Raw genomic sequence first — 57,671 nt, forward strand, 5'->3', positions numbered from 1 at the left:
GGATATTGAAAGATTTGTGTATTTCAGTTCAGCTGCTACCTACGGAAACCCTGTTGAGTTGCCAATACCTGAAACACATACGCAAGAGCCATTATCACCATATGGTGCCAGTAAGCTTGCAGGAGAAAAATATTGCCTTATGTATAACAAGGCATACGGACTACCAACGACCTGTATAAGGCCTTTCAACATATACAGCCCCAGACAGGACCCCTCGAATCCGTATTCAGGAGTTATCTCAAAGTTCATGGATAAAGTTTCAGGAGGGACTGTCCCGATTATCTTCGGTGACGGAGAGCAGACCAGGGATTTCATCCATGTCCAGGATGTTGTGGATCTGGTGGATCTTATGATCTCGAAGAAAGCGGCCATTGGAAATGTTTTCAATGCAGCTACAGGCAAAGCCACAACTATCAATGAGCTTGCAGAGATCATAATAGAACTATTCGAAAAGGATGTCAAGCCAGACCATAAAGAACCAATTGCAGGAGATATAAAACATAGTGTGGCCGATATTTCAAAGGCTGAGAAACTGGGATTCGCCCCGAAAGAGAGTTTGAGAAAAGGACTTGAACAATTCTTGGAAAAATGAAATATGATGAGGCTAAGAATGGTCAAATTTTAAATTAAATTCCCATGGGAGATACGATCTACACAGGTATGCAAATTCTTCACCGTTTAGCTCTGTAAATTCAAATTTGCAGAGTTATTTGCAATACCATCTTCTTCTTCTTCTTCAGGAATATCTTTGATAGTTACAGCACATATCCCCGGCACCTACAGGAACTGATATTTCTGAATTATAAAAGGATACACACATCCTTTATATCTGCATATCAGCAACTGCCGATGGTGACAAAAATACAGATAGATATCAAAAGATATCCATTATGAAGAGGCAAAAACAAATTCGATATAAACTGCATATCTAAATATGCGATCATAAGTATATTAACTTCATCAAAATTAGAAAAGCATGACATAGAACCACATATTATTTATGTCTTGGAACAGATAAAATAGTAAAACAATTAAGGATGAGACCAATGGAAGAACTACAGATCAAAGTAGAGAAAGCACATCCAATCGATTTTGGACGGGGTATCATACGTCTTGATCCGAGCACCTTGCTCAGCTTACAGCTATCTCCAGGAGATATTGTGGAGATCGTTGGGAAAAAGAGGACCGCAGCTAAGGTCTGGCGTGCAGACCGTCAGGACTGGGGGCAGGGGATAGGTCGTATCGATGGGTTCACCCGTCAAAATGCAGGAGTAGGCATTGGGGAAAGGGTCCACATCCAAAGGACCGAGGTACTTGTGGCGGAGAAGGTCATACTGGCACCTCCTGAAGGTGTGATGATGGAATTCGGATCCAACATAACCGCCATCATCAAGCATAATATACTGAAACGGCCGTTCGTTGTGGGGGATGTCATCCCAATAACAAGTTCGATGACCCAATCAGCACCTGGAAATCAGGCGATACCTCTTGTTGCTATTAAGAGCGAGCCTGAAGAAGGCATTTTGATGGTCAATGAGAGTACAGAGATAGAACTGCGCCAGAAACCTGTGGAAGGTTATGAGGACACTGCCAGCGGCATCACTTATGAGGATATTGGCGGTCTTGGGGACGAGATCCAGAGGGTCCGCGAAATGATAGAGCTGCCTCTGAAACATCATGAGATATTCCAGAGACTCAATGTCGAACCTCCCAAAGGGATCATCCTTCATGGCCCACCAGGCACGGGAAAGACACTTATTGCAAAGGCAGTTGCCAATGAATCAAGGGCGAATTTCCTTTATGTTGCAGGTCCTGAGATAATGGGACGGTTCTATGGAGAGAGCGAAGAACGCCTGAGAAAAATATTCGAGGAAGCGGCAGAGAATGCACCTTCCATCATATTCATAGATGAGATAGATTCCATTGCACCAAAACGTGAGAACGTGACAGGCGAGGTCGAACGCAGAGTGGTGGCCCAGCTTTTGACACTTATGGATGGCATGGAGGAGAGAGGACAGATAGTCGTTATCGGAGCTACCAACCGCGTGGACTCCATCGACCCGGCCCTTCGCAGACCGGGAAGATTCGACCGTGAGATAGAGATAGGGGTGCCAGATAGCGATGACAGGCTGGAAGTGCTCCAGATACATACTCGCGGAATGCCACTTGCAGAAGATGTTGATCTTGAACATCTCTCCACCTATACCCAGGGTTTTGTGGGTGCGGACCTGCTTTCACTTGTCCAGGAAGCTTCAATGCGGTCCCTGCGCAGGATCATCCCAGAGATAAATCTTGATGAGGATGAGATCCCACAGGAAGTACTGGAAAAGCTCATTGTCCAGGCGGATGATTTTGAGGAAGCACTTAAGGAAGTGGAACCTTCCGCCATGAGAGAGGTGTTTGTGGAAGTGCCTTCCATTACATGGGAGGATGTGGGTGGCCTTGATGATGCGAAGCAGGAGATCGTCGAAGCTGTTGAGTGGCCACTGAAACATCCGAACAGGATCATTGAGATGGGGATCAAGGCACCCAAGGGTATCTTACTATATGGCCCTCCCGGCACCGGAAAAACCCTTATTGCACAGGCCGTAGCAAATGAGGCAAATGCTAATTTCATTAGTATAAAGGGACCTCAGATGCTGTCAAAGTTCGTGGGAGAGTCCGAGAAGGCTGTGCGTGATACTTTCAAGAAAGCAAGACAGGTATCCCCTTGCATAATCTTCTTCGATGAGATAGATTCCATTGCTACAACGAGGATGGCAGATAGTGAGACCGGAAGAAGCTCACAACAGGTCGTCAATCAATTGCTGACCGAGCTTGACGGACTGGAGCCTCTAAAGGAAGTAGTAGTTATTGCCGCCACCAACAGACCGGATATGCTCGATCCAGCCCTGATGCGTTCAGGAAGGTTTGACAGACTTGTGCTTGTAGGCAACTCCACGATCCAGGGAAGGGAAAGTATATTTAATATCCATACCCGCAACGTACCTTTGGATAGCGATGTCAGTATCCAGGAGCTTGCCGCCATGACCGAAGGGTATGTGGGGGCTGACATAGAATCCGTATGCAGAGAGGCTGCAATGCTTGCAATGCGCGAGGATTTCGAGGCGAAGAAAGTAAAGGCAAGGCATTTCTTTGCTGCAATTGAGAAGGTCAAGCCTACGATAACAGAGGATATGGCCGAATTCTATAACAAGGTCCAAGACAAACTAAAGGGTGGAACTCATAAGCAAGAAACAAGTTCTTATATGGGTTACATGTAAAGATTCTACTAAATATTCAAAGGGAGACAAAGGATGGCAAAAGTGTTTGCAAAGAACCTGACCAATAAACAGGTAATGGCCACGGATGGAACCGAGCTAGGCGTACTGAACAATATAGTGATGGAAAATAAGACCGGTGAACTGGAGAACCTTATCATTAAGCCGGATATCGGCCTGGATACTTCCAAATATCAAAAGGACGGACAGTACATCGTCGTTTCTTTTGATGCAGTCAGTGCTATCAAGGATTACATAGTTGTTGATAAGCTCATAGCGAAAAGCCTGCCACGCAACAACCTGTAATTCCCTTTTTTATTTAGAGAAGGCCATTGGAGATAGCATATTCAATGGCCTCAAGGGTTCCTTTTCCAAAGGAAGCTTGGGTCATATATTTTGCAGCCTGTTTTGCTTCATCGTCGGCATTGCCGACTGCAATCCCAAACCCTGCGACCTGCATCATTTCAGCATCGTTACATGAGTCACCAATGGCAAGATAATCCGAGGGTTCAAGTCCCATAAGTTCTGCCACTTTCAAGAGCCCTGTACCTTTGTTCATGGCAGTGCTTTTGATGTGTATGGCATAACCGGTGTCGATGATCTCAATATCGATACCGTTTTCAGAGAGAGTACTGCGGAGATCTTCGACTGCGACGTCCCTGTTAAGTACGACCTCTGTCTTGCGATATGCGGCATCGAGCTTTACCAGATCATGATATTGAGAAAGCAGCTCATATGCCTTTTCGCATTCTTCTTTGCCCTCGGCTATGATGGAGGGGCTGTCAAAACCGGTGGAGACCACGCCCCCATTCTCTGCTATTACGATACCACTGATGCCTATTAGCTTTGCAGCAGCGTGAACATAGCACAAAGGATTGCCTGTGGACAGGACCACCGGAACGTTCAATTCGCGAAACCTTTTCGCGACATCGAGGTCCAGTGACCTGTTAGGATTGGTTATAGTTCCGTCAATATCAATGACAATAGCTTTGAGGACCATGCCATCAGATATGACGAAGAACCATATAATTGTTTACTCAGGCATCCCCAATACCATCTGTTGTGACGGAGATGAGTGCTTCGCCATCCGGGAGGTTCGGGGAGTCCACGAGCTTGACTATCCTTTTCTCGCCTTTGGATTTCCTTATGTAGAGCCTGAAGGTAGCAGTGTGGCCGAGAATGTGACCGCCTATTGGTTTTGTGGGGTCGCCGAAGAAAGCGTCAGGTTTTGACATGACCTGATTGGTGACTACCACACATGCATTGGAAAGATCCCCAAAACGCAGGATATCATGAAGATGTTTGTTGAGCTTCTGCTGCCGGTCGGCAAGTGTACCCCTACCGATATACTCAGCCCGGAAATGGGCAGTGAGGGAGTCAACGATAAGAAGTTTGACTGGCATCTCGGTATTTTTGAGCTCGTTGGCAAGCTCATTGGCGGAGTCCACAAGAAGGATCTGATGATTGGAATTGAAGGCACGTGCCACATGGATGTTCTTGAGGAATTCCTCAGGGTCGTACTCGATGCCGTGCTTATCAGAGATACCTTTTACCATCTGTGCGATCCGTTCAGGCCTGAAGGTGTTCTCAGTATCGATCATGATCACAGAGCCACCAAGACCGCCCTGCTCGGGAGGTAATTGTACGTTCACAGCAAGCTGATGGGCGATCTGCGTCTTTCCAGACCCGAACTCCCCATACATTTCCGTGATGGACTGGGTCTCTATCCCGCCACCCATCATCTCATCGAATTCTGTGCACCCGGTGGACAGTTTGCCCACAAGTTTCCGCCTTTCAAGAACAAGGTCACCGGTTTCGAATCCACCGACATCCGCCGACTGCCGGGCGGCGTTGATTATCTTTGCAGCTGTAGATTCCCCGATCTCCGCACTGTTGGCAAGTTCTGCCGGGGAGGCTACAGCAATGGCTTCAATGGTAGTGAATCCAGCATCTTTGAGCTTCTGTGCTGTTGCCGGTCCTACGTGATCAAGATCTTCCAATAATACTTCTGTCATTTTTAATTACTCCTTGAGGTGCACCAGTTTTTTTGGTTCATGTGTGCACATTAGTTCTTCAATTATCTTCAGGACTATATATACGTGAGCTAAGCGGGTTGAAAGTATTCGATTGAAAAATGGTCAAAAATTCAAGATGCTTAGTTAAAATTAAGTTACCCATTGGTAAGGTATTTTGGCCACAAGAAAGAGACATCATTGCCTGATTAGCTGACATCATATGAACCAAATGGAAGGATGCTATTGAACAATTAGTAACTGGGCCATACAGAAATTACCCCGTGCCCATGTTTTTTCAAATATCATGCAATTTCACGCAATTTATGCCCACCAATCCAAAAAACGCAGTCATAACACTTAATATATTTACAGATCCAGTCAAGATCATGTTTATCATTGGGCATTTGGGGCTTACACTGGCGATATTTTTGATCATCTCACTTCTTATTCCGTCCATTAGGAAGAGGATCGATTATCGGTTCGTTGCCATCGGGGCACTTTTACCGGACCTTATCGACAAGCCGATAGGGAGATTGTTCTTTGAAGAAATATTTGCCAATGGAAGGATCTTTGCCCACACATTCTTGTTCGTAGTAGCCCTATTCCTTTTGGGCGTCTTTATTTACAGGCAGCAGAGGGAAAATGGATCAGGAATGATCGTTCTGTCTTTTGCCAGCCTCATGCATATTTTACAGGACCGTATGTGGTTAGTACCACAAACGTTCCTGTGGCCTGTTATGGGATGGGAATTCCCGCAGGGGTCTGTTTATGGAGGATTCTCACATTACATTTCCGTAGTTACCACGAACAGTTTTGCACCGGAGGTCTCGAACACATACATGTTCGAACTTGCAGGACTTGGAGTGTTCATCGTAGTGATATACTGGCAACTCTTCAGGATCATTGTACCACACACAACAGATCAGGATCTATAACATTTATTTAGAGAGTGTTGATCACCGATCTTAAACCACTTACCCATTCCCACACCACCATCCCGACTACCAAGCCCGCCAATCCATCATAACACTTATGACATACGAACCCCTTTTGCAAGCGATGGGAAGAACAGCGGTAGGAGGAACCTTTGAATTCCTTCACGATGGCCACACGGCACTGATCAGAAGGGCGTTCGAGATGGCGGAAGGCGATATTGTGGATATCGGCCTGACATCCGATGAGATGGCAAGACAGAAGAACAGGAACATTCCCGACATCAACACCCGTAAGAAGAATCTGACCACCTTCATCGAGCAACTTGGCATACCCGAAAAAAGGTACAATATACAGACCCTGAAGGATCCTTACGGCTCTACCCTTGAGGAAAATTATGAGTTCATCGTAGTGTCCCCCGAGACACACCCCGTAGCCCTGAAGATCAATGAGATCAGAAAAAGTGCAGGAAGGCCCGAAATAAAGATAGTGAGCATAAACTACGTAATGGCTGATGACGACATGCCCATATCCTCCACCCGTATCGGCCAGGGAGAGATCGATGTGCACGGACATATGAAGCTCAAGTGAGATGGATTTCAGGTGTGAACTACTGGCTTCCAAACACCTGCAAAAGTACTAATTATTATCAATATGTATGTTTCTTTTTTAATATATTTTAAAAGATGCGACCGATTTACTTAAATATTTATAGACTACTTAAAATATTGGGTGTAAAGGTGGTAATCCAAAAATTGGCGCCCGGAATTGGTGGTAAGTATGATCAGTGTAGAGAAGACATGCCCTGTATGTGGCAATAAGTTTGTGGTAGATAAGAGCGTAGCTGAGAGAGACTTGTTTTGTACGCTCGGGTGTTGTTTGAAGAGTACGAGCAATAGCTCGCAGAGTGATTGTGTGCAGGCTTGAGAAGATCAACCAGCATTAAAGACGTGTAGACTTATAAGGATCGTGAACATTAGTCGTACTTGTATTCGATCCATCTATTTTTAAGGAATAATTATCATGTTACGTGTAGGAGTTATCGGAACCGGAGCTATGGGTGTTAACCATATAAGGATATATCATGAGATGGAAGGCGTGGAACTTGTCGGAATCTCAGATATCGATGAGAAAAGGGTGAATGAACTTTCCAGAAAATACGAAACCGAGCCATTTACAGACTACAAGAGGCTGCTTGGGAAAGACCTGGATGCTATTAGCATCGTTGTCCCGACAAAGCTCCATAAACGGGTGTGTCTTGATGCCCTTGAAGCCGGGGCAAATGTGCTTGTGGAAAAGCCCATAGCGGATACGCCGGAAAATGCAAATATAATGATACAGGCTGCAAAGAATGCAGGAAAAGCATTAATGATCGGACACATAGAGAGGTTCAATCCGGCGGTCATCAAGCTTAAGGAGATCATAGATGAGGGGCTGCTTGGAAAGATAGTTTCCATTTCGACCCGAAGGGTCGGCCCATACAATCCAAGAATAAGGGATGTGGGTGTGATCCTGGATATAGGAGTGCACGACATCGATATCATTTCATACCTTTACGGCCTTGAAGTAAACAACGTTCATGCCATTGCAGGTGCAGACATCCATCCGTTCGAGGACCATGCGTCCATCCACCTGAGATTTGACCATGACCTGACAGGACTTGTGGATACCAACTGGCTGACCCCTCACAAGATACGCAACCTTACCGCCGTAGGAATTAAAGGCGTGGCATATCTGGACTACATCAACCAGACATTAGAGCTGCATGATGAGAACTGGATAAGGGAAGCAAAAGTGGACAAGGCTGAGCCTCTCAGGAACGAACTTGAACATTTCATCAAATGTGTGAGCACAGGTGAAAAGATACATCCCAACGGAGAGAACGGAAAGCACGCACTGGAAGTCTGCATGGCTGCCATTGAGTCATACAAACAGGAAAAGACTATCCAATTGTGATCGCTACATATTAAATTTTTACATTTATAAAACGGATAACACAGGTTGATATAATGAGTGACAAGTTACAGAAAATTATGGATGCACGAGGACCAATCAAAAAGATAGGCGTGCTAGGTATGGGATATGTAGGTATTCCTGCTGCTGCTCTGTTTGCAGATGTAGATGATTTTGAAAAGGTGCTGGGTTTCCAGAGGAACTCCGCTTCATCCGGCTACAAGATCGATATGATCAACAACGGCGAAAGCCCGTTGAAAGGTGAAGAACCCGGCCTTGAAGACCTCTTAAGAAAAGTCACCGATGCCAAAAAGTTCGAGTGCACCCCAGATTTCTCAAGAATTGCAGAGATGGACGCAGTGACCCTGGCCATCCAGACCCCATTTGCGAACCCTGCAGACCTCATCCCTGATTTCGGAGCCCTCATCGAAGGCATACGCAATGTGGGTAAATACCTCACCCCCGGCACACTGGTAGTGCTTGAATCCACCGTCACCCCGGGAACCACAAAAGGAATGGCCAAAGACATCCTCGAAGAGGAATCCGGCCTGATAGCAGGAGAGGATTTCGCCCTGGCCCACGCTCCTGAACGCGTGATGGTAGGACGCCTCCTGAAGAACATCCAGGAACACGACAGAATTGTCGGAGGAATAGACGAGACCAGCACAAAGCGAGCCATCGAGCTATACTCCCCGGTCCTCACAAAGGGAAAGATCATCCCAATGTCCGCCACGGCCGCCGAGGTCACCAAAACCGCAGAGAACACCTTCCGTGACCTCCAGATCGCAGCAGCCAACCAGCTCGCCCTCTATTGCGAGTCCATGAGAATCAACTTCTACGATGTCCGTGCCGGAATAGACAGCCTGAAAGGCGAAGGCATCACAAGAGCCATCCTCTGGCCCGGAGCCGGAGTAGGCGGCCACTGCCTGACAAAAGACACCTATCACCTTGAAAGAGGTATAGAGATAGCCGGCGAAACGCCCCTTGACTACCCCGAAAATGCTGACTCCATCTACGTCCTCGCAAGAAAAGTGAACGACTTCATGCCCGCCCACATGTTCAAGCTCACTGAAGATGCCCTTGCAGCCACCGGCAAAAAGATCAAAGGCTCAAAGATCGCCATGCTTGGCTGGGCCTTCATCAATGATTCCGATGATGCGAGGAATCCCCCATCCGAACCATACAGGGATCTACTTATCGAAGCCGGTGCTGAAGTGATGGTACATGATCCGCATGTTTTAAGCTATCCAAATGTTGAGATCGAGAAAGATATGGGATCAGTAGTGAAAGATGCTGATGCGGTCGTGATCCTGACCGGTCACTCCGAATACTTCAAACTGAGCCCTGCGGATGTTAAAGCATTGATGGGTAAAGATCAGCCTGTTATTGTGGATGGCAGGAACGTTATTGATCCTACTGTTTTTGTTGATGGAGGGTTCGTTTATCGAGGGATTGGAAGAGGGGATGTTAACTGAACATATGAGGGAATAAGTTTAGAAGGAGATAATACAGTGATCCAGAGGACATGGAACTGCGGTATTTTGTGTGCATATATATGTGGGGAACTGGTATGGACACTAAAAATTTAAAAATACCATCCACTGTTTCTCTGGAACATATACTCCACTTTTGGGAACAGAATGATATTCTTATCCTCATAGTTGATCTGAATGACTATGATACATTGAATACAGATCACCTGGATGACATTGAAAAAGAACATCTGGAAATATTACAAACCGAATATTTCAAAAAAAGATACATTACATCCAGAATCGTTTTGAAACATATTCTGTGTAGTATCCTCAAAGAACGAACCGTATCCGACATATCCATGTATAAAGACAAATATGGAAAAGTCCATGTACATAATCATAAAGAAGTACATATCTGCATCTCCTATACTGAAAATATTGTCACCCTGGCGATCTCAAAGACCGAGATTGGTGTTGATGTCGAGCTTAGAAAATTACGGTCTCTTACAAATGTTTCAAAATACCTGCACAACCCACTTTTACATGCCGACACATATGCGAATGGTCACGATCATTTAATGATATGGACCCTGAAAGAAGCGTATTGTAAGTTTTTGAATAAGAGCATTTTATCTAATTTGAATAAAGAATTATATCTTGACAATATCTGTCATTTAAATTATATTATAAACAGCAAATACATACTTGCTGTTGTTACTGATTAGAATCAGTATACGATTAATATTTGTCGTCTCCAGGAAATTGCCTTGTTGAAAATATATTAATACCATTAGAAATAACATTATACATGGCAAAAAACTAACGTGTATTGCCAACGATCATCGATTCGCAAAAAAGGAGAGCTTGGGGGCTAGAGAGACATGGAAACGATAAAGAAAGATATACTTAACTACCTGAATAACAAATCTTTTATGGATGGGAACACCCAGTTGAATGATAATGATTCCCTCACCCAGAACGGGATCATGGATTCGATCGGCCTGATCGAATTGATGGATTATATATGTGAAAAATATTCCATAGAAATTCCTGAAGACATGTTGACCCCGGAAAATTTTGACTCTTTACAAGGAATCACTGATCTGATCGTTAAACTGACAGAGTGAGATCATGAGAATTGATACCTATATTACAGAATATGCCAGAAAAAGTCCTCATAACGTTGCCATTGAAGAAGGCAAAAACTCTATTTCCTACAGCTGTCTTGATGAGGATATAAATAGTATTACCTCATCCATGATGGACTTTGGGCATTGCAGGTTTGCAATACTAGCAGAATCCGGCATACAATATATAAAAATGCTTATGGCGGTATACCGGTCAAACAACATCGCAATACCTCTGCCGATCGAATTGCCAATGTTCAGTCTGGAACGGATCCTTGATACTGCCCATATCAATAATATAATTGCAACAGAAACACAGTATTCAAGGCTTGGAGAGGACTTTTTTGAGTGTTTTGAAACCGTGGTCGTTGTTTCAAATGATACTTCCGTAAAGACCCTGCGTAAAAGGATCGTAAGAGAGATCAATAATCCAGACACGAGACTGGTGCTGTACACATCCGGTACAACAGGCACTCCAAAAGGCGTCATGTTAAGTGATAGAAACCTGATAGCAAATGCAGGTTCAATAATAGAGGTACTTGACATAATTCCTGATGATAAGGCAGCAATGGTGATATCCCCACACCATGCTTTTGGAAATTCCATAATCGATTCCCAGCTGATGGCTGGCGGATCCATCGGAGTCGGGAACATGAACTTTATAGAATCGACTTTCAGTCTGATAGAATCAGGAATATCGATATTCTATGGAGTTCCCAGTACATATCGTATGCTCCTTCGACATCCAGAGAGGTTCAAAAAGGCATTTGGAAATGTCAGGATGGCTGCATCTGCAGGCGGTGGCATGGATGGAGTCACAGTGAAAAATATAAAGGAGTCGAATCCGGATATAACGATACTGCCAATGTATGGTCAGACCGAAGCCACGGCAAGACTGGCCTACCTGCCGCCAGAGGATGTGGACAAATTCGGTGATACGATCGGCAAGCCTATACCCGGCGTCATCCTGGATGTATTTGATGCCGACAACAGACCGGTTGGACCAGACATCGCAGGAGAACTGGTTGCTAAGGGCGACAATATACTGATAGGTTACTTGGATGATGAGATGGCCACTGAGAAGAAGATCATTGATGGTTGGATGTACACAGGGGATCTGGCACAGAAATTGCCCAATGGTTATTTTAGACTACTGGGGCGCAAGGACGACCTTATAAAAATAGGTGACCATCGAGTGAATCCAAGAGAAGTTGAAAAATATATAGAGAACAACAATGAGGTCACCAATGTTTTCGTGGTACCGGTGCCACACGAGATTATGGGAAATGCCATTAGCCTCATGGTCATTCCTGGACAAGGGACAGATGTTGAAAACCTGCATGCATTCTGCCGGAAAAACCTACCTGGCTACCTTTGCCCACGGGAAATACTCTTCATCGATAATCCGCCATTGAGCGAGAACGGGAAAATATCTAATAGATCTATAATAGAGGGGTATCAAAATGTCAAAAAAAGTATGTGAAAAATGTGTTCTGGATTCGGAGATCCCGGGCATAACGATTAATGAGGAGAGTGGCCTCTGCCATTTTTGTGAGACATATGCCCCTCTTTCTTCGGAAGAGAAGGATGAATATGTAGCCCGGATGGAAGAACTCTTTGAGGAACACAAGGGCAAGCACAAATATGACATGATCTTTGCACTTTCCGGTGGCAAAGACTCTTCATACACGCTTTACAAACTGAAAAATAAGTATCCCTTCCTGAAAATACTGGCCGTCCAATTTGATAATGGTTTCACATCTGAGAACGCAGTAGCGAATGCAAAAAAAATGTGTGAGATAGCAGGATGTGACTATTTTAAACTGACCATGGAAAAGGATATACTGTACGATACATTCAGAAAGGCTGCTGAATCCCATGATGTATTCCCCAAGGTCGCCAAATACAGAGCCAGTGATATATGCAACACCTGCATCAGTATCATCAAACAGAAGTTGATAGAACAGGCCATCGTTCAGAAAGCACCTTTCGTTGTATTTGCATTCACAGGGGCACAGTCCCCCAATCCCATAATCAACCTGTCAGCTAATTTCATACAGTGGTCGAGGAAGCTTTTTGAGAAACAACTTCAAGAGATGGGGATTGATGACAGGGATGAGTTGTTCCTGATAAAAAAGGATGTTATTGAAAATATAGGAAATGACGCTCCAATCATGCTGCACCCCCTATGTCTGTGGGATTATAATGAAAATACAATAATTAAGAACTTGGTGGAGATAGGATGGCTCCCCCCAGATATCAATGACAGTAATTCGACCAACTGTACATTGAATTCCTTTGCCTGTTACAACCATCTGGATAAATATGATATTCATCCATACGCCTTTGACATAGCAGGAATTGTCAGAAGCGGAGATATGTCCAGAGAGGAAGGTCTGGAAAAACTCCACAAAGAATTATCACAGCCATTGATAGAAGAAGCTGCGAACAAACTTAAGCTAAAGCTAAAATAAGCCACAAAGTTATATAGCAGCTTTTTGCTCCATGGCTAAAGAGAATATCTGGATTGCTGGCAACCATTCCATGCAAATCAACCAATGTAATCCCTTACCTTGTGATATAATGTCAACCATCCAATCATTGTAGGAGAGTGATACCATACGAATAATTGATGAACTGAACGGGGATGCTGAAAAGATCGCCGAAACTATCAGGACTTTTATTAAGGAACAGGTTGTGGGTTTTAAGAAAAAAGGATTGGTCATAGGAGTCTCGGGAGGCATTGATTCAGCTGTGGCCCTTACGCTTGCCGTGCAAGAACTGGGAAAAGATAATGTATATGGCCTGCTCATTCCAGAAAAAGAATCGGCCCCATCCAGCACATCCCTAGGGGCAGAGATTTGCGAAAGCCTGGAAATATCATATGAAGAGGTCTCCATCTCCCCCATACTGGAATCACTTGATATTTATGATAAGAAGGAACAGATCATAAAGAGGACCTGTCCGGAATATGACCCCAGGATACACAAAACATCGCTGGTACTGCCTGATTTTCTGAATCAGGGATTGTTGAACGTTCCATATATACAGCTGATAAAGGATGGCGAAGCGATTGCAAAGTACAGGTTGAAGGCAAACGATTATCTGGAACTGATCGGATTGCAGAACGTCAAGCAAAGGTCCAGGATGCTCGTCCAGTACATGTGTGCTGAGAAGATGAACTATGCAGTTTGCGGTACTACCAACAAGACTGAACTGGCCCTTGGTCAATTCGTAAAATACGGAGACGGGGGCGTGGATATTGAACCATTGGCGGATTGCTATAAGACCCAGATATATGCCCTGGCAAAACTTCTCAATGTCGATGAAGCGATCATACAGCGGCCACCAAGCGCTGACACATGGAGCCATTTCACCTCTGATGAGGATTTCTACTGGCGCATGCCCATCCATGTCATGGATCAACTACTGTATGCTCAGGAACATCGGCTGTCTGTAGAGGTAATTGAAAAGAATACCGAATTGTCCAGAGAGACCATACACAAGGCCCAGAGACACATCGATAGAATGAGAAATACTACCACATATGTGCGAGCAGCTCCACCCATCTGTTACCTGGGCAGATGAGTCACGGAAGAAAAATGCTTACAGACAAAGTGGTACTCGTCACAGGAGCGAGCAGGGGAATTGGAAGAGCTACAGCCTTGATTGCAGCAGAGAACAATGCACACGTGATCATTAACTATAACAAGAGTGAGGAACGGGCAGCTGAACTGATGGACCTGATCCGTCGGAAGGGGCTTAACGCTTCGATGATCAAGGCCGATGTCTCATCAGAAGACGATGTCAAGGCCATGTTCGAATCTATCAAGGAGGAACATTCCAAACTTGATGTGTTGATAAACAACGCAGGGATCATGCGAAACAACCTTCTGATGCTAACTAATATGGAAATGTTCGACCGTACCATCGGGATCAATCTGAAGGGAACGTTCCTGTGTACCAGATATGCATCGAATATAATGAGGAAGCAGGGGTCGGGAAGGATCATCAATTTATCGTCCACCATAGGACTCAAAGGGAATGCCGGGCAGACAGTATATTCAGCAAGCAAGGCGGCAGTGGTCGGATTTACAAGATCCGCAGCGAAGGAACTGGGCAGATATGGGATAACGGTCAATGCTATTGCACCAGGTCTTATTGAGACCAACCTTATAAAAGATATTAAAACTGATATTCGAGAAAAAATGATGTCCAATATTGCCCTTGGACGTATCGGTACGCCGGAAGATGTCGCAAAAGTAATATTGTTTTTGAGTTCGGATCTTGGAAGTTATGTCAGCGGAGAGGTCATTGTGGTGGATGGATGTCAGATGATGTGATCGACCACCAGTGACTTTCTTCACAGATATTAGACGATTGTTTCGGACGCTGATGTTGTGGCTGTCATGACCGGGAATTCAGATTACTTCAAATTTGACCCAGCCCAGTTGAAATCCCCACAGGCAAGGAACATCCGACCATCATTGATGGCAGGAATGTTGTAGACCTGATGAGTATGTCAATAGGGGTTTCGTTTACAAGAAATTGGAAGGGCTTATATGAACAGCCATTTCATATAGTTAAAATATAGAAACAGAGTTATGCAGTATATTTTATACCCCTCGTCATTTTTTTGTTGGATATTTGATCTGGCCTACACCCTTCTTTTTTGATATGACACGACATTTATCAATAAAGTCGCTTATCATTTTGCTTCTTTTCAGGGTCACATAATAATTTCAGATACAGATGAGATCACTTTTCTGACCTGTACCTGACCTCAAAACCAAGATGATTCAATGCAACCAATGCCATCATTATCACAGAGCATATCAAAATAATCGATAGATAGCATGTCAGCAGGTAATGAACGAAGTCAACACTTGCAAATTCCGCATTCACATACGAAAATATGCAGATTGGTTGCTTGTATATCGGATAAAAATAGTCCATTATCTGGCAAGATCATCCAGCAAGAGATGTGCAAGAGACATGGAAACGGCATTAAATCTCATATATACAGCCTCCCAAAATTTCGATATACTACATATCCGACAAATGCTCCAAATATGAATGCAGAAGAGCTGAAGAGTAGTGAATGCTTTGCGATGGGACCGATCCAGCTGTTGCAAAGTACCATTTACAAGGATATTATAAACGACCATGAGGTCCAGAGACAGTGCAAAAAATCCCCCACAAAAAGCAGCAACAGAATTTGCAGACCATTTCGGGATGAAAGTTCTTTACGAAGGAGTGCTGCAAAGTTTGCATTGATCACAATCGCACTGATGCAAAGTACAAAAAAAATAGCATGCTGTTGGATAAACCATGTTAATAGGTAGAACATTTGAAGATAAAAATCGATCAGGGATTGTTTTGATAAGGAAGATTTCAGATTAGCTAATAAATCTCTCCAGTCTAAGCCGACAAGAACATCCCCTCGAGAAAAAAACAATTCAGATTCATTAGGTATAAATAAAAAGGATGGCGCAAGATTTGCGCCTCAATTTACAATATCACCAAAATTCTGTGCAACTGCTGTGAGATCCAGGATGTTAATTAGACCATCCTGGTTAACATCACAGCGTGGGTCACTCTCCGCAGAGCTGCCGATATTCTGGCCAACCAGTGTGATGTCCAGAATATTAACGATTCCATCTTCATTCACATCCGCGCGTGGATAGGCGGCATTTACTTTTATAGTAAAGGATTCTGAGTCAGCAAGATATCCATCTGTTACCTCTGAAGTGACAACATAAGTACCTGCCTGACCCTCTGAAGGCGTCCATATGAATTCACCTGATGCGGAATCAAAGCTTGCACCGACCGGAAGGCCTGCTGCCGAGTATATCAGAATATCGCCATCCGCATCTGTAGCACTGACTGCAAATGTAAGCGTACTTGTTTCATCAACATACTTTGCACCAATTTGATCAATAACTGGTGCTGTATCAACGAGCACGGTTGCTTTTGAAGTTGTGAAAGGCATGAGATTTGAATTGGTATCACTGATAACCACATTGGCCAGATCAATTTCTGCCATGCCTGTAGCACTTCCTGCTGTCATGCTGATCGTAGCCATCACACCCTGGGATGTGACACTTTCCGAGCCGATAATTGAGGAGTAGACTTCTTCGATCTTGCCATCATTGTTTAGCATTATTCCACTGCTGAAAAACGTGGAAGCACCGTTCTGATCGAAAAGGTTACCTTCTGTTACACTTCCTGCTGTCAGCTTTGAACCATCAAAAAGAAGATCTAACTGAGCCCCTGTTATTGGTACTGCAGGATCGATCAAAACATCCACCGTGAAGGTTTCACCAGGAGTTACCTGATCCGATGAAGCTAAAAGGTGGACAGGAGTGATTGATGGATTCGCAGGTCCAATTACAGAATCGCTTTCTGTTGCATGACCGATGGTGAGCTTTGGCCTCTGGTTCTCATTGCTCCAGTCAGAACTGTAGAATGCAATATAGTTGTCATGCTCATTTTGTGCCTTGAGGAAGAAACCGGTGTTGTCGTATTCACCACTGACATAATCCTGCACCAGTTCTGTGATATCGAACTCATAGTACCTGTTATCAGGCAGATCATTTGCATCAAACGTTATTGATGCATAAGGCTCACTGCCCTGGGCTACATTGTTCACATCGAACCAATCCCCACCCGCGTTGTTCCATGGAGTGCCAGCTGCCTTGTTGTTCCAGCTTACATCATCAGAATTCCAGTCAGCTGCTCTGTAGATCTCTACAACAGTGTCCTGGTTACGTGGACTGTTCTCAGGATAGTACCAATATAATGAAAGGGTTGCATCAGAGACTGTGTCAGTGGTGTTATACGTACTTAGGTTAAACCACATGACATCCCTATAACGACCTGTACCATCAAAGTGCCCTATGTCAATATAATTGTCCTCTGCAAGGGTAGTATCAGGAGTTGATTCGCGCAGTCGGTTGTCATAAACCAGACTTGGTGCTGTAGCAGTGTTTCTAATTACAGTTATGGTAACTTCTTCAGAATCAGTGAGCTGACCATCCGTTACTTCAAATGTGACAGAATGGGTACCTTCCTGACCTTCGGATGGTGTCCAGCTGAAAGCACCTGTGGAACTTCCAATGCTTGCACCAGATGGGAGACCAGTGGCTGAGTAAGCAAGACTATCACCGTTAACATCTGTGGCACTGACAGTAGAGATTAAGGTGCTTCCTTCATCCACTGTCCTGTCACCGATCGCGTTCAGGACGGGTGCTGTGTTACTTGGTGCTGGTTTAGAATCATCACTTCCATACACACCTATACCTGCATCAATTATCGGTGAATTCGATCTTAGACGGTAATCATGATTTGCTCGATCAACGAACAATGGATCGACATTGAGATCGGATGCATATGAACCGACATTGCGGTAATTACCTTTTTCGTTGTCCCATACATTGTTGTTCTCCAGGATAAGATCATGCCTTGAGTCAAGATAATTATTGATCCCATACCCACTTGATGAGAAAGCACTGTTATAATTTGAGCCAGTGATGATATTGTTTCTGATATATATCTTGTAGCCGGTTGTGCTACCCATTCCAAATCTGTTACGGGTGATGATCCCATCTCCCTCACTACTATCGATCACATTGTTTTCAATTACTGTGTTGTCCCAACCATTTATCTGGATCCCACCACTGTGTGAGCCATAACCTGTTGAGTCGTAGATCAAATTATGATGAATATACAGATCACTTGCTTTATCAAGTGCGGGGGTTCCTGTCACACGGTTACAAACAACCACACCAAATTCTTGATGGGTTTTTATTTCATTATATGAAATTTCATAATTTTGACATGTGTATGAAGCTCCAGTAAGAGATAGATAGATCGCAGACAATCCATGTAATGCAGATGGATCGGTCTGCATTATATTGTTAGTGATCACAACATTATCTGTGTTCTCTATTCTGAAACCACAATCACCATTTAGAACTGAAACGAGATTATCGTGAATGTAAACACCATCAGATCCATGTATATATATGTCATCATGACCTGTCCAATAAAATTCATTGTCATGGATGTTCATATTAGCGGGTTTTCCGTCGCCGTTGATCTTAATTCCATCATTTGCTATATGATGGATTTCCATGTTATATATCTCGAAATCATACGGGTCACTACGATCGCCATTAGGACCGTTATGCCGAAATCCAAACCCATCCATGAAACTCCGCCCGTGAACAGCAGGCTCACCATACACAGTCCTTACATACTTTTGTGCAAAGTAGTTTCCATCTACTTGAAAATCATGGATCTTAAAATTATGTGCCGCACGTGTAGCAGGTTCAAACAATGATTTGTATTGCGGAAACATACATTCATCTACCAATGTTATGATAGTGTCATCTACACCTGCACCCTGCAAGTTCATATTTGAATAGAATATGACAGTATTTGCTATTTCATAATTGCCAGCTTTGATGTACACAGTATCATATTCAGGATGAGCATTCACAAACGCAGTTGCCTGGTTGATCTGAACTTCGTCTGCTGTCCCATCCGTGTTATAATCACCGCTGCCATCTGTGGCAACATATACGATCGGGGCAGTACTACCCAAAACAGTCGGAATCGTTAGTAACAAAATGAATGATACTATTAACAAGATATTTAGCTTTTTCATGATTACCACATATGTTTATTTAAGACTTTTATATTGGTTTTAGATATATATGATGTGAAGCTCAGGGTTTTTATTCGATATAAGTGTTGTGAATTTCCGTCACCATCATATTTACCGAATAACGTTTTTTATGTACACTGATATGAGTGTTGTGTTCACAATTCTTGTATTTGAGAACACACTGTCCCGGAGTATGCCTATTGTGGTCAAGATATATCCATACGTTAATATTAAGAGAAGAATCGTAATAAATAGAACCTATAAACAGAACTCAATAAAAAATATACCAGTGATAAAACCAGCATTATTAGATTACTTCGTAGTTAAATTCTATAAGTGCAGATAGTTGTCAAAATACATACATATGTCATGGGCTAAGAGAAGAATCGTGATAAATAGCACCCATATACAGAACCCAATGAAAAATATGCAAGTGATAAAACCAGCAAAATGAGACCACTTCGTAGTTAAATCCTACAAGTGCAGTTAGTTGTTAGTGTCCAAAACCATTAGCAATAAGTTAAAAGACTCCTTAACCGAAGACCAATGGATTTCATCGCATAAACCCATACATAATATAACCATTTCTACACAAAGCCGTCTTAGGGGAAATCCTTAAAATGATAGGAAACTAATAAAATATTAATTGTTACTTAATACTATGTACCATAAACCATTATTCATATTTGCCCATCTTTTAGGAGAGGTTAACTTTTATTCCACATACAAACGTGTGGTACACTCACAGTTTAACCCCTACTCTGAGCTAAAAACAGATCAGGAAAAACAACTGAGGCACATGATTAGTTTTGCATACGACAATGTTCCATACTATCACAAACTATTCAATGAGCTGAGACTTACACCATCTGACATTAAGACGATCGAAGACCTTGAAAAAATTCCGACTCTTACCAAAGACACTATCAAAGACAACTGGGAGGATTTCAAGCCAGTCGATCTGGACACAATGAGATACTACACGGATTCAACAGGTGGATCTACGGGGACTCCCTTTCGATACAGGCTGTTGAAATATGATCGTTTTTTATCCGGTGCAATGCTCTATCGTGGATGGGGGTATGCTGATTACGAACTTGGAGATCGGATGGTATTTCTGGCAGGTTCCTCTTTGGATGTCGGAACCAAATCTATTGTGGTCAACAAAGCTCATGAGGTCTCAAGGAATATTCGCAAACTATCTGCGTTTGATATGGGTCCTAAGGATATGCAACAATATGCAAACGTCATCAATTCATTCAAACCTAAATTTATAAGGGGTTATGCTTCATCGGTTAATTTTTTTGCTAATTTCATTAATGAGAACAATGTTGACATCCCCACACCTCAGGCAGTTTTCACTACTGCAGAGAAACTGATGCCCCACATGCGGAAAAACATTGAAGATAGGTTTGGATGTGAGGTCTATGATGCCTATGGTCTGAACGATGGTGGGGTGGGTGCTTACGAATGTGCAGAACACAATGGACTGCATATAGATACCGAACGAAGCATTATGGAAATTGTGGATGATGATGGCAGGCAGCTGGAAGAGGGTATTGGAAGGATCCTGGCAACGAGTCTTCATAATTATGCGATGCCTTTCATCAGGTATGATACGGGAGATATAGGACATCTTCTCAATGACGAATGTGGTTGTGGAAGAAAATCCAAGTTGTTGAAAGAAGTCATGGGGCGGACTGTTGATATTCTGTTAACTCCTGACGGAAGGCATGTTCATGGATATTTTCTGCTATATATTTTCTGGGAATATGGAAAGGGTATAAAAGAATATCAGGTAGTACAGACAAAGGTTGATAAGCTTGTCATCAAGATCGTAACAGACGATAGTTTTGATGAAAAACAACTGGACATGATCAGAGAGATCATTAAAAGTAAGTCCAACGAATGGGACGTTGAATTCAGGTTCGTTGATGAGATAGAAAGGACAAAAGCTGGAAAGTACAAGTTTATCATCTCTGAGCTGGTATGATGTCAGATAATGATGCTGTAACACTTATGGCCGTTGGCGATGTTATGCTGGGAGACCATCCTATCTGCATTGGTCACGGTGTGGGAAGTCTCATCAAAGAAAAAGGATCCGAGTTTATATTTGAGAATGTTTCAGATATATTAAAAAAAGCAGATATTACATTTGGAAATTTAGAATCAGTCCTATCCGATGTTGAAATCGATCTCGCTAACATCAAATCGGTACAATTGCGGGGTTCAGAAAGCTCGGTAGATGGCCTCATTTCTGCAGGCTTTGACGTGATGTCTATAGCGAATAACCACATTTTGGAACATGGCGAGAGATCACTGATAAGAACTCAGGAATTACTATCTAATAGTGACATCAAGACAGTAGGTGTGTCTGAAAATAAAAAGAGATCCAGGGATTTGGTCATTTTAGATCGAAATGGAATTTCTTTTGGTTTCCTAGCTTATTGTCTTGTGCGTGATGAAACCTCTTATTGCTCTGTTGAAGACCCCCAGGATATTGTCAGTGATATCAAAAAAGTCAAAGATGATGTGGACATTTTGATTGTTTCACTTCATTGGGGTAATGAATTTGTTAGAAAACCATCACCAGACGAATTTTCTCTTGCCCATGACATAATTGATGCAGGTACAGATCTTATTCTGGGACATCATCCACATGTGTTACAGGGTGTCGAGAGATACAATAATGGAGTTATAGTATATAGTATGGGTAATTTTGTTTTTGATATGTGGCAAAGGAAAATGAGGGAATCTATGATATTTTCATGTAAATTCTCTAAGAATGGTATTGTAGATTTCGAGATCATTCCTGTATTTATCAATGATCATTACCAACCCTGCCCTCTTTATAGGAAAGATAAAGATACCCTCTTGTCGAAAATTAATAATGAGTTCATAGAATGTGTTAGTAAAGATACGTATCAAGAGGAAGTAAGGAATTGTAGAGGTCAATATCGTTTGGCTCTTGTTAAGCACTTGATTACAAATTTCTATCGATATAAGTTCACATACCTATGCCAGATACTTGAAAACTTTGTCAAAAAATGATGGTGATCTTATGAAATTATTAATTACATTGAAATTGGCCGATAGAAACATGATGCACCATCTTTATCCAATAACATTATTGGATGAAGTAGATAAGTTGATAGTTGTACGAGATACAAAAGGCCCTGATATTAACAAATTTCAGTACCATTGCCCCCCATATTGGACTTTGAAGATCCCCATAATCGCTTTATTGTATAAATTTGTGCTAATGATCATTCTATCCATTCGGGAAAAACCAGAGTTGATCCATGGTTACCTTATGTTCCCACATGGTATTTTAGCATTTGTAGTAGGCAAATTAACAAGGAAGAAAGTGGGAATATCGTTACTTGCAGGACCTGTAGAACTCTATGCCCCAGGAAGGAGTCCAATAGGTAAATACTCATACTGTAGACCACTACCACCTTTGAATTTTTCAGCAAAAATATTTTTACACATACTAGACAAATGTGATATTATAACAGTCACTGGAAGCTATACCAAAAAATATTTGGAAAATAAAGGTGTCAAAAATGATACAATTTCTGTACTTCCCCATGCAGTAGATAATAAATTTAAGCATGTGAATTCTATTAAAGAATATGACATTGTGTTTGTTGGAAGATTGGCTGGCGTAAAACATGTTGAGACACTAATAAAGTCAATTGATATCGTAAGACGTACGTATGAGGAGGTAAGGGTTGCAATAGTAGGGGATGGCGAGTGTAAAACAAAGCTAGAAGAGCTTACTAGAGAACTTGGTCTGATGGAGAACATATTTTTTGCGGGGTATCAATCTAATTCATGGAATTGGTACAACAAAGGAAAAATGTCGATATTAACATCCGAAAGAGAAGGTTTCCCTTATTCAGTTGTCGAAGCTCTTAGCTGTGGCTTACCGGTCATCTCCTCTAATTGTGGAAATGTTTCAGATATCATAAAACATGGATATAACGGATTTATTATTGATGATTACCAAGATCACATTTCATTTGCTGAAGCAATCCTTGAATTTTTGCAAAATCCTGAAACTTTATTGGAATTTTCGAATAATGCAGCAAAAAGTGTTCGCGACCTGAATGAAGAAAGTGTGACAAACGTGTGGAATACTATCATTAATGCGATCTCAAAATAAGCATTTAGAAACTTTGAAATTGGATTAAAATTAGGCATAGTTGTGGATTAATTAGAGTTTAGAGGTACCGATCTACACGATGAGATGGCCATCTTAATGAATGCTTGTACTGTGTTTGTATTGCCGGGTTTGAGGGACTAGGAGGAGGTCTGATCGAAGCAATGGCTTGTGGGAAGCCTGCAGGGTTGCAACTTATAATGGTGGGAGTGAAGAGATTATTATATCAGATGATTGCGGATTGTTGTGTGAATCGACGTAGTCAATAAAGCTATCCGATAATTTTTTGTTAGTATTGCATCAAAAATTGCATGTCAGGAAAATAGAAACTTGTTTTGCTTAATTTACTTTGGATGAAATGCGTAAATAAATCACCTCCACAGATGAAATATAAAATGTTACTCGACTTCAACAAAAAGTAATAAAAAACCATATATGCTGCGGAACTTATCTTTAAATGTGGGGGAAACAGAATGCTTGTAAAAATACCATTCCTTTTGTTGCGGCTAACAGGGATACCATTATTCATCAGAGAAGTCATCCAGAGAAAAAAAGTAACAATCGTGAATTTTCATGATATAAGTCCTGACAAAGCAGACAGGACCCTAAGAATACTAAGCTCCAAGTACAATATAATCCCCCTGCAGGATTATGTCAGAGCAAAAGAAGCAGGAACAGTTGATGAACTGCCACCAAAATCATTGATCATAACAATGGATGATGGACATAAGAGCAACTATGAGCTCAAACCCCTGCTGGAAAGATATGATATACCCGCCACTATATTCCTGTGCAGCGGCATAGTAGACACAAACCGCCATTTTTGGTGGTCCCACAAGACAGGCAATGATTATAGTCTTGAGGATCTGAAAAAGATTCCCAATAAGGAGAGATTGGAGATCTTGAGAGAATTTGGGTTCGAGCAAACAAAAGAGTTCGATGACAGACAGGCATTATCAAAGAATGATATCGAAGATATGAAGGCTATGGTAGACTTCCAATCCCATACTGCATTCCACCCTGTCCTGCCGAACTGTACCACATCTGAAGCATACAAGGAGATCTCACAGTCAAAGAAGGACCTTGAAGAGAAATATGGACTCAAAATATATGCATTGTCCTATCCAAATGGTGATTACTCAGATCGAGAGATCTCAATTGCTAAAAAAGAGGGTTATAAGTGTGGGGTCACCGTTGACGTAGGATTCAATTCCCAGGATACGGATATATTCAAACTGAAACGCTTCAGTATTCGAGATGGTTCAGACAGCAACGAAGTATTGGTCAAAGCAAGTGGATTGTGGTGGTATCTCATAAAATTTGTCACATGATGAAATAACACTGTATCGAGCCGAACTGTCCTGCCGCAAAGAACATTCAAAGCATTTACAAATGGTGTTTATGCACTTGCTAATGTCAATATAAGTGCCAGCAGGAACACCAAAGTTTATGATGATGCCTTAGGAGAGAGTGTCAAATGGGAGCAGAAACCGGACGGTACCATAACATTCAAGGTGGAGAATAAACATCGTTATAAAATAATTACAGATCAATACTGGTATTTTTAAAGTTTGAATAACTTAAAACTTTTACTTTGCAACTAAATCAGACAATAATATAAGTAATCATCACACAAATAATTAATAGGAATACCATGCCATCAACAAAGATACGCACGCTGGAGGAAAAGGACTTTTCAGAACTAGCAGATTTCTTGAGAGAGGGGTTACACTACCCACCTGAGATTTGGCAACGTCGTTTCGATATGTGGTGGAAAAACAATCCCTGGATGGATCCATCCATCCCGTTTGGCTGGGTCATTGAAGACGAGAAATCGGAAATTGTTGGTTTTATGGGGAATATCCCTGTAAAATATCAGATAAAGGGGAGAGATGATATCGCTGCAACCGGTACATCACTATATGTGCGACCTTCGGTACGAGGAGTTATCAGCCTTCAGCTGATACTGGCATTTGCCAGACAGAAAAATATTAAGCTCCTGCTCAACACCACGGCAAATAAGACCGCGACACAAATATTCTCCAAATTGGGTTTTTCTGATATCGATGTCCCGTTTAATAATCTAGAATACTGGTATATTCGAGATTATGGACAAATGTGTGATTTATACATACAAACGAACATTACATCTCACAGCCTGCTACCTTTAAGAAAAGTTTCAGTGGCTCCCATAAAGTTGATCTCACCTTTTGTTCGATGGTTCAAGGATAAAAGAACATTTAAGTTACAACCGAATCATTACAAATGTTCTCTATGCACAGATTGTGATGATTCGTTCACAGAATTGTGGAAAAACAGCAGAACAAAAAATGCAACAACACTGTGCCGGGATGCAGAGACACTTAAATGGATATATTTCTCAAAAGCTGTCGCTGAGAAGCGATATGTGATCAAGTGTATCGATACCCAAAATGATAAGCTAGTTGGATATTTTGTATTTGATATTGCAGGTTCTGAAAAAGATATTAAGACCATGCAACTGAAAGATGCATACATACCACAATTCGAAGAAGAGATAGTTCTATCATTAATTGCGTTCTCAATGGACATGGCAAAAATACATAATGTTGCTGCATCAGTATTCTGGCCTATCGATCAGAAAATGGATGAAATACTGAAAAAACGAATTAAGATAAAAAGAAAGCACAAACTTACATATCTGTACAAATTTCTCAATGAGAATGATGAATTGGATTTGGAGGGGCATGAAGATCACGAATTTATCCCTTCGTACATTGATCCCGATAGAGGAGCACTATAAGAAATTAGCATGGACGTTCAAAATTTAAAGATCAGACACTATTTTTTGTGTACGATCGTTTTACAGCAGAGTCCCATGATATTTTTGCTAAATTTATCATAATAAGCAGAACACCCCGCGTAAGCTAGGGGATGAATGCGTACTGACATGATGATAACTGTTATTTAACTCAAAGCATAAGTACGGTTAAGTCGTATAGGGACAAGTATGTTAAAAGCTTTCAAGTATAGAATGTATCCTACAAAAGAGCAGGAAGAGATGTTTTTTCAACATTTCGGTTCATGCAGGTTCATCTATAATTGGGCTTTGGATAACAAGATTAAATCTTATCAAACGGAGGGCAAGTCAACATCAAGGTTCACGTTGAACAAAATGTTGACCGAGTTAAAGGTAGAACATGAATGGTTGAAGGATGTAAATTCTCAATCGCTACAAGGTGCTACTCTTAATCTTGAAAGCTTATACGAAGTTTTTCAGGGAAAAGACTGGATTTCCTAAATTTAAATCGAAGAAGAAACCTGTACAATCGTTTTCTGTACCACAATTCTATAAGGTGGACTTTGATGATAATAAAGTCTATCTTCCAAAGATAGGGTTTGTCAAGACTATTTTACATCGTAAATTTACAGGTAACGGAAAGACTGCTACGGTTTCCAGAACATCTACTGGAAAATACTATATCAGCATTCTTGTTGATGATGGTAAAGAAGTGCCTGTTAAATCCTCTTTCGATGAAAATTCAACTGTCGGCATTGATGTGGGGATTAAGGATTTCGCTGTTATCTCCAATGGTGAAAAAGTCGAGAATCCTAAGTATCTTAAAAACTCTATGCAACGACTGAATGTGCTACATCGAAGGATGAGCAAGAAACAAAAGGGCTCAAATAATAGGACAAAAGCTAAACTTGCATTATCAAAACTCCATGAGAAAGTCAGAAACCAGAGAAATGATTTCCAACACAAACTCTCTTCTAAACTATTAAGCGAGAACCAAGCTATAGCGTTGGAAACATTGAATGTTGAAGGGATGATAAAAAATCACAACCTTGCTCAACATATTGCAGATGCTTCGTGGAGTTCCTTTGTATCCATGCTCGAATAAAGGCAGAATGGTGTGGAAAGACCGTTCTCCGCATCGGACAATTCGAACCATCAACTAAAATCTGTAACGTGTGCGGTCACTACAAAAATGACATGACACTTGCGGTTAGAGAATGGGAATGTCCCGAATGCAATTCAATTCACGATAGAGATATTAATGCCGCTATCAACATTAAGAAATTTGCACTTAATAAACAGAACTTAATTGGAATTTGAAGCACCTTCGGAACGAGGGGAAGAGCCTGTGAAGTTGCGTTCGATGGAACGAGCTATGAAACAGGAAGTTCCATGCGTAAGCGTGGAGTAGTTCACACCTGTAATGATCGCATCTCCCCAGTATTCAGGTACAGCGTAGGAACCTGTTAGATTGCACCAATTAAAGAAATATAAATCACCTGCATTATCCAAGTCATTTATGGCAAGGAACAAACCAACAATGTCGTTAGAAGGTTGTCCGCCGACGTCACTCCATGGTATTGCAACCTCGATCATGTAGCCCCTATCCTTGTCACTTGCATCATTCTTGCTGCCCTGCAACCTCACGCTTTTGAGAATATTGCTGGTGTAATTGTAATCCTTCCCACTACCAGTACCCACATCATCCACCACTGCACCATTCAGGTTTATGATAAAGTGGTAGTCATCTGTCTGCATTGCGAACCCATTGTTGTGCAAAGTGTCAAGATATATCTCAACGCCATCATCCATATGTAGACTAGTGTCATCACTTACCCCATCTGCCCGGAGGTTGGTGTCTTTCACATCACATCCAAAGTAAAGGTACGTGTCATCATACATTGCCTTTATTGTTGCTATATTGTCTTCTTCTGGATTTCTGTCGGAGACTCCATAAATTGTAATCCCGACTGTGTTTTGCCAATCACTTAGATCACCATCGATTGTAGCTGTACCGCGTACTATGTCTAAATTTCCGCAGTCAGTGTCCGATGGAATTTCCTGTACAGTTAAAAGAACAGTGTCCGAATCGATTTTACCCTCAGCGTCTGTCACCGTCAGTGTTGCTGTATATGTTCCCACTGAACTATAGGAGTGCTGAACAACGATACCAGCGGCATCCTGCTGGAGTCCGTCAGAATCATCGAAGTCCCATGTATAGGATATAATACCAACATCGTCTGTTGATGCAGAGCCGTCCAAGGTCACGATCTCACCAGTAGAAACTGTGCGGTCAAGACCGGCGGAAGCATTACTGTAGTCCGACCCCGAGTATCCCACATCGATGAGCAGACTTGTTATAGAATCGATTATCCATCTACTGACCACAAAGCTTAAGCTCCTTTCTTCATCCACGGTCCTGCTGCCTATCGTGTTCAGAATGGGTGCTGGTGTAGAATCAGCACTTACATACACACCCATACCTGCATCAATGATCGGTGAATTCGGTTTTAGATGGTAATCATGATTCCCTCGATCAACGAACAATGGATCTACATTGAGATCGGATGCATATGAACCTACATTGCGGTAGCTACCTTTTTCGTTGCTCCATAAATTGTTGTTTTCCAGGATAAGATCATGCCTTGAGGCAAGATAATTATTGATCCCATACCCACTTGATGAGAAACCACTATAATAATCTGTGTTACTGATGATATTGTTTCTGATGTATATCTTGTAGCCAGTCGTGTCACCCATTTTAAATCTGTTTCTGGTAACGATCCCATCACCATTACAGCCATCGATCACATTGTTTTCGATCACAGTATTATTCCAGCCATTTATCTGGATTCCACCACCGTATCCATGACTTCCGATTGCATCATAGATCAAATTGTGGTGGATATACAGATCTTTAGCTTTGTCAATATCAGGCGTTCCTGCCACACGATTACAAACTACAATGCCCATTTCCTGAACATCTCTTATTGTATTGTACGCAACGGTATAATTGTTAGATGTGTGTAAACTATTAGTAAGGGATAAATAAATACCAGATAATCCACGAGGATCAGACGTTTTAGTATACAGAGTATTGTTTGTGATGACAACATCGCTTGTGTCTTCAATTCGCACGCCACAATCGCCATAGATCCATGTGAAATCATTGTCATAAATATGTACATTTTTTGTATACATAATGTATATATCATCATGACCTGTCCGATAAAACGTATTATCGTGAATTTTCAGATCAGCATCTGTACCATCCCCTCTGATCCTGATACCATCGTTTGCACCATCATGGAAGTACATATTGTAGATCTCAACATCGTATGGAGCACTGTGATCTCCATTCGCACCACTGGACGCAAAGAAGAGATCAAGGTATCCCCGACCATGTATGCTTGGCTCACCCATCTGGGTTACTACATATGTTTGCTTGTCAAGGTTCCCATCCACTTCAAAATCATGGATTTTAAAACTATGGGCACCCACACTAGATGGTTCGATCAAACCTTTTCGACCAGGCCATCCACATTCATCTTTTAATTTGACCACAGCACCTGGCTCACCTTCAAGTATTGTATTACTATGAATGAAGATCGTATCGCCTATAATGTAAGTACCACTTTTTAGATGAACAGTTGTATATTCAGAATGGCTTACTACGAAGTCCATTGCCCGGTTTATTTGAACCTGGTCATCCGTACCATCACAATTGATGTCACCGCTGCCATCTGTAGCAACATATACTGTTGATGCAGCCGAACTACGTAAAGTGGTTGTGATACCCAGTAACAGAACCAATATTAGTATACACAATATTGCGACAGTTGTTTTTCTCATTACTATCATCTTCTACAATAACATTGAGATATGACTCAAGACTTTGTAGATCCATACCTTACTTCTTTGATCGAACTATTGATTTTATAGCAAATTCATAACTTGTTCTTAATAGTCTTTAATATACCATATAATTGATCCCTCAATGTAATATCCTTATACATAACTACCAGATAATAAGCAAACGTAACTGCGAATGCAACAATGAAGATGACATATACCGATAAAGAGAGGTACTTCACCACAATTAGAGGAAGAGAAATTACAAGTGCTATTATCAGGTATTCCATTACATTTTTAATTTCTTCGATACATTGAACATCAGACATTCTTAATATATAGAGATCAGCAGCTCCCCACAACAGCACCGCAGTAGCCGAAAGTAAAGTAAGTGCTATGATTGGGTCTCCATAGGTACCTCCGATATAGAGCACACCAAAAATCGAAATAACAAAGACAAAATTAAAACCTAATGCTACATTTTGTTTTTCAAGTATATTGAAAGCAGATGATATAGGGGCGTAGATAAATCGCAAAAAGATCCACGGTGCCAATATCTTGGCATAGATCCCGGCAGTATACCAGTTCGATCCCAAGAAAAAGCTGAACAGCTCTTCACCGATGATCATGAATATAATCATCGGAAATATGCCAATCGATATCAATCTTCTATGAACATCAGTTAGTATATTCTTAAAATTGCCGGTAATGTTATTCACTTCACTGGCCTTCTGGAAAAATACCTGACTGGTGGCATCTCCTATCAGTGTCAGAGGTAGAACTAACAATTGATTTGCCATTGAATAGTATCCAACTACGGTAGAACTAAAGAAATATACGAGCATGAACGGCGTTAATTGAAGGGATATCATATTTGCAAGTTGAGACCACATCGAAAATATTGGAAATCGTTTATACCTGACCGCTAAGCCCCACATTTTTTTAAGAGATATGTTATTGAAAAGATGCAGTTCTGATCTTATTTTTATCAAAATAAGGAGATCTGCCAACAAATAGCCGAACATATAACCAGAGATCAATCCGATAGGTGATGTTCTGACTATCCCGATCCCAATTTGCGTAACCTTGGATGATAATGAATTAACGACCCTTGCTGTTGCAACAGTTCCATACATGACCCTCCGGGATGTCCATAAATTTAACACCAAAAAAAGGGCATTTAAAAATACAATAAGAGGAACGAATATGAGGTAATCAGAAAGTTGTGGGGCATTCAGGAAACTGCCTATTTGCTCCGGGAAAAGGACAAATATAAAACCAATAATAATAGATACAAATGTTAGAAGAATTATACAAAGTACAACAATATTAGCAGAATCTTCATCATTTTTTGGGAGCATAATAGAAAGCTGATAAGAAAAACAAGTGAATATAGTAAGAATAGTTGATATCGATAGAAAAAGTTGAAAGACCCCAAAATCAGCCGGAGAGTATATTCTTGCAATGACTGGGTATAGCATGATCCCCAATGACTGCGCCAGCAAACTCCCAAATACCAATTTTGATACGTTGTTAATGAAACTTGACATTATAGTACCTCACTTTTGCGTACCCATAGTTGATAGATGGTCAAAACAATACTCATTTTGTAAGAATATCTCACAGCTTTATGATGGACTGGGGGGTCAGGTGAGATAAAACTCCACTACAGCCATAATTGAATAGATTCGGACTATTTATTCACATACTTAGCGAAATTTAAGGAGTCTGGGATTACAGTTTTTATGATTCATTATCAGATGTCAGCATATATGAAAAAACTTACCAGAATATAATCTTTTTTATAAATATGAGTCTGCAAGGCAAACAACGCTCATTTTAATTATCTCGAAGTCATACATGGGATTTATTTCTACTTGATCGCATCCTTTCACCACCCAGAGGCATCTTGATCACTACTACATGGCTTTCGAGTCCGCAGCCAGATATTTTCGATAAATTTACTGGCCGGAGATCTTTGCCAGATCCATCACAAATAGACGCCTTATTGGCAATGCACTTGTATCCTTCTTTTTATGCTTTGCTGGGTTGCGATCACTATGGAAAGTGTAAAGGAACGCGCATATTTTAGGTATAAGGCACTTGTTTTTTCAGCTGTTTGAAAACAGCGTGTGAATAGCACCATGGAGTTATTCTGCCCTATTTTTGTATGGGAGGCTGGTGGACATCTATTCTGAGAGCGTACTTGATCATTTTCTTAATATGGTAGGAATTGCTGTGTTCCGCCTCTCCATGATTTTACCTCCGAATTTATTGGATTTATCAGAGTTTTTCAATATTATACATATGTAGTCTCAAAATATAAATATGTAAAGTCCAATAGTTAATATAAGAAAGTTGATTCCATGGAACAAAAAAAAGGCATAATTATATTGATGGGTGTGAAATTTTCATTCAGCATCGTTCAATCTTCAAGAGCCCTATACATATTCAAAGAACTGAAAGAGCAGTTTCCAGATACATACATAATTATGCGAAAGAATGAGGAAGAAAAGATCGAATTGGAAAACTTGATCCAAATTAAACCCATAATACCAATCTCAAAAAGATTTCAGCTTTTGAAGGGTATGGTAGTTACACTTCAAATAACTCTTCTTTCACTATGGCACATCGTTTCAAAAAGAGTTGATTATGTAATTGTCAGAGGATATGATACCATCTTGTTGTACCCTTTTCTAAAGATCCTTAACATCAAAATATATACGGATTATCATGGAAAGTATAAAAATGAATTAGATCAGCAAAATCGACATTTAAGAGCTTTATTTGTTGGTCATATTGAAAGATTGTCACTATATTTGGCAGACAGGATCATTGTGGTAAGTGGTGGTGTTATAACCCAGATACAAGAATACGAACATAAATGCATATACTTGCCCAATGGTATTGACATTCATACAATAAATGGCAATGATCAGGCATGTTCAATAAAATTACCCGGCAATAAAAAGATAATTGGATTTATTGGCAACTGGGAACAATTTATGAAAATAGAAGATGTGTGTGAATGTCTGAAATATGCAAATAATTGTATAGGAGTGATTATTGGGATGGGGTATAAAGCCGACCACATCATGAACAAATATAGTGACACTGAAAACATAATTTTCACCGGGAGACTTCAGCGGGAAGATGTTTATGCACTACTGCACAAATTTGATATTTGCATACTACCGTATGATAAAGATGACAAGCATTCCCTTTATCCAGATTATTTCTCTTCAAGAAAAGCAAAAGAATACATTGCAGCCGGGAAACCGATCGTAGTTTCAGACGTAGAGGGACGAGAGTCCTGGTTGATCGAAAATCAAAACTGTCTATTATACGAGTCTGGTAATCCAAAGGACCTGGCTGAAAAGATCGATATACTCCTGAATAATGAAGAACTATATGACAAAATGTGCACAAACAACAGAGACCTCTCCAAAAATTTTATGTGGGATACTATCATTTATCAATCTGGACTAATAGATGATATTCGTGGCAACATATGATCAGTATAGAAGGTACACATGAAATCATATGAATTTAAATTTATAACAAAAGATAATAGATTACACTCTTTTGCGCTTGCATTACCTGTATTGATACTTCTGACGGTAGTAAGTGGATTTTTATTAGCTTTTGCCATAGATCGACCTGATTATGCAATAAGAGGTCTGGCGACAGGGCTCCCAGCCATTTTAGCATCATTCTTTTTAGTAATGATCTATCATAAAAGAGAGATCGAGTTAACTTCTTCGTCAAATACATTAGCTATTAGTCAAAGAACTTTGATGATAATTTTTGGGATATTGTTCAATGTATCTATATTGATATTATTGTTAATTCCATTTAGACCATGGTATTATTTTGTGCTAATTTTGATATTGTATTCCCTAATATTTACGCAGATCTTCTCAAGAAATGCAAATGTATTGATGATATTGTCTGAAATAATACTCCTTATGACCAGTGTAATCTGCGGGATGACACTAAAGTATCCACTATATTTTGGTTGGACTGATATTTTACCGCACTTATTTTTCGCTAAGATAACATATCTATCCGGGCACACACTCCCAATGGATTACTTTTTAGAATATGCGAACTTCCCATTATACCATATACTGATCGCTGAAAGTTCTTATTTATTGGGTTTAGATCTTAAAAACACTCTTTTCTTGATAGCAATTCCTATTTATGTTATCCTAATTATTTTTATTTACAAATTATTTAATTTAACCACACGTAATTCACAAATGTCGCTTCTTACATGTTTAATATACTCAGTAACTTCTGTGGTAATACTCTATGGCGCATATGCGATAACCAGAACTGTAGCCTATGTAGGATTTATCATAATGATATATCTAATTTATAAAGGTCACAGTGAAAAAAATGAAGCTGTTTACAGGTCTCTTGCAATACTTTTATCTATATTCGTCATACTTGCACACCAGGTCTCAATAATTCAAATGGTTATACTGATGCTTTTTCTACTTGTCTGTGAACGAATCGCAGGTAATAAAAAATATTTAAGCACCAATTTTTTTGTATTGGTTAATGTCACGTTTATTGGATACTGGTTCTATGGTGCATATTCATTTACTCGAAGTGTGATAGCATCGCATATCAGGCCAGAGTATTTCGAAACCCCGGTGGTGAAAGCTACTGTTCAATCTGGTAACGAATGGTCATTCTTAGTTAACAACATTGACTCTTCGATTTTTTTATTTTTTGCTTTGATCGGTATCGGATATATACTATGGAAAGAAAATAAGAAATATGCTCGTGTATTTAGTTTATTTGCTTTATCCACACTCGTCCTATACACGCCGAACCCGATTCAATTGTTATGGCAATCTATGATCTTGTTCAGGTTTGATAGATTTATGCTAATGCTTGCTCCCTTTATGTCGTTCGTGATGAGTGCAGGAATTTTTGCTTTTTTATATTATTTAAGGTCTAAAAATGTAAAAATACGTTCTGCTTTTATGATAGTATTGGTTTTATTTAGCATATTTTCATTTTCTTCCATAATATCAAATTCAGAAGATTCTAATTATTTTAAATCGGATACAAACCGCAAGTATTTCATTGAGGAAGAATTGATAGGATATGACCATGTTTCCGGCCATGTTCCATTTGGATCTAGCCTACATTCAGATTATGAGACATCGAGATATTTTACACAACGAGAATTTGATGAATCAGATGCGCTGAAGCTTCCCTATTATAGGAGTTATATGATAAACACCTACGAGGGTATCCCGGATTACGAAGGTTACATACTGATCAGAGAAAAGCAATTTTTAGATACAAAGCTGGCATTTGAAGAAGGGAATTATTTCCCAACATCTGAAAATCAAATTCAACTGTACACTTACCTGCAGGGGAACAACAAAGTCTACTCAAATACTGCTGTGGACCTATACCATAGTTCCTGAACTTGTGCCAACACAATTGGGTTTATGCGCTTAAAGGTTTGGAAGTTAGGTTATTAAAATTCTCTATATACCGGACCATAAATGCAGTTACATCAATTTTGTCGCGCAAGAGTTGTTCACGCCTCTTATTCCATTCCTCTTTGGTGCTTGGATCGTGGATCAGTTCAACTGCTTTATTCAGGGCCTTGTCAGAATCCTTATAATTGAAAAGCAATCCATATTTTTCTTCAAGCTCAGTAAAATTACCCATTGTTCCAACAAGAGATGAAACATAAATAGAAGGGGTCCCCAGTATTGCACTTTCAACAGCAGTGGTTCCTCCTTCTCCCACATACAGACTTGCATAATATAACAGATCATGCAGTTTTTCCGGAGAAACTTTAATACGGTATTTTTTTAGTGAATAGTCCATCTCACCTTCAGATGTGATCAACACACGCCCGTGTTTCTCGAGTTCATTCACGAATTCGATCTTGTTCTGGATACCATACTGTCCAATATCATGATCTGCATCCCACTTAACAAAGCGTAGAATTATAAAAGTGTCATCTTCATTTAACCCGAGTTCAGATAGAACTTCTGGATTGGGAGTGAAATAATCAGGATGAAGATATGCCAGTTCATGATATCCATCGTATCGTATCTGTTTTTTTCCAAGATCGGCCTTATAGCAAGACGGAGTGCAAATAACAGATGCAAAAGGATCAGTTAATATGTGTTCAATTTTTGCATGTTCAGTATCATCAAAAACGATGGAAGGTTTTCGGATGATCTTACCTACATGAGCAACATAGGCATTACCAACACCACCAACCAGAATATCGGGTTTAAATGATCTTGCGATCCTGTACAGATTATATTCTATTTTCAGCAACTCTGTGGCTTTTGAAAATAAGGAAGGCTTTGCACTTCCAACAACATCATATTCAAATCCATATGCTCCAAGCAAATTCAAAGAAACGTCCTTGTCAACCGTGGTGATCTTACAATCGTGCCCTCGTTTTTCCAGAGCCCATATCGCATTTTTGAATAAGTGGATCTGACCGGGATGTGCCATATTGAATAAGATCCTCATGTTCTCACCGCAGCTATAACCTTCTTCCCCACATTGACCGCCATATCCATACCACAATACAACCCCCACTCAACTACATTCAATGACCAGCGTTCCGGATGCGTAAGAATATAGAGATTATCCAGTTCTCCACCCTCGACCAGGTCGATCAGGTCATCCGTTGTGTCGGCGGTGAAACCTTCGGTCTTGTTGGGAATGAAATCTCTCAAACTGTTTTTGGAATTCCAGCTTCGTCCAGTATCTGAAAAATAATTTAATTCATGTCCCACAGAGAGATAGGCTTCACCAACGATATCATAGTCTTTAAAATCGTAAGTCTTCCACAAATCCCTGTTATCGTATTTTGATAGGGGTTTTCCATGCATGCATATTGTTTTCACTTTACAGACATCATTGAAATTCTCGAGATGAGATCGGAATAGTTCAATACCCTTTTCAGGGTCACCATTTGCCTCGCTTAATGTCTCGTAGTGGTAACCGATCTCATGACCCATATCCAGGATCTGCTTCATTATCTCGGGTTTGAACACGCTTTTTATCGATCTGAAATAATATGTTGCCTTGATGCCCAGTTCATGCTCGATCCGCGCGGTTTCCAGTGCATTTCCTGGCATCCTGTCAACATCATGACGCATCAGCACGAACCTGGCAGGATGATCCTTATCCATGTATTCTGCCATTGTGATAGTTGGATACGTTGTGGCTATTGCCTCACAGAGGTGGCGAAACTTATGGATAGTGAAATCATGGTCATCAATACTCAGCATCAGAGATCACCACACTGCGCTTTCATCCAATTGTGAAGTTTTTTAAATGCATACCCCCTGCCAGAGTCACAATGTTCCTCCTCTGGCCGATGCTGGGCTGAGGGTTCCCTAAAGGGAACAATTATGGGAGTTTCCGGGATCATTTGTTGCATATTACCACGCTCTCTTATGTGCCTGATTTTTCGTATGGGTTCTCGTTGCCAAGCTTTTCGGGTGGCTGGTCCTTGGAGTTATGTTCGTGCGCTACTGATGGACCCTGTGGGCCAGATAATCGTTATTCTGTATGTTGGACTGTCTGTGTTTGTGGCCGATCCTGGCCAGTGTGCTCTGTGATCTGTAATATGTGCTTATTTGGATCTGGGTATTGGCAGTATTGTAATATTATCAGTAGTCCAGATATTACTGCTGGGACAGGCGGCTGCCTTGTCGCATATCCTTGTCCGACTCTTGCATATCGAATAACATCGCAAACAGGAGGAATTGCATACCTGAAAGGAATATTAGTGCATCCAGCAGAACATAGTTCATGTGGACTGCGATCCCACTCAGGGTTGCAATGACAATGGAAAAGCTAAAGACCACTCCAAAAGGTATCAGGATCATCGATAGGAGATAGAACAATACCAGAGGATGGAAGCTCATCACTACGTATTTTGTCTTAAGTCTCCAGAGGAAGCTCCTGAACAGCATCGAAGACACCTTCAACATGTACGGACTGTACTTGATAGTGGATTTTTCCTCGCCATATCTGGAAGGCATGGTTATGTCCATGGTCCTGAAACCAAAGGTATTCAGCCTCACAAGCATATGATTGCAATAACCATAATAAGTGTAAACCTCATCAAGTCCAATACCAATAAGGGCTTCTTTTGAGATAGCTGTGTAACCGTTCTGAGGGTCCATTATGCGCCAGTAGCCACTGCCGATCTTAGTCAGAATGGTCAGCACTGCATTACCGACCTTACGCCATCTGCTCATCCCTACGTGGTATTCTATGTCCAGCAGGCGATTGCCTTTCGTATAATCTGCCTTTTTCTCTATGATAGGGATGATCAATTTGTACAACTGATCAGGGTTCATCTGGTTGTCACCAGCCATCACAGCCACAATATCCATATCATCCCTCAATGCTGTCTTGTAGCCATCGATAAGTGCAGCACCCACGCCTTTGTTGGTCTCATGTGTTTTCACGAACACCCTCGGGTCGTTAAGGGTTTCGATGACCTTTGCAGTATCATCAGTGCTCGCATCATTGATCACATAGATACGTTCAACATACTGGGGAATACCCTCAACGGTAGGTTTGATAAGCTTCTCTTCATTGTATGCAGGCACGATCACCCCTATGCGTTTGCTTGCCAACAGGTCTCTCCTGACCGGATCAATTATCTTAACAGGCACTTCAAATACCCTAAAACCGGCAATTATAGCATCATCTATCAACTCACTCTCAATGGCATGATCGCTCTTTATGAACTTTAAAACATCGAACGTCTTTGAAGAATAAGCACGGAAGCCACTGTCCTTGGTTAGATGAGCACCGTTTGTAGCCTCCACGTCCTCGGGAGTACTATTAATGACAATGTCTGGTGAAGTAACATAATCACCATTCACAACATCTGCATATTCTGAAAGTACAGGCTTCAATATTGAGGGGATATCATCAGGATTGTGAAAACCATTCGCATAGATGGTCACAAGCACATCAGAATCTAGTTTCTTCGCTTCTTCAAAAGCCGTTGCCAGTGCAGCAGCCTTGCCCAGATTCTTCCCGTGCCTGATCACCTGTGCACCCATATTAGTAGCAATATAAGCAGTAGCATCGCTACTACCATCATCAACAAGAATTACATGATCAACATAGAGCTTCGTCCTTTTAATGATATTCTTGATATAGACCTCAGCATTATATGCAGGAATGGCTGCCACTACGGTCATTGCCATACCTCAGGCTCTTTTTTTGAATACGTATGAATTATAATTAGATCAGTGAATACAAATAGAGACATCCCCAGATCACCCCGCCACTATAGATATATAAAATTCAATATACATAAACATATCTACCAATTACAAGAACACAGTTATATCATTAAATAAAAATAATGCCGCTTAATAACGATTATAAGATACACGAACCCAATACATGAACTACGCATGAACACAAACTCTTATATATAATTTATTAGAAGTAAATTCGCCATATAAGATATGCTAAAATTATATAACTAATAATATATAATGTGAAAAAAGGCCAGTGTCTAAATAGAACCCATATACCCACCATTATAAACAAAGATACACATCCAACAAAAAAAGACACGATTTTATATCAGTCCATCATACAATAATTCATGGGACGAGAATTTTCAGACAAAGATAAAGAGATCTTTAACAAGCTTGCACCTGAGAACGGCGGTACGCACATGTCTCCCATGGGACATCCTTATCCGTTCATTTTGAGACCGATATCTCACAAGTTCGTAGAGGACTCTGATGATTTCAGGGAGCGGCTTGAAAGACTTACCGGAGAAGAACTTGAGTACCTCGTAGGTCTCGCCCTGAAAGGGGAAGAGGACATAAGGTCCCTTGAGGATGAGGACGTGGACACGTTCTTCAAGCTTGTGGAAGAAAAGGTCTCAAAGGATCGGGCAAAAGAGCTGCGTCTCCATCTGGGGATGGCATGAAGCAACTGCTCTTCGGGACGGCAGGGGCTCCCCTAAGCTCAAAGAAGAAAGGCTCCATTGAGGGCATCAGGCGTATAGCCGAGCTTGGTCTTGACTGCATGGAACTGGAGTTCGTGCGAGGGGTTCGCATGAAAGAAGAGACCGCTGCAAATGTCCGGCAGGCCGCCGAGGAAGAGAACGTGGCCCTCAGTGTGCACGCACCTTATTACATCAACCTCAACTCTGCCGAAGAAGAGAAGATCGAGGCCAGTATTGAGCGTATATATCAGTCAGCACGCATCGGTGCCCTCTGCGGAGCGTCATCCATTGTATTCCATCCTGCCTACTATCTGGGCCAGAGCAGCGAAAAGGTAATGGAGAAGGTCAACGGGCTGCTCGAAGGTCTTACTTCAAGGCTGACTGACGAGGGCATCGATGTGGTGCTTCGCCCGGAGACCACCGGCAAAGCGACACAGTTCGGCAGTCTGGAGGAGACCCTGATGATGGCCACGGATATAGAGGGAGTAATGCCCTGTATAGACTTCTCCCATCTGCACGCACGCAGCTGCGGAGAGTATAATACAATGGAAGAGTTTAGAAGCGTCCTTGAAAGCGTGGAAAATGCACTCGGAAGGGATGGGCTGGATAACATGCACTGCCATGTCTCCGGTATAGCCTATGGAGAGAAGGGGGAAAAGAACCATCTGGTGCTTCAGGAGTCAGACCTTAACTATAGTGACATGATGACAGCATTTCGTGAATTCCACATAAAGGGACTTGTCATATGCGAAAGCCCGAACCTTGAAGATGATGCCCTTCTTTTGAAAAAGACCTTCTCGAACTAAGATCCATAGGAACGGTAACGAAAGGACGAGATGGGTCCTTATGGAAATTTAAAGAACTTTCAGTCGAAACCAGTATTTACTAACAGAACAACAATCTAAAGATCAGACGATAATATTAATCGGATTATTTCTGCTGGCCAGAAGGAAAAAGAACAACTGATGAATGGAAGAGATCATTATGATCTCTTTTATTCAAAAATATATACAGAATTTCAAAAGCTATATATAACACACAATAATTTATTCAATTGCTCCAAGGAGACGATATGGAATGCTTACGAGCATAATTTCAACTACAAGAACAGCAGCATCTACGGCATTGTCAATGATAACGGACATAGGGTTGTCTGAGTATGGTGTACTTGTAGTGATAGCACTTATAATCTTACTCTATGCAAAAGAGATACTATCAGCATCGAAGTACTGGAATAAATCGGTTCGTGCATATCTCAACGGGATCATGATCCCACTGTTGATCGCTTTTGCATGGATCATTACATTAAAAGTTATAGAGATCATCTGAACCCATATTAGCCCTCCATCACATCGATCCAGAGGTGGAGATCCCTATATGGAACTGTCATATTGCCATTTTTATAGAGCAAAAACTGTAACTTCATGTCCTCTCCGACACTCTCCGGCGTAAATGATAGCTCCCCTTCCCAGGTCTCATTGTGTCCAAGGGTCAGGTAAAGCCGTTCATGCTCCACAGAGGATGAATCGTTCTCAAGCAATAGCTCCAGGGAATAATCAGTGATCTCATACTCATGGTTCACAACACCAACGAGCACATTGCCACTTTGCCCCAAAGTAAAATTCGTAGGATAGCCATCAGCCATACCATCCATACCAAGGATATAGAACTCGGTGAACTTCTCACCCTCCTTTGGCGTCACCACCACATAAGCAAGGGTCACTATCGAAGCGAGTATGGACAGGACAAGGATGATAGAAAGGATCCTGTCAAGCCTGTTGTCCGGCTTTTTTGACAATTCTTCCCTCAAAGAAAGATAGGCAGCACTAAACGGAACGCTGAACTCCTCATCCTCTGGCAAGACACGCCTTCTAAGCACTGCCACCACGCACATTACAACAGTAAAAAATGACAGAGACACCAGAATGGGTAACAATCTGATCCCCCACGGAGTATAATTAAGGCCAAGCCCGATAAGAGGTACCACTGCAATGCTCAGACCAAAACTAAGTGCCACCCTCTCGATCCCGTCGAGATCATCCTTCTTTGGGAAAAGAGCTGCAATGAGTGCATATCCCGGCAGGAAAAGAACCATGGGCAAGCCCAGGATCGTACGTATAGGAGTGTCGCTCAAGAAAGGAAGCAGTATGAACACACAGGTAAGTGATACCAGTGCAACAACGATCACGATATCAGAGGGAACATTATTCTTATCAGACATCTCAATTTCTCTTTAATATTAATTATAAATACCCTACATTTTGTTCATGATTTATAAACATGTTTAGAGGACATATTACAGTATGTTATATATAAAATATATATAAAATTATACCACAATATAAATTTTATATATATTTTAACAGATACCGGAAATCCTTAAGTATAGTGTAACAAACTCAAAGAAGAGAGATATGCTCAAAAATATTATTAAAAGTAAAATATATAGAACATTCCCTGCAACGTTCAACAACGCTTATAAAATTATCAACTGGTGGTACATATGACCAAGAAAACAAAAATATGCTTACTTGTATGCATCACACTAAGCCTTTTCCTATTGATCCCTTCCGCAGGTGCTTATGAGATAACGCCCATAAACCCGACAGTTGGCGAAGAGATCATAGTGACCGGAAACTCACCAACAAGCTCGGTACCTGCAAAAATAGTTTTCACTAAAACCGTCCCGGTCGAAGATGGGGAATATCTATATTATGTTGGCAAGGTTGCCATCCCTGAAGGCCCGAACAAATTCATTGTAGAAGCAAGCAATGTTGAGGACCTGGAGGTCAAAACAAAGCTCATGTTCTGGCTTACAGCAGGCCACCCCTCTGCAACCGACGGAAAAGCCTCCTATTCAATGTCTAACGTTCCCAAAGGGTCATTACTCCATAAAACTAACAGGCATAGCCCAGCCTGATGAAACGGCCGTTGATATGAAGATCACCGCAACAAGCGAGATCCCGGTAAAGGAAGAACGTTACGAATTCAAGTACTCGACCAGTTCCATGCCAGAGGGGGATTTCACACTGACCGTCGATGGCGAAACAAAGATCATACAATTGAACCCCTCATCCAATGAAGCAGAACCCTCAAGCGACAGATCAAGTTCAGGTGGTAGCTCCGCCGGAAGCAGTGCCGGAACAAGTCCTGACAAAGACGCAAAAAACGTCCTGACAACCGATTTTGCGAACCTGAGAGTAACTAGTGGAACACCTGTAGAACATCATTTTGAACGAACTGCGAACCCTGTTACATACATAAAGTTCACATCCGGCGTAACAGCCAATAGTGTACCCGTCACCATAGAGGTCCTTAAACAAACATCAGAACTTGTAAAAGAAACACCTGAAGGAACCATTTACAAGAACCTGAACATATGGGTAGGCTATGCAGGATTCGCGGTCCCAAAGAACATAAAGGACGCAATACTGGAGTTCAATGTAAATACTGCATGGTTTGAAGAGAACAACATCGACCCTCAAAAGGTCTTCATGAAGCATTACAACTCTGAAACCGATAAATGGGAAAACGTCCCGACGACATATATTGAGACACTTGAAGGTATTGCCTACTATCAGGCAGAACCGGACTCGTTCTCACCCTTTGCTATCGTAGGGATGGAGAACAAGGACACCCAGAAGAGCATTTATGACCTCGACACAGAGACAGAGCATTCGTATCAGGAGAACTCAAGCTCGATCAAACGAACGATGTTCAATTCTAATTTGATCACCCTTATCACAGGAGTGGTAATTATGGCAGGAACATTTGTGTTCTACAGAAAGAGACAGAACAAAGAGTGAATCCCACTCTTTGACTTTTTCCACATAATAATTATTGTATCGATACTAATTCTACATATAGCCCAAATGCACTGATCGTTAAGGGCATGCCAGAGAACAATATAATTGAAAATATTTGCTTTCAGAACATTAAATGCATACACTAAAAGTCAAGTCCGCAGAACCTGGAAAAGAAAAATCACTTAATGAAATGATGATAAAAAAGGAAAAGAGAAAGGGATCACTCATCCCTTCTTCTCATTGTCAGGAACATCAGTCCCATAATTGCCATCACAGGCAGTGCTATGGTAGGAAATTCAGGGATCTCCTCACTAACGATCCATTTCTTTGAAACTTCATTTGAGAGAACTAGTGCCTGCTTTGAATTAACGAAGCTAGCTACAATTACATCCGTACCAACCGCCTGACTGGTGAAACTAAATAAAGCATCTCCATTCACATCGGCCAGGACATCAGCAGTAGTACCTGCATTAGGACCTGAAGTGATCTCAAAGTGGACCATTGTGCCAGTTATTGCAGCACCATTATCATCCTGAACAGTCGCAGTAACTTCGTGGGATTCACCAAGATTGTTTATTGCAGAATCCGGGGAAAGTAAGATGCCTTCACCAACAATAGCATTTGTAGAACCCATAAAGAAAGCTGCGAAATAGATATTATCATCATTGGAAGGGTTCTGTGTAAAGACGTTGATGCCAGTATCGCCATCATTAACGAATGGGATGAGATCATACAACTCATCATCGCTGCGGGAATTTCCCGGAGGAGCGTTTGGGTCAGCAGGATTTGCATTGCTATCATCCAGACCACCAACAGTTATCAAACCGCCATTGTAATCCGTACCATCATCATATCCACCTGCAGAAGAAGTCAGGCGCAGTCCATTGACATTTACAAGGCTGTACTGGTTACTAGGCTGGAACCCAAAAGAGATTCCAAGGCTCATATCCAAAGCAAAGTTAGGATCGGTCTTGTCTACAGGCTCTGCAAGCGTAATGTTGAACGAATCACCTGTGATACTTTGAGCACCGAACAATAGAACAACAGTATTATCCTCTACTTTATTGGGATCATCAAATATCACTGCAAGAATATTTCCCTCAACATTAAGTACATCTGATTCTTGAATCGGAATTGAGATCCTCCCTGCAGGAGCTGCGTCAACAATTGGTTTGACAATGTTGGTCACATCTGCACGATGATTGTGTGGAGCACCAGAATAAGTTCCCATGACAACATCATCCCAATTGACCGGAATACCTGCAAGTGTTACACCACCATCAGGAATTTCGACACCACTCCACAGACTTGCAGTCAATAGATATGCTGATCTGACCGTTGCATTAGCAGGTTTTTCGACATCAATTGATCCAACGGGAGTTAAGTGATCCCCATGACCATCAATGGAAAGGCTAATTTTGCCAGTCTCCGTCACAAATGGTGCCAGTGAAGTTGGAGCAACAGACATTACTGAGTTCATTACAGGACCCGAAGGGTTTTCAACAGCTGTACCTTGTTCAACCACAGTAGCACCTGCAGATGATATCGAAAGAATCATCAACAGACTTAGTAGAACAACAAATGTTTTACTTAGAGTTTTATTTTTCACGGAATACCACCTAATTAGTAAATATTATAGTAGTTTAAAGTATATGACAACAAATATATTAACTTGCCCCAAAATGTAAGTAAGTTGTTATAATGATAATGATGTTGCAGCATGCGGAAAAAGTTGTAATGTAAAGTTATTGTGCAAGGGCCAAAGGATCATAAATGAAGATACTAAATAAAAAAAAGTTCATAAAAAGAAGTTGGTTAAGATATTTGCACTTAACAATAAAAGCCAAATATCACAAACCTGCAAATAATAAGATCAATAGTCTTCACAAACCTTAAAGAAGTTCATAAACAGTTCCTCACCCTTATCTGTATGAGCAACCTCAGGATGCCACTGCACTCCATAAATAGGCCTCTCCTCATGACGCATCGCTTCGATCTCACAAACATCTGAACGGGCAAGGTGAATGAACTCATCAGGAAGCACTGTAACTTCATCAGCATGTGAAGCCCATACAGATGTTCTGGGCCCAAGTCCTTTTAGTATATCATCCTCTTCGATCACTTCAACATCAATAGCTGCATAGCCACCAAGTTTCCCTGCACTGGTATGCCCACCAAATGTCTGGGCTATAAGCTGGTGTCCGAGGCATATACCAAGAATAGGAATGTCGATGCTTTCCACATATTCCTCACACAGCCCAACACGCTCCATGGAAGGACCACCACTGAGAATGATGCCATCCGGCTCTTCATCAAGGATATCCTCTACGGAAGTGGTGTTATCCACGATCTTCGTATCCATATCAAGGTCACGCACCGTACGATGAATAAGGTGACAGAACTGGCCATAGTTGTTGATAACAAGGATCTTTAACTCTTTCATGATGATCACACCGGTAAGGTCGATACTCGAAATATTGATGAATCTATATATAAGACTATTCCACATTTCAAAAGGAAACAAATAACAAAGTTTAAATATTAATCCGTGCTACTATGTCACATAGTAACACGGCGAAGATACATACCGATATTAACCAAATAACAGAGAGTGATATATATGGCAGAGATAGGAAAAAGGATACGAATTGAAAGAATTATGCACAGAGACAGCAGGAACATGGTCATCATCCCAATGGACCACGGTTTGTCCGATGGGCCTATCAGAGGAGTGATAGACATCGCAGATTCCATCAATAAAGTAGCTGAAGGCGGAGCTAATGCCATCCTAATGCAAAAAGGAATGGTCTACCATGGTCACAGGGGATACGGCCACGATGTAGGTCTCATAGTCCACATGAGTGCATCCACATCCCTTGGACCTGACCCCAATGACAAAGTCCTCGTCTGCAAGGTAGAGGAAGCAATGAAAATGGGCGCTGATGCAGTTTCCATCCATGTGAACATCGGATCAGAAACAGAAGCAGAACAGCTCAAGAAGCTCGGATCCGTTGCAGAACAATGTGACGTATGGGGCATACCTCTGCTCTCAATGATGTACCCCAGAGGAAAGAATATAACAGATCCTCATGACCCACAGATGGTAGCTCATGCAGCAAGAGTAGGTGCAGAGCTAGGTTCCGATGTAATCAAGACGGTCTACACCGGAGATGTGGACAGTTTCAGAGAAGTCGTCGATGGTTGTCCCGTACCGGTTGTCATTGCAGGCGGACCAAAAACAGAGACCGACCAGGAATTCCTGGAAATGATCAGCGGAGCCATGGAAGCAGGCGCAAGAGGAGTTGCGATCGGCAGGAATGTGTTCCAGCACCCTGACCCCATAAAGATGACAAGAGCTATCACGCAGATCGTCCACCACAAGATAAGTGTCGAAGAGGCACTACAAACACTTAAATGATAAACTACAATGGCGTATAATATGAAGGATAAGACAATTTGGATAAAGGCCGACAAGGGCCACTGGGAAGCTCACAAGGACAGAATAACAACAGGACTTGAGTCCGGTGCCAATTGTGTGCTTGTAAACTCTGACGAAGTGGAAAAAGTAAGGGAACTTGGCGACATACAGGTAGCTGCATTTACCTATGACGACAAGTCCGGTGCTGACATCGTTGTTGTTGGAAAGGGCGGAGAAGGAGACGGAACAAAACCATTATCACCTGACCCCATTGGTTCCCTGGACATGGTCACTGCGATCCGATTGAAAGAAAAAGGATTGACCGTCGGAGCCTACGTAGTGATACAGAACAAGAAATACGAAGAATTTGCCGCAGAGATAGGCAAAGAATGCGATTTCCTTATCATAGTCGGTACTGACTGGAAGGTCATCCCCCTTGAGAACCTCATTGCCGGACTTCAGGACAGTAATGTGAAGATCATTGCCGGTGTTCGTGACGAAAATGAAGCAAAACTTGCCCTTGAGACCATGGAACACGGCTCAGAAGGTGTCCTGCTGGACTCCGATGACCCCAGTGCCATCAAGGCCACGGTTGCAGTGGCAGAAAGTTCAGGCATTGAGGACCTTAAGCTTGTTCCCGGAAAGGTCACAAAGGTCGAAGCTGTGGGAATGGGAGACCGCGTCTGTGTGGATACCTGCAACATGATGACCAAAGGTGAAGGAATGCTTGTGGGTTCGCAGGCAAGCGGAATGTTCCTGGTACATTCAGAATCCGAAGAAAGCCCTTACGTTGCATCCCGTCCGTTCCGTGTCAATGCCGGAGCAGTTCATGCCTACGTAAAAGTGGGAGACAGGACCAGATATCTTTCCGAGCTCAGCTCCGGTGACGAGGTCACCATTATCAATTCACAAGGAAAACAGCGAACCGGCATTGTGGGCAGGGTCAAGATCGAAAGACGGCCACTCATGCTCGTAGAAGCCGAAGTGAATGGAGAGATCATAAAGAACATCCTCCAGAACGCCGAGACCATCAAACTGGTGGGCATGAACGGAGAACCCATCTCTGTAGCCGACCTGAAACCCGGAGATGAAGTAATGGTCTACTATGAAGGCGGAGCAAGGCATTTCGGAATGAAGGTCGAAGAAACGATAATCGAGAAATGAGAATGCTGAAAATAGGGAAGTTCGATCTGGAAGAAAGGGCAGCTATCGTCGCTGCCATCAGCAACGAACCTTTACAACAGTCCGGGACCGCAGCCGAACATGGTGCAGACATCCTTGAGATAAGGTTCGACCTGCTTGGGATAACTACCCCCAAAGAGGCTGCAGACCTGTTGAGAACGGTCAAAGATAAGACCAGCCTCCCGTGTATTGCAACCAATAGGTTACAAACCCAGGGCGGAAATTGGGAAGGCACGGAAGAGAGCAGAATTGCCCTATTGGAAGATATCATGCATCTTACAGATGCCGTGGATATCGAGCTTGAAACAGATGACCAGCTCAGGGACAGGATAGTCAAAAAAGCAAAAGAGGAAAAGAAGACCGTCATAATCTCCTCGCACGATTTTGAAAGGACGCCTGACAAAGCCACACTGAAGAGCATCCTTGACCACTCCCACAACGCAGGTGCCGATATTGCAAAGCTTGCAGTGATGCCTGAGAGCATGCAGGATGTACTGGACCTGCTGGAAGTGACACTGGAAGTAGACGATGTCTGCACGATATCCATGGGACAGATGGGAAAACACACTCGCATCATTGCCCCCCTATATGGCTCAAAGCTTACCTATGCAAGCGTATCCGATGCAGTGGCACCAGGGCAATTGAAAGTGGAAGACCTGAAAAAAGCAATGGAGATGGTGGAATGAAGAAGGTATTTGCAGTCCTTGGGGATCCCATAGAACATTCACTATCACCCATCATGCACAATTCAGCATTCGAAGCCCTGGACATGGACTGCACCTACCATGCATTCAGAGTTGAGAAGAACGACCTTGAACACGCACTGCAGGGTGCAAAGGCCATGGGATTCGGAGGATTGAACCTCACAGTACCCCTCAAAGAGACCGCCCTCAAATTCGTTGATGCAGATCCCCTTGCCGCAAAGATAGGTGCCATAAACACCATTGACTTCAAGGACGGTATCAAAGGTTACAACACTGACGGAATTGGTGCAAAACGAACGATCGAGGATGAAGGTGTCGAGATCAAGGACAAAAATGTCCTGATCCTCGGAGCAGGCGGTGCTGCAAGAGCCATCGCATTCACATTTGCAGAAGCAGGAGCAAGAGTTAACATTGCCAACCGAACCCCTGAACGTGCCATTCAGCTCGCTGCAGAGATGGGGGATGCAAAGGGATACGGCCTTGATATAGTTGACAAGGGCCTTGATGAGATTGATATTCTTATCAATACCACCACCGTAGGACTGGGTAATTCCAATGGAACCCTTGTGGGCGCGGAGCAGATGCATTCAGACCTTGCAGTTTTTGATATCGTTTACAATCCGCTTATGACGAAACTTTTGCAGGAAGCTGAGACCGCAGGTGCGAGACCCATCACAGGCATTATGATGCTCGTATATCAGGGAGCTGAAGCTTTCCGTATCTGGACTGGAAGAGAACCCCCCATAGAGATCATGAAGAGAACTGTCATGGAGGCATTGGACATATGAAAATGCTCATCATCGGCGGCACAGGAGAGATGGGGAAGTGGTTCACGAAGTTCTTTACCGATCACGGTTACGAAGTTGTGGTCTGGGGCAGCAGCGGAAAGACCGAGATAGCAAAACAAATGGGAGTTGAATTTGCATCAGACCTTGACGATGCAATAAGAACCTCGGATGTAGTGATCATCACCGTACCAATAGACATTACTGCAGATGTGATCAGGGAGACCGCTCCGAAAATGAAAGCGGGAAGCTTGCTGATGGACCTGACCTCCATAAAGGCCGAACCTGTAAGGGCAATGAGAGAAACAGCACCCGAAGGCGTTGAGATCCTCGGCACACACCCCATGTTCGGACCATCCATTCCGACATTACAGGGACAGATAGTGATAATGAGCCCTACGAAAGGGCGATCTGAGAAATGGTTCCCCATAATGCGAAACCTCTTCGAGGAAAATGGTGCGCATATAGAGATCATCAAGCCTGAAGAACACGATAAGTTCGTCTCTGTTGTTCAGGGTCTGACCCATTTTGCATACATAACAATAGGGAACACGTTCAAAAGCCTTGATTTTGATGTTAGCATGTCACGGCGTTTCATGAGCCCTGTCTATGAGATAATGGTCGATTTCGTTGGCAGGATACTTGGACAGAATCCTTACCTGTACGCCCACATACAGATGCAGAACGAACAGGTGCTAAAGGTCCATGAGACATTCATAAGTGAATGTAACATCCTCTCTGAGATAGTCAGGGAACAGGACATTGAAGCATTCTGCAACAAGATGACAGAGGCTGCTGCTCATTTTAAGGACACACCATCCGCACTTCACCGATCGGACAAGCTCATCAATGCGAAAATATCCGAATTCGAGGAGATGATCGCATCTGTGGGAGTCGAAAGAGGCCTTTACCATAACTACTCTGGCGTCACACATGTGGGGACGATCAAGAAAGTGACACCAAGAGCAGTGATAATCTCCAAGGGCGGAAAGGATATCTACCTGAAGACAGAGAATGTCAGGTTGTACACCGAGAAGGAACTTAAGGATTGGAAAGTGGAAAATCTCCCCCATCCGAAAAGGGATATTTCGGTATTGATACCTGCAGGAGCTGATGCATCAGTATTTGAGAAGGTCATCGATAATGATGAAAGGATAGCCTCGACCGAGGTAATTGATACCTATTCAGGCCTTTCCGATAACAGACTAAGTGTTACGTTCCGTATTACCATACTTGAAGAGAGCAACGCAACAAAGATGCAGGTCGATGTTGAAAAACTCCTCTGCGGACTTGGTTGCGAGATACGCGGATGAACCTCTCTTATATATGCTATGAGGACAGAACAAATAGCCACATAAATAGAACAATACCTACGGTGATTTTTTGAAAACTAATAACAAAGGGCTTAAAGCTGCCAATGTGCTTCCCGGAGGCATCGAGAAGTATCTCCGATTCTACAAGATGGGATTGTTCTTCATTTCCGTCTTTGGGATATACCTGGGAATACAGGGACTTTATCTTATCATTGTAGAAAATAACTACATTCCAGGATTTTGCCTGTTCGGTGCAGCACTGCTGATATCACCACCGCCTATAGGGATATCCAATATGGTTGCCCGCAATCTCCATATGGAACTCACAATGGGAATAAAAGTGGGATTCTCCACACTATTGTTGGCAATCGCAGTGTATTTCCTGTGAACTACTCCACGCTTACGCAAGGAGACTTCCCACCTGGTGAGTTAAAATAAAGTAAATATGATCAAATAGTATATTGATGCCTTACGGCATCACAAATTCTTTTTCAGATAAGACTGACAAGATCTTCAAGCGCAGCTTTTGGATCTTTGGCCTTTACGATGCCTGATGCGAGAAGCACACCAACTGAACCAAGTTCTATTGCAGCTTTAAGGTCCTCTCCTTTGGAGATACCTGCACCACAAAGCACCTTCACTGCTGTATCGATCCTCTCAACTGCTGCCACAGAACCTGTTACAACCTCTGGGTCTGCCTTTGAAACAGGAATTCCAGAGCCTATAAGTTCTGGAGGCTCAACTGCAACATAGTCAGGACCTAATGCCGCTGCTGCTGCTGTTGTTGCAATATTGTTAGTACAGATTATCGTGCGAAGACCTTCGCCTTTTGCTGCTGTCACAGAAGCTTCGATGTCAGCAAGTTTCAGTCTGCACTCCGAGTGATTGATGAGCGTACCCACAGCTCCGGCATCCTTTATGCATTTTGCAAAAGCATGTCCGGTAAAACTGCCTGCTCCGACACCATCGAGATGCTGGGAATATACAGGAACATCTACCTGGGATGCAACCCTGTAAATATCACAGAACTGAGGTGCGATAGCGATCTCGATCCCGCTTTCTTCACCAACCTCTTTACAGGCACGAGCTATCCTTACGGCACCTTCTCCGGTACCTTCGAGATATGTCTTTAGGTTCAATACTATCAAAGGTTTCAAACTACCACCCCTAAAAAAAAAGAACGTGCGAAAGATCGCACGCTTAGAAATCGGTCATTATTCTGAACTGGTCGATCTCAGGCTTGTTCAAGCCTTCAATGAACTGGTCAGCTGCCTGCCTGACATCCTTTGAATTGGTGATAGCCCTGCCAACGACAAGGATATCAGCACCTGCCCCAAGTGCATCAGAGATAGTGTCAACACGTACACCACCAGCGACTGCTACAAGGACCTTGGAAGAACGCTTCACTGCAAGTGCCTTGATACCTTCGATACTGCCCCATGCGTGAGCAGTGCCCTCGATGTCAATTGCACGGTGTAGTTCAACTATATCAGGAAGTACGTCCAATTGTTCAAGGACAGCTACCGGATCAGGAGTGTTCAATGTGTCCATGACAGCATAGATACCGGTCTTGTGTGCCTCTTCAATGACCTTATTGAGGGTTGCGATAGGTGCAAGAGCGGATACTACAATAGCATCAGCGGTTGCATCAGCTACCATACGTGCCTCAAGGTTACCTGTGTCGAGGGTCTTAAGATCTGCAACGATGAACGCGTCAGGTCTGACCTCACGTATTTTGGAAATGACATCCACACCATAGCGTTTGATAAGAGGTGTACCTGCTTCCAGTATCAAGTGGTCGCTCTTTGGGAGCTGCTTGATGATATTTAGGATAACAGGAAGGTTTGGATTGTCAAGTGCAACCTGCAAGTATGGAGCATCCCAAAGTTTGGAGATCTTGAATCCCATGACAGCGTGTGCAGCTCTGTCCTTCTCATGAAGAACTGTGTCAATGTCAGGGAAACCGTCAAGTGCGCGTTTCAGTGCCAATTTTGTAGCTCCGTAGTTGTACCTGTAGATACGGTTATAGTCCACTGCCTGCGGATGAATGAAAACGCTTGCAATGATGACAAGGTCTTCTGCTTTTTCCTTAGGGATCAGTCCTTCTTCCACTGCATCAGCAACTGCCTTTGAAACAGCAGCCTGTGCAGGACCGAATATCTGTGAAGCCTGGTCCATTCCCTTAACGGTCACTTTTGGAACGATAAGAGTGGATGGCTTTGTAGGTAAGTTCGGGCGGATGACAGAAAGAACTGGAGTGTGACCTGCTGAAAGCTGGGTCATTCCCGTTGCAAATGCCTGCCCTACCGGCCCCTCCTTATCCCCGATCATAAGATCAACGTGTGCGAGCTCTGGTGCCTCGCCGATTAGTGCTTCTCCGATCAACATCATAGTTATCAATGCGCTAAATTGCTATGACTATATATATTAGTTCTGATGGAAAATTTGCAGTAAGGCATAAAATATAAAAAAGGCATTCCTAATTCATTATATATATTTGTAGAACAAATGGAATAATGTGATAATAGATATATATAACAACCTTATTAAAAAAAGGAAACTTACATTGATGTACCTATTATCCGCAATAGTAGCCACATATTTCGCAAGTTGGCTACCTGATTTTGAGAACCTCATCGGCATAGAAGGTGCCAGAATAAGTTCAGTGGTATCATTTGGTGCACTGAACGGATTTCTCCTGGGCCCATTCTGGGGTGCCATCGCATCTTTTGCCGGCATAATGGGACATGTGATCATAAGAGATCAAAGCCCGGATATGTTCCATCTCCTCACACCGTTCTTCGTAGCAATGGCTTCCGTTGTGACAGGACTGTGCATTTCAAAAAGAGAGAAAGCTGCAATGGTATTGTTCAGCATACTTATCCTTGGGTGGTACATTACCCCAATAGGAAGGGAATTATTCTACTGGCCATGGTTCCACATTTTAGTTCTTGGCGGCTTTATCCTATTTCACCATAAATATCGTAACAGGACAGGAAATGTATACACATTCGCATTTCTCCTATTTACGACCCTAATTGCCATCCTTGCAGACCACCTTGCAGGTAGCATAACAGCGGCAATTCTCTTTGACATTCCCCCACAGATGTTCGCATCCGTGGTGACCATCTATCCAATTGAAAGGATAACACTTGCATTTGCTGCTGCTGCGATCGTATATCTTTTAATTATTGCACTCCAGAGCACACTAATGGAATCAGAGACATTTCAGGACAAGGTCGAACATAAAAAAAGGGATGAGCTATTCAGTTACGTTGATGATGTAAAAGATCTCATCGATAAAGAGAACAGCAAATGATCTCATGTGAACTACTCCCCCCTAATCACCGTCCCGAAGGCACGTTGATTTGAGGAAGGAGCTTCCTGCGAGTATTTACGTCATTTCGAGATTAATCCGTTAGGAATTATCCCGATCAGTAAACCTGTTTGTCGCAGATTATCAATTATTTGTTGATAGCTCGTCCACAGAGCATTATGTTTGAAGTACCTCAATATGATGTTTACTGAACTATTGCAATCCCTGTTAAGAACATTGCCACAGACTTCACACTCGTAAGTCCTATCGTTAAGTGACATGTCTTTTAAGGATCCACATACACAGCACATCTTTGAAGTATATGATTCATCAATTCTTATTATTCTCTTACCTGCTTGTTCAGCTTTGTAGGTCAAGAATTGAGCAAATCGTCCCATATGTCCTGAGTTATGGGTACCTCGGTGTACACTTTTATTGTACTTTTTATCATCAGGTTTACTTGATGCCATACCTTTGACATCCAGTTTACCTACGATGATCACTTTAGCATCGTTATTTTCAATGATACGTTTGGTAATCTTATGTTGGTTATCTTTCAATTGATCAGATGATTTACGTTTCATCTTTTTCAAATTACCGTGTAACAAGTTCCATTTCCTGCTGTTCTTCAGGCAATGGTCCCGTCTTGATTGGACCTGCTGAACTTTAGGTTCCCAGTATTTATCGGGTCGTCGGTTAATAAGTTCAGTGAAATTACCGTCCGTATCAACCATGGTCTGTTTGGATACACCAATATCAATAGCAAGATATGTATCATTGTTGTTGAACTGGATCGATGGTACACCGTATGTAATTGAAATGTAAAACTTGTTGTCTTTCTGATAAACATTGACCTGGTCGATTGTCACAGCATGCTTGAATATTCTCTTGTCTAATAATTCAACAGGAAGTTCGAATTTCAATGGTATTTTGGATGGATGTTTATGTGAAAGATCAATATACAGTTGATCGTGTTCAGTATACGTTGATATTGGTTGTTTGATCCTGGTATCCATTGATTTTCGTACAACAACATGACCGTTTGAATCGGATATTTCAAATCCCGATTGATTGTAGAGCATTGTCGTGAAATAATGCTTACCTTTGAACCCAGGTGATCTTGCTTTCTTATCACCGTTCTTCTTTAAGTTGAAGAACGATCTATAATCGTTATCAAGACACTTCAATGTACCCTGTAAGACTTTTGAATATACCCATGTGTATTCAGGATAAGTTTGTTTAGTCTTGGGTAGATCGTTCTGTTGTTTAATGTAACTGATTTTGGATTTGTTCTTATATACTTCACGTCGTTCAGTTAACCCGAAATTATATATCAATCTACACTTTTCAGAAAGGCTCCATAGAACAGTCTCCTGTTCTAAAGTAGGATGGATCTGAATCGGTAGGGTTAACTGCATATAATAATATCTCCAGATTTTATAAATGTTACAAAACTATTAAAATGCTGGCATCAGATGCTGTTTTCATATAGTTAGAATCGCTTTCATCCCCTACCTAGCAGCCTTCGGCTGCTTGAGGAGGGGGGCTTCCCGCTCAAACGTTAAAATAGAGAAACCATATTTGTTGATGATCAGGAAGTTATCTTGTCAAGAGATTCCATGATATCGTAAATTTTCTTTGAGAACATATGGCCCGGTTCCGTAAGTACCAGGACCTCATTATCACCCCGGACAGCAACATCACACATACAGGAGATAGATGCCAGAACCGGAAGATCGAACTTTTTACCTGAAATATCAGTAGGATTGTCACTATGACACATATTCTCAATAATATAACAATCCTTATCCAGAGGCATATAGACACCTCCAATGACCTGCTCCATCAACCTCTGCCTGGAAGCCCCCGGCCTGCCCACCGAGATAACATGGTCTGCAACTGCAATTGCATTGACGGAAGTAAAATCCACACCAGCGCCAGTATCCAGAATAACAACATCTATACCTGCATTCGAAAGGTCCTTCTTAGCAGCCATCAAGAGTTTCAATGCTTTTGACTGCCATTTTCGATCCTTGCTTGAAACCTCACGTACAGCAAGAATATCAGGATTAGAATAGCCAACATAGAACGCGCCCTTGGTACCCATTTCCTTGCTGACATCCTTGACCACATCCATGACACCGTATCGCCCTTCAAAGATATCATTGACCCAGTGTTTACCTTCAGGAAGCAGATAATTGAATGAACTAGGCGCCTTTAGATCAACATCCAGAAGGCATACGCTCTTTCCAACAGATGCATATGCAGATGCAAGATTAATTGCAAACGAGGTTTTACCGGAACCGCCTTTATAAGAATGTATCGCAATTGTCACTGCCATATCCATATCCCTTCAATATTGTAGAGTTGCAATTAGATAAATGATTAAACTTGTATATAAAATAATTCAAAATTACAATTGATTAGTAATAAAGTTTACTTTACTTAAAATGATATAAATGACATCATATTTCAACTCAATAATCAGATTGCTGAGCTCGTTTCACTTACCCAGCCCTTCCCCAATACTAAAATATACTTTCCTACCATTCCTGTTCTTTGCAACATGGCCCATTCGTACCAATTGGTTCAGATAATTGCTTTCAACAGCTCTCTCTTTATTGGTTCTCTCTGCAAGCTCGTCTGCCGTAGCCGAACCCAGCTCAAAAAGGGCTGTTGCAGTCGTACGTAAATGGTCTGGCAAAGTGAGCAATGTCATAACATCCAGAACATCTAAAATACCATCATCCGATTCTTTATCAACTGACCCCTGTATAAGGATACGGTCCAGTTTGCCACTGATCTCACGAAGGAGCCTGATCATTTCTTCAGTTGATGAATTATCGGTCATATGATCCCGCCAACATTATTATTGGATACTACAGATATAATTAAGGAACAATTATACCAATTACGACAT

The 57,671-nt window shown here is 41.9% G+C and carries 48 protein-coding genes and 1 pseudogene; 33 read left to right on the plus strand and 16 right to left on the minus strand.

The features are described 5' to 3' along the window. The 3 genes from PBV53_RS03355 to PBV53_RS03365 form a co-directional block, all read left to right on the plus strand. A partial coding sequence (locus PBV53_RS03355; protein WP_270095773.1) for an NAD-dependent epimerase/dehydratase family protein occupies window positions 1–592 on the plus strand: 592 nt, incomplete at its 5' end. A 454-nt stretch (window positions 593–1,046) separates the two neighbouring features. Continuing rightward, a complete protein-coding gene (locus tag PBV53_RS03360) occupies window positions 1,047–3,263 on the plus strand; it encodes a CDC48 family AAA ATPase (RefSeq protein ID WP_270095774.1) in 2,217 nt (738 codons plus the stop codon). Window positions 3,264–3,296: 33 nt separating this feature from the next. After that, the gene (locus PBV53_RS03365) at window positions 3,297–3,566 is read left to right on the plus strand and encodes a PRC-barrel domain-containing protein (protein WP_270095775.1); all 270 of its coding nucleotides are present in this window, start codon (window positions 3,297–3,299) and stop codon (window positions 3,564–3,566) included. 13 nt (window positions 3,567–3,579) lie between these two features. On the opposite strand, the gene PBV53_RS03370 is transcribed toward PBV53_RS03365, so the two are convergent. Next, window positions 3,580–4,260 carry a phosphoglycolate phosphatase gene (locus PBV53_RS03370; protein ID WP_270095776.1) on the minus strand — a complete coding sequence of 227 codons (681 nt, stop codon included), beginning with the start codon at window positions 4,258–4,260 and terminating at the stop codon, window positions 3,580–3,582. Window positions 4,261–4,297: 37 nt separating this feature from the next. Further along, window positions 4,298–5,275: a DNA repair and recombination protein RadA gene (gene radA, locus PBV53_RS03375; RefSeq protein WP_270095777.1), complete on the minus strand. Its 978-nt coding sequence runs from the start codon at window positions 5,273–5,275 to the stop codon at window positions 4,298–4,300. A 386-nt stretch (window positions 5,276–5,661) separates the two neighbouring features. Here radA and PBV53_RS03380 point away from each other — a divergent pair, with 386 nt between their 5' ends. The 10 genes from PBV53_RS03380 (at window position 5,662) to PBV53_RS03425 (ending at window position 15,106) form a co-directional block, all read left to right on the plus strand. Further along, the gene (locus tag PBV53_RS03380; protein WP_270095778.1) at window positions 5,662–6,210 is read left to right on the plus strand and encodes a metal-dependent hydrolase; all 549 of its coding nucleotides are present in this window, start codon (window positions 5,662–5,664) and stop codon (window positions 6,208–6,210) included. Window positions 6,211–6,334: 124 nt separating this feature from the next. Continuing rightward, window positions 6,335–6,799 carry a phosphopantetheine adenylyltransferase gene (locus PBV53_RS03385; protein WP_270095779.1) on the plus strand — a complete coding sequence of 155 codons (465 nt, stop codon included), beginning with the start codon at window positions 6,335–6,337 and terminating at the stop codon, window positions 6,797–6,799. Between the two features lie 432 nt (window positions 6,800–7,231). Then, the gene (locus tag PBV53_RS03390) at window positions 7,232–8,164 is read left to right on the plus strand and encodes a UDP-N-acetylglucosamine 3-dehydrogenase (protein WP_270095780.1); all 933 of its coding nucleotides are present in this window, start codon (window positions 7,232–7,234) and stop codon (window positions 8,162–8,164) included. A 53-nt stretch (window positions 8,165–8,217) separates the two neighbouring features. Further along, entirely contained in the window at window positions 8,218–9,636 is a 1,419-nt protein-coding gene (locus PBV53_RS03395; protein WP_270095781.1) for a nucleotide sugar dehydrogenase, read from the plus strand. Between the two features lie 95 nt (window positions 9,637–9,731). Beyond that, window positions 9,732–10,361 (plus strand): 4'-phosphopantetheinyl transferase family protein, encoded by a 630-nt coding sequence (locus PBV53_RS03400; RefSeq protein WP_270095782.1) that lies wholly within the window; start codon window positions 9,732–9,734, stop codon window positions 10,359–10,361. A gap of 156 nt (window positions 10,362–10,517) precedes the next feature. Next, window positions 10,518–10,763 carry an acyl carrier protein gene (locus PBV53_RS03405; protein ID WP_270095783.1) on the plus strand — a complete coding sequence of 82 codons (246 nt, stop codon included), beginning with the start codon at window positions 10,518–10,520 and terminating at the stop codon, window positions 10,761–10,763. Between the two features lie 4 nt (window positions 10,764–10,767). Beyond that, window positions 10,768–12,246: a class I adenylate-forming enzyme family protein gene (locus PBV53_RS03410; RefSeq protein WP_270095784.1), complete on the plus strand. Its 1,479-nt coding sequence runs from the start codon at window positions 10,768–10,770 to the stop codon at window positions 12,244–12,246. Next, a complete protein-coding gene (locus PBV53_RS03415; protein ID WP_270095785.1) occupies window positions 12,227–13,237 on the plus strand; it encodes an adenine nucleotide alpha hydrolase family protein in 1,011 nt (336 codons plus the stop codon). The genes PBV53_RS03410 and PBV53_RS03415 overlap by 20 nt, the downstream gene beginning before the upstream one ends. A gap of 154 nt (window positions 13,238–13,391) precedes the next feature. After that, window positions 13,392–14,351, plus strand: coding sequence for an NAD(+) synthase (nadE, locus tag PBV53_RS03420; RefSeq protein ID WP_270095837.1), 960 nt, complete (start codon window positions 13,392–13,394; stop codon window positions 14,349–14,351). 14 nt (window positions 14,352–14,365) lie between these two features. Further along, entirely contained in the window at window positions 14,366–15,106 is a 741-nt protein-coding gene (locus PBV53_RS03425; protein ID WP_270095786.1) for a 3-oxoacyl-ACP reductase family protein, read from the plus strand. Window positions 15,107–16,269: 1,163 nt separating this feature from the next. Here the strand turns inward: PBV53_RS03425 and PBV53_RS03430 are convergent. Beyond that, on the minus strand, window positions 16,270–19,371 hold the full coding sequence (locus PBV53_RS03430) for a disaggregatase related repeat-containing protein (protein ID WP_270095787.1): 3,102 nt from the start codon (window positions 19,369–19,371) through the stop codon (window positions 16,270–16,272). Between the two features lie 862 nt (window positions 19,372–20,233). On the opposite strand from PBV53_RS03430, the gene PBV53_RS03435 reads away from it, so the two are divergent. From PBV53_RS03435 to tnpB, 6 genes and pseudogenes are all read left to right on the plus strand, one after another. Then, a complete protein-coding gene (locus PBV53_RS03435) occupies window positions 20,234–21,427 on the plus strand; it encodes a phenylacetate--CoA ligase family protein (RefSeq protein ID WP_270095788.1) in 1,194 nt (397 codons plus the stop codon). After that, a complete protein-coding gene (locus PBV53_RS03440; RefSeq protein WP_270095789.1) occupies window positions 21,424–22,485 on the plus strand; it encodes a CapA family protein in 1,062 nt (353 codons plus the stop codon). Before PBV53_RS03435 ends, PBV53_RS03440 begins: the two co-directional genes overlap by 4 nt. Before the next feature lie 10 nt (window positions 22,486–22,495). After that, window positions 22,496–23,602: a glycosyltransferase gene (locus PBV53_RS03445; RefSeq protein WP_270095790.1), complete on the plus strand. Its 1,107-nt coding sequence runs from the start codon at window positions 22,496–22,498 to the stop codon at window positions 23,600–23,602. Between the two features lie 470 nt (window positions 23,603–24,072). Beyond that, on the plus strand, window positions 24,073–24,930 hold the full coding sequence (locus PBV53_RS03450) for a polysaccharide deacetylase family protein (RefSeq protein ID WP_270095791.1): 858 nt from the start codon (window positions 24,073–24,075) through the stop codon (window positions 24,928–24,930). Between the two features lie 323 nt (window positions 24,931–25,253). Continuing rightward, window positions 25,254–26,381, plus strand: coding sequence for a GNAT family N-acetyltransferase (locus PBV53_RS03455; RefSeq protein WP_270095792.1), 1,128 nt, complete (start codon window positions 25,254–25,256; stop codon window positions 26,379–26,381). A gap of 207 nt (window positions 26,382–26,588) precedes the next feature. Further along, window positions 26,589–27,698: pseudogene (tnpB, locus tag PBV53_RS03460) on the plus strand (IS200/IS605 family element RNA-guided endonuclease TnpB). Here tnpB and PBV53_RS03465 read toward each other — a convergent pair. Together PBV53_RS03465 and PBV53_RS03470 are read right to left on the minus strand one after the other, a co-directional pair. Then, entirely contained in the window at window positions 27,684–30,230 is a 2,547-nt protein-coding gene (locus tag PBV53_RS03465; protein ID WP_270095793.1) for a sugar-binding protein, read from the minus strand. The pseudogene tnpB and the gene PBV53_RS03465 overlap by 15 nt on opposite strands. 95 nt (window positions 30,231–30,325) lie before the next feature. Next, complete coding sequence (locus tag PBV53_RS03470; RefSeq protein WP_270095794.1) at window positions 30,326–31,780, minus strand: oligosaccharide flippase family protein; 1,455 nt, start codon at window positions 31,778–31,780, stop codon at window positions 30,326–30,328. A gap of 816 nt (window positions 31,781–32,596) precedes the next feature. On the opposite strand from PBV53_RS03470, the gene PBV53_RS03475 reads away from it, so the two are divergent. Further along, window positions 32,597–33,745 (plus strand): glycosyltransferase family 4 protein, encoded by a 1,149-nt coding sequence (locus PBV53_RS03475; protein WP_270095795.1) that lies wholly within the window; start codon window positions 32,597–32,599, stop codon window positions 33,743–33,745. Between the two features lie 18 nt (window positions 33,746–33,763). Next, complete coding sequence (locus PBV53_RS03480) at window positions 33,764–35,680, plus strand: putative glycosyltransferase family protein (RefSeq protein WP_270095796.1); 1,917 nt, start codon at window positions 33,764–33,766, stop codon at window positions 35,678–35,680. A gap of 22 nt (window positions 35,681–35,702) precedes the next feature. On the opposite strand, the gene PBV53_RS03485 is transcribed toward PBV53_RS03480, so the two are convergent. From PBV53_RS03485 to PBV53_RS03495, 3 genes are all read right to left on the minus strand, one after another. Continuing rightward, window positions 35,703–36,812, minus strand: a complete 1,110-nt coding sequence (locus tag PBV53_RS03485; RefSeq protein ID WP_309739473.1) for a DUF354 domain-containing protein — start codon at window positions 36,810–36,812, stop codon at window positions 35,703–35,705. Beyond that, window positions 36,752–37,522: a polysaccharide deacetylase family protein gene (locus PBV53_RS03490; protein WP_270095797.1), complete on the minus strand. Its 771-nt coding sequence runs from the start codon at window positions 37,520–37,522 to the stop codon at window positions 36,752–36,754. Before PBV53_RS03490 ends, PBV53_RS03485 begins: the two co-directional genes overlap by 61 nt. 399 nt (window positions 37,523–37,921) lie before the next feature. After that, window positions 37,922–39,466: a glycosyltransferase family 2 protein gene (locus PBV53_RS03495; protein ID WP_270095798.1), complete on the minus strand. Its 1,545-nt coding sequence runs from the start codon at window positions 39,464–39,466 to the stop codon at window positions 37,922–37,924. A gap of 410 nt (window positions 39,467–39,876) precedes the next feature. Here PBV53_RS03495 and PBV53_RS03500 point away from each other — a divergent pair, with 410 nt between their 5' ends. The 3 genes from PBV53_RS03500 (at window position 39,877) to PBV53_RS03510 (ending at window position 41,556) form a co-directional block, all read left to right on the plus strand. Further along, window positions 39,877–40,209 carry a hypothetical protein gene (locus PBV53_RS03500; protein WP_270095799.1) on the plus strand — a complete coding sequence of 111 codons (333 nt, stop codon included), beginning with the start codon at window positions 39,877–39,879 and terminating at the stop codon, window positions 40,207–40,209. Then, window positions 40,206–41,033, plus strand: a complete 828-nt coding sequence (locus tag PBV53_RS03505; protein ID WP_270095800.1) for a TIM barrel protein — start codon at window positions 40,206–40,208, stop codon at window positions 41,031–41,033. Before PBV53_RS03500 ends, PBV53_RS03505 begins: the two co-directional genes overlap by 4 nt. Before the next feature lie 271 nt (window positions 41,034–41,304). Next, window positions 41,305–41,556, plus strand: a complete 252-nt coding sequence (locus PBV53_RS03510; RefSeq protein WP_270095801.1) for a hypothetical protein — start codon at window positions 41,305–41,307, stop codon at window positions 41,554–41,556. 7 nt (window positions 41,557–41,563) lie between these two features. Here the strand turns inward: PBV53_RS03510 and PBV53_RS03515 are convergent, their stop codons facing one another. Next, window positions 41,564–42,448 carry a DUF8471 domain-containing protein gene (locus PBV53_RS03515; RefSeq protein WP_270095802.1) on the minus strand — a complete coding sequence of 295 codons (885 nt, stop codon included), beginning with the start codon at window positions 42,446–42,448 and terminating at the stop codon, window positions 41,564–41,566. Window positions 42,449–42,730: 282 nt separating this feature from the next. Here PBV53_RS03515 and PBV53_RS03520 point away from each other — a divergent pair, with 282 nt between their 5' ends. Together PBV53_RS03520 and PBV53_RS03525 are read left to right on the plus strand one after the other, a co-directional pair. Then, window positions 42,731–43,147 carry a hypothetical protein gene (locus tag PBV53_RS03520; RefSeq protein ID WP_270095803.1) on the plus strand — a complete coding sequence of 139 codons (417 nt, stop codon included), beginning with the start codon at window positions 42,731–42,733 and terminating at the stop codon, window positions 43,145–43,147. A 16-nt stretch (window positions 43,148–43,163) separates the two neighbouring features. Further along, on the plus strand, window positions 43,164–44,033 hold the full coding sequence (locus tag PBV53_RS03525) for a PGF-pre-PGF domain-containing protein (RefSeq protein WP_270095804.1): 870 nt from the start codon (window positions 43,164–43,166) through the stop codon (window positions 44,031–44,033). A gap of 220 nt (window positions 44,034–44,253) precedes the next feature. Here PBV53_RS03525 and PBV53_RS03530 read toward each other — a convergent pair whose 3' ends face one another. Further along, the gene (locus tag PBV53_RS03530) at window positions 44,254–45,642 is read right to left on the minus strand and encodes an Ig-like domain-containing protein (protein WP_270095805.1); all 1,389 of its coding nucleotides are present in this window, start codon (window positions 45,640–45,642) and stop codon (window positions 44,254–44,256) included. 264 nt (window positions 45,643–45,906) lie between these two features. Next, a complete protein-coding gene (locus tag PBV53_RS03535; RefSeq protein ID WP_270095839.1) occupies window positions 45,907–46,476 on the minus strand; it encodes a GMP synthase subunit A in 570 nt (189 codons plus the stop codon). Window positions 46,477–46,653: 177 nt separating this feature from the next. Here PBV53_RS03535 and PBV53_RS03540 point away from each other — a divergent pair, with 177 nt between their 5' ends. The 6 genes from PBV53_RS03540 to PBV53_RS03565 all read left to right on the plus strand — a co-directional run bounded on the left by PBV53_RS03540 (window position 46,654) and on the right by PBV53_RS03565 (window position 51,823). Beyond that, window positions 46,654–47,451: a 2-amino-3,7-dideoxy-D-threo-hept-6-ulosonate synthase gene (locus PBV53_RS03540; RefSeq protein WP_270095806.1), complete on the plus strand. Its 798-nt coding sequence runs from the start codon at window positions 46,654–46,656 to the stop codon at window positions 47,449–47,451. 21 nt (window positions 47,452–47,472) lie between these two features. Further along, a complete protein-coding gene (locus tag PBV53_RS03545; protein ID WP_270095807.1) occupies window positions 47,473–48,615 on the plus strand; it encodes a 3-dehydroquinate synthase II in 1,143 nt (380 codons plus the stop codon). Window positions 48,616–48,617: 2 nt separating this feature from the next. Beyond that, window positions 48,618–49,319, plus strand: a complete 702-nt coding sequence (gene aroD / locus PBV53_RS03550) for a type I 3-dehydroquinate dehydratase (protein WP_270095808.1) — start codon at window positions 48,618–48,620, stop codon at window positions 49,317–49,319. Then, complete coding sequence (locus PBV53_RS03555) at window positions 49,316–50,125, plus strand: shikimate dehydrogenase (protein ID WP_270095809.1); 810 nt, start codon at window positions 49,316–49,318, stop codon at window positions 50,123–50,125. The genes aroD and PBV53_RS03555 overlap by 4 nt, the downstream gene beginning before the upstream one ends. After that, window positions 50,122–51,435 (plus strand): prephenate dehydrogenase, encoded by a 1,314-nt coding sequence (locus PBV53_RS03560; RefSeq protein WP_270095810.1) that lies wholly within the window; start codon window positions 50,122–50,124, stop codon window positions 51,433–51,435. The genes PBV53_RS03555 and PBV53_RS03560 overlap by 4 nt, the downstream gene beginning before the upstream one ends. Window positions 51,436–51,505: 70 nt before the next feature. Further along, window positions 51,506–51,823, plus strand: a complete 318-nt coding sequence (locus tag PBV53_RS03565; protein WP_172362413.1) for a hypothetical protein — start codon at window positions 51,506–51,508, stop codon at window positions 51,821–51,823. Between the two features lie 103 nt (window positions 51,824–51,926). Here the strand turns inward: PBV53_RS03565 and tpiA are convergent, their stop codons facing one another. Beyond that, window positions 51,927–52,592, minus strand: coding sequence for a triose-phosphate isomerase (tpiA, locus tag PBV53_RS03570; RefSeq protein ID WP_270095811.1), 666 nt, complete (start codon window positions 52,590–52,592; stop codon window positions 51,927–51,929). A 43-nt stretch (window positions 52,593–52,635) separates the two neighbouring features. Then, a complete protein-coding gene (locus tag PBV53_RS03575; protein ID WP_270095812.1) occupies window positions 52,636–53,826 on the minus strand; it encodes a bifunctional 5,6,7,8-tetrahydromethanopterin hydro-lyase/3-hexulose-6-phosphate synthase in 1,191 nt (396 codons plus the stop codon). 175 nt (window positions 53,827–54,001) lie between these two features. On the opposite strand from PBV53_RS03575, the gene PBV53_RS03580 reads away from it, so the two are divergent. Then, complete coding sequence (locus tag PBV53_RS03580; RefSeq protein WP_270095813.1) at window positions 54,002–54,754, plus strand: hypothetical protein; 753 nt, start codon at window positions 54,002–54,004, stop codon at window positions 54,752–54,754. An 80-nt stretch (window positions 54,755–54,834) separates the two neighbouring features. Here the strand turns inward: PBV53_RS03580 and PBV53_RS03585 are convergent, their stop codons facing one another. The 3 genes from PBV53_RS03585 to PBV53_RS03595 all read right to left on the minus strand — a co-directional run bounded on the left by PBV53_RS03585 (window position 54,835) and on the right by PBV53_RS03595 (window position 57,602). Then, on the minus strand, window positions 54,835–56,169 hold the full coding sequence (locus PBV53_RS03585) for an RNA-guided endonuclease InsQ/TnpB family protein (RefSeq protein WP_270095814.1): 1,335 nt from the start codon (window positions 56,167–56,169) through the stop codon (window positions 54,835–54,837). A gap of 173 nt (window positions 56,170–56,342) precedes the next feature. Beyond that, window positions 56,343–57,092: a ParA family protein gene (locus PBV53_RS03590; RefSeq protein ID WP_270095815.1), complete on the minus strand. Its 750-nt coding sequence runs from the start codon at window positions 57,090–57,092 to the stop codon at window positions 56,343–56,345. Window positions 57,093–57,254: 162 nt separating this feature from the next. Then, window positions 57,255–57,602, minus strand: a complete 348-nt coding sequence (locus tag PBV53_RS03595; protein WP_270095816.1) for a helix-turn-helix domain-containing protein — start codon at window positions 57,600–57,602, stop codon at window positions 57,255–57,257. Between the last annotated feature and the right edge of the window lie 69 nt (window positions 57,603–57,671).

The organism is Methanococcoides alaskense (assembly GCF_027594145.1).
In the GTDB taxonomy this organism is placed as follows: domain Archaea; phylum Halobacteriota; class Methanosarcinia; order Methanosarcinales; family Methanosarcinaceae; genus Methanococcoides; species Methanococcoides alaskense.

Coding starts and splice junctions, on each gene's coding strand:
- aroD (WP_270095808.1), top strand. CDS start 48,618: ATGCTGAAAATAGGGAAGTTCGATCTGGAAGAAAGGGCAGCTATCGTC.
- PBV53_RS03520 (WP_270095803.1), top strand. CDS start 42,731: ATGACCAAGAAAACAAAAATATGCTTACTTGTATGCATCACACTAAGC.
- PBV53_RS03360 (WP_270095774.1), top strand. CDS start 1,047: ATGGAAGAACTACAGATCAAAGTAGAGAAAGCACATCCAATCGATTTT.
- PBV53_RS03535 (WP_270095839.1), bottom strand. CDS start 46,476: ATGAAAGAGTTAAAGATCCTTGTTATCAACAACTATGGCCAGTTCTGT.
- PBV53_RS03465 (WP_270095793.1), bottom strand. CDS start 30,230: ATGAGAAAAACAACTGTCGCAATATTGTGTATACTAATATTGGTTCTG.
- PBV53_RS03515 (WP_270095802.1), bottom strand. CDS start 42,448: ATGTCTGATAAGAATAATGTTCCCTCTGATATCGTGATCGTTGTTGCA.
- PBV53_RS03505 (WP_270095800.1), top strand. CDS start 40,206: ATGAAGCAACTGCTCTTCGGGACGGCAGGGGCTCCCCTAAGCTCAAAG.
- PBV53_RS03585 (WP_270095814.1), bottom strand. CDS start 56,169: ATGCAGTTAACCCTACCGATTCAGATCCATCCTACTTTAGAACAGGAG.
- PBV53_RS03415 (WP_270095785.1), top strand. CDS start 12,227: ATGTCAAAAAAAGTATGTGAAAAATGTGTTCTGGATTCGGAGATCCCG.
- PBV53_RS03445 (WP_270095790.1), top strand. CDS start 22,496: ATGAAATTATTAATTACATTGAAATTGGCCGATAGAAACATGATGCAC.
- PBV53_RS03540 (WP_270095806.1), top strand. CDS start 46,654: ATGGCAGAGATAGGAAAAAGGATACGAATTGAAAGAATTATGCACAGA.
- PBV53_RS03425 (WP_270095786.1), top strand. CDS start 14,366: ATGCTTACAGACAAAGTGGTACTCGTCACAGGAGCGAGCAGGGGAATT.
- radA (WP_270095777.1), bottom strand. CDS start 5,275: ATGACAGAAGTATTATTGGAAGATCTTGATCACGTAGGACCGGCAACA.
- PBV53_RS03410 (WP_270095784.1), top strand. CDS start 10,768: ATGAGAATTGATACCTATATTACAGAATATGCCAGAAAAAGTCCTCAT.
- PBV53_RS03590 (WP_270095815.1), bottom strand. CDS start 57,092: ATGGCAGTGACAATTGCGATACATTCTTATAAAGGCGGTTCCGGTAAA.
- PBV53_RS03405 (WP_270095783.1), top strand. CDS start 10,518: ATGGAAACGATAAAGAAAGATATACTTAACTACCTGAATAACAAATCT.
- PBV53_RS03510 (WP_270095801.1), top strand. CDS start 41,305: ATGCTTACGAGCATAATTTCAACTACAAGAACAGCAGCATCTACGGCA.
- PBV53_RS03435 (WP_270095788.1), top strand. CDS start 20,234: ATGATTAGTTTTGCATACGACAATGTTCCATACTATCACAAACTATTC.
- PBV53_RS03595 (WP_270095816.1), bottom strand. CDS start 57,602: ATGACCGATAATTCATCAACTGAAGAAATGATCAGGCTCCTTCGTGAG.
- PBV53_RS03575 (WP_270095812.1), bottom strand. CDS start 53,826: ATGATGTTGATCGGAGAAGCACTAATCGGCGAGGCACCAGAGCTCGCA.
- PBV53_RS03385 (WP_270095779.1), top strand. CDS start 6,335: ATGGGAAGAACAGCGGTAGGAGGAACCTTTGAATTCCTTCACGATGGC.
- PBV53_RS03380 (WP_270095778.1), top strand. CDS start 5,662: ATGTTTATCATTGGGCATTTGGGGCTTACACTGGCGATATTTTTGATC.
- PBV53_RS03525 (WP_270095804.1), top strand. CDS start 43,164: ATGAAGATCACCGCAACAAGCGAGATCCCGGTAAAGGAAGAACGTTAC.
- PBV53_RS03440 (WP_270095789.1), top strand. CDS start 21,424: ATGATGTCAGATAATGATGCTGTAACACTTATGGCCGTTGGCGATGTT.
- PBV53_RS03545 (WP_270095807.1), top strand. CDS start 47,473: ATGAAGGATAAGACAATTTGGATAAAGGCCGACAAGGGCCACTGGGAA.
- PBV53_RS03475 (WP_270095795.1), top strand. CDS start 32,597: ATGGAACAAAAAAAAGGCATAATTATATTGATGGGTGTGAAATTTTCA.
- PBV53_RS03400 (WP_270095782.1), top strand. CDS start 9,732: ATGGACACTAAAAATTTAAAAATACCATCCACTGTTTCTCTGGAACAT.
- PBV53_RS03370 (WP_270095776.1), bottom strand. CDS start 4,260: ATGGTCCTCAAAGCTATTGTCATTGATATTGACGGAACTATAACCAAT.
- PBV53_RS03395 (WP_270095781.1), top strand. CDS start 8,218: ATGAGTGACAAGTTACAGAAAATTATGGATGCACGAGGACCAATCAAA.
- PBV53_RS03455 (WP_270095792.1), top strand. CDS start 25,254: ATGCCATCAACAAAGATACGCACGCTGGAGGAAAAGGACTTTTCAGAA.
- PBV53_RS03555 (WP_270095809.1), top strand. CDS start 49,316: ATGAAGAAGGTATTTGCAGTCCTTGGGGATCCCATAGAACATTCACTA.
- PBV53_RS03365 (WP_270095775.1), top strand. CDS start 3,297: ATGGCAAAAGTGTTTGCAAAGAACCTGACCAATAAACAGGTAATGGCC.
- PBV53_RS03480 (WP_270095796.1), top strand. CDS start 33,764: ATGAAATCATATGAATTTAAATTTATAACAAAAGATAATAGATTACAC.
- PBV53_RS03495 (WP_270095798.1), bottom strand. CDS start 39,466: ATGGCAATGACCGTAGTGGCAGCCATTCCTGCATATAATGCTGAGGTC.
- PBV53_RS03450 (WP_270095791.1), top strand. CDS start 24,073: ATGCTTGTAAAAATACCATTCCTTTTGTTGCGGCTAACAGGGATACCA.
- PBV53_RS03500 (WP_270095799.1), top strand. CDS start 39,877: ATGGGACGAGAATTTTCAGACAAAGATAAAGAGATCTTTAACAAGCTT.
- PBV53_RS03490 (WP_270095797.1), bottom strand. CDS start 37,522: ATGCTGAGTATTGATGACCATGATTTCACTATCCATAAGTTTCGCCAC.
- PBV53_RS03390 (WP_270095780.1), top strand. CDS start 7,232: ATGTTACGTGTAGGAGTTATCGGAACCGGAGCTATGGGTGTTAACCAT.
- PBV53_RS03470 (WP_270095794.1), bottom strand. CDS start 31,780: ATGTCAAGTTTCATTAACAACGTATCAAAATTGGTATTTGGGAGTTTG.
- PBV53_RS03560 (WP_270095810.1), top strand. CDS start 50,122: ATGAAAATGCTCATCATCGGCGGCACAGGAGAGATGGGGAAGTGGTTC.